The organism is Anditalea andensis (assembly GCF_000714815.1).
GTDB lineage: Bacteria > Bacteroidota > Bacteroidia > Cytophagales > Cyclobacteriaceae > Anditalea > Anditalea andensis.
Map to the genome: position 1 here is coordinate 115,343 of NZ_JMIH01000022.1, position 57,671 is coordinate 173,013.

The 57,671-nt window shown below is 40.4% G+C and carries 35 protein-coding genes (2 of these 35 running past the window's edge); 26 read left to right on the top strand and 9 right to left on the bottom strand.

Annotated features, from left to right (window positions below; translation table 11 throughout):
• Both EL17_RS13370 and EL17_RS13375 read left to right on the top strand, forming a co-directional pair.
• A protein-coding gene (locus EL17_RS13370; RefSeq protein WP_035075491.1) for a S8 family peptidase crosses the window boundary here: on the top strand, positions 1–124 show its 3' portion. The gene continues 1,526 nt to the left of window position 1, outside the view; only the last 124 of its 1,650 coding nucleotides appear in the window; its start codon lies off the left edge, out of view; it ends in the stop codon at positions 122–124.
• Positions 125–296: 172 nt separating this feature from the next.
• The gene (locus tag EL17_RS13375) at positions 297–1,250 is read left to right on the top strand and encodes a pyridoxal-phosphate dependent enzyme (RefSeq protein WP_035074950.1); all 954 of its coding nucleotides are present in this window, start codon (positions 297–299) and stop codon (positions 1,248–1,250) included.
• Here the strand turns inward: EL17_RS13375 and EL17_RS13380 are convergent.
• Positions 1,247–2,377: a DmpA family aminopeptidase gene (locus tag EL17_RS13380; protein WP_035074953.1), complete on the bottom strand. Its 1,131-nt coding sequence runs from the start codon at positions 2,375–2,377 to the stop codon at positions 1,247–1,249. The two genes, EL17_RS13375 and EL17_RS13380, sit on opposite strands and share 4 nt — an antisense overlap.
• Positions 2,377–3,810, bottom strand: coding sequence for an aldehyde dehydrogenase family protein (locus tag EL17_RS13385; RefSeq protein ID WP_035074956.1), 1,434 nt, complete (start codon positions 3,808–3,810; stop codon positions 2,377–2,379). The genes EL17_RS13380 and EL17_RS13385 overlap by 1 nt, the downstream gene beginning before the upstream one ends.
• A gap of 798 nt (positions 3,811–4,608) precedes the next feature.
• Here EL17_RS13385 and EL17_RS13390 point away from each other — a divergent pair.
• From EL17_RS13390 to EL17_RS13405, 4 genes are all read left to right on the top strand, one after another.
• Entirely contained in the window at positions 4,609–5,130 is a 522-nt protein-coding gene (locus EL17_RS13390; RefSeq protein WP_035074958.1) for a hypothetical protein, read from the top strand.
• Between the two features lie 30 nt (positions 5,131–5,160).
• Positions 5,161–9,330: a DUF7507 domain-containing protein gene (locus EL17_RS22685; protein ID WP_084166220.1), complete on the top strand. Its 4,170-nt coding sequence runs from the start codon at positions 5,161–5,163 to the stop codon at positions 9,328–9,330.
• A 91-nt stretch (positions 9,331–9,421) separates the two neighbouring features.
• The gene (locus tag EL17_RS13400; RefSeq protein WP_035075495.1) at positions 9,422–10,399 is read left to right on the top strand and encodes a PorP/SprF family type IX secretion system membrane protein; all 978 of its coding nucleotides are present in this window, start codon (positions 9,422–9,424) and stop codon (positions 10,397–10,399) included.
• Between the two features lie 2 nt (positions 10,400–10,401).
• Complete coding sequence (locus EL17_RS13405; RefSeq protein WP_051719998.1) at positions 10,402–12,735, top strand: OmpA family protein; 2,334 nt, start codon at positions 10,402–10,404, stop codon at positions 12,733–12,735.
• 260 nt (positions 12,736–12,995) lie between these two features.
• On the opposite strand, the gene EL17_RS13410 is transcribed toward EL17_RS13405, so the two are convergent.
• Positions 12,996–14,282 (bottom strand): peptidoglycan DD-metalloendopeptidase family protein, encoded by a 1,287-nt coding sequence (locus tag EL17_RS13410; RefSeq protein WP_035074963.1) that lies wholly within the window; start codon positions 14,280–14,282, stop codon positions 12,996–12,998.
• Between the two features lie 325 nt (positions 14,283–14,607).
• Between EL17_RS13410 and aspS the strand changes: the two genes are divergently transcribed.
• Positions 14,608–16,374 carry an aspartate--tRNA ligase gene (gene aspS, locus EL17_RS13415; protein WP_035074965.1) on the top strand — a complete coding sequence of 589 codons (1,767 nt, stop codon included), beginning with the start codon at positions 14,608–14,610 and terminating at the stop codon, positions 16,372–16,374.
• 194 nt (positions 16,375–16,568) lie between these two features.
• Here the strand turns inward: aspS and EL17_RS13420 are convergent, their stop codons facing one another.
• On the bottom strand, positions 16,569–17,288 hold the full coding sequence (locus EL17_RS13420; RefSeq protein ID WP_051719999.1) for a lysoplasmalogenase: 720 nt from the start codon (positions 17,286–17,288) through the stop codon (positions 16,569–16,571).
• 384 nt (positions 17,289–17,672) lie between these two features.
• Between EL17_RS13420 and EL17_RS22690 the strand changes: the two genes are divergently transcribed.
• The 10 genes from EL17_RS22690 to EL17_RS13465 all read left to right on the top strand — a co-directional run bounded on the left by EL17_RS22690 (position 17,673) and on the right by EL17_RS13465 (position 36,562).
• Positions 17,673–18,266 (top strand): hypothetical protein, encoded by a 594-nt coding sequence (locus EL17_RS22690; protein ID WP_051720000.1) that lies wholly within the window; start codon positions 17,673–17,675, stop codon positions 18,264–18,266.
• Positions 18,267–18,287: 21 nt separating this feature from the next.
• The gene (locus EL17_RS22695) at positions 18,288–19,178 is read left to right on the top strand and encodes a hypothetical protein (protein ID WP_051720001.1); all 891 of its coding nucleotides are present in this window, start codon (positions 18,288–18,290) and stop codon (positions 19,176–19,178) included.
• Positions 19,179–19,632: 454 nt separating this feature from the next.
• Entirely contained in the window at positions 19,633–22,965 is a 3,333-nt protein-coding gene (locus tag EL17_RS13430; RefSeq protein ID WP_035074968.1) for a TonB-dependent receptor, read from the top strand.
• A 32-nt stretch (positions 22,966–22,997) separates the two neighbouring features.
• Positions 22,998–24,002 carry a fasciclin domain-containing protein gene (locus EL17_RS13435; RefSeq protein ID WP_084166221.1) on the top strand — a complete coding sequence of 335 codons (1,005 nt, stop codon included), beginning with the start codon at positions 22,998–23,000 and terminating at the stop codon, positions 24,000–24,002.
• A gap of 507 nt (positions 24,003–24,509) precedes the next feature.
• Complete coding sequence (locus EL17_RS13440) at positions 24,510–27,770, top strand: TonB-dependent receptor (protein ID WP_035074973.1); 3,261 nt, start codon at positions 24,510–24,512, stop codon at positions 27,768–27,770.
• 808 nt (positions 27,771–28,578) lie between these two features.
• A complete protein-coding gene (locus EL17_RS13445) occupies positions 28,579–29,376 on the top strand; it encodes an alpha/beta fold hydrolase (protein ID WP_035074977.1) in 798 nt (265 codons plus the stop codon).
• Positions 29,377–29,400: 24 nt separating this feature from the next.
• Complete coding sequence (locus EL17_RS13450) at positions 29,401–30,477, top strand: efflux RND transporter periplasmic adaptor subunit (RefSeq protein ID WP_035074980.1); 1,077 nt, start codon at positions 29,401–29,403, stop codon at positions 30,475–30,477.
• 2 nt (positions 30,478–30,479) lie between these two features.
• Entirely contained in the window at positions 30,480–33,536 is a 3,057-nt protein-coding gene (locus EL17_RS13455) for an efflux RND transporter permease subunit (protein WP_035074983.1), read from the top strand.
• Positions 33,536–34,867 carry a TolC family protein gene (locus EL17_RS13460; RefSeq protein ID WP_035074986.1) on the top strand — a complete coding sequence of 444 codons (1,332 nt, stop codon included), beginning with the start codon at positions 33,536–33,538 and terminating at the stop codon, positions 34,865–34,867. Before EL17_RS13455 ends, EL17_RS13460 begins: the two co-directional genes overlap by 1 nt.
• 291 nt (positions 34,868–35,158) lie before the next feature.
• Positions 35,159–36,562, top strand: a complete 1,404-nt coding sequence (locus EL17_RS13465; RefSeq protein ID WP_051720002.1) for an MltF family protein — start codon at positions 35,159–35,161, stop codon at positions 36,560–36,562.
• 58 nt (positions 36,563–36,620) lie between these two features.
• On the opposite strand, the gene crtD is transcribed toward EL17_RS13465, so the two are convergent.
• The gene (gene crtD, locus EL17_RS13470; RefSeq protein ID WP_035074989.1) at positions 36,621–38,084 is read right to left on the bottom strand and encodes a 1-hydroxycarotenoid 3,4-desaturase CrtD; all 1,464 of its coding nucleotides are present in this window, start codon (positions 38,082–38,084) and stop codon (positions 36,621–36,623) included.
• A gap of 136 nt (positions 38,085–38,220) precedes the next feature.
• Positions 38,221–39,687 carry a glycine--tRNA ligase gene (locus EL17_RS13475; RefSeq protein ID WP_035075002.1) on the bottom strand — a complete coding sequence of 489 codons (1,467 nt, stop codon included), beginning with the start codon at positions 39,685–39,687 and terminating at the stop codon, positions 38,221–38,223.
• 257 nt (positions 39,688–39,944) lie between these two features.
• Between EL17_RS13475 and EL17_RS13480 the strand changes: the two genes are divergently transcribed.
• Positions 39,945–40,127 (top strand): hypothetical protein, encoded by a 183-nt coding sequence (locus EL17_RS13480; RefSeq protein ID WP_035075004.1) that lies wholly within the window; start codon positions 39,945–39,947, stop codon positions 40,125–40,127.
• 92 nt (positions 40,128–40,219) lie between these two features.
• Here EL17_RS13480 and EL17_RS13485 read toward each other — a convergent pair whose 3' ends face one another.
• Entirely contained in the window at positions 40,220–40,678 is a 459-nt protein-coding gene (locus tag EL17_RS13485) for a hypothetical protein (protein WP_035075005.1), read from the bottom strand.
• Positions 40,679–40,732: 54 nt separating this feature from the next.
• The gene (locus EL17_RS13490) at positions 40,733–41,101 is read right to left on the bottom strand and encodes a hypothetical protein (protein ID WP_035075007.1); all 369 of its coding nucleotides are present in this window, start codon (positions 41,099–41,101) and stop codon (positions 40,733–40,735) included.
• 271 nt (positions 41,102–41,372) lie between these two features.
• Between EL17_RS13490 and EL17_RS13495 the strand changes: the two genes are divergently transcribed.
• From EL17_RS13495 to EL17_RS13525, 7 genes are all read left to right on the top strand, one after another.
• Positions 41,373–44,570: a SusC/RagA family TonB-linked outer membrane protein gene (locus tag EL17_RS13495; protein ID WP_035075008.1), complete on the top strand. Its 3,198-nt coding sequence runs from the start codon at positions 41,373–41,375 to the stop codon at positions 44,568–44,570.
• A 13-nt stretch (positions 44,571–44,583) separates the two neighbouring features.
• Positions 44,584–46,437, top strand: coding sequence for a RagB/SusD family nutrient uptake outer membrane protein (locus EL17_RS13500; protein WP_035075010.1), 1,854 nt, complete (start codon positions 44,584–44,586; stop codon positions 46,435–46,437).
• Between the two features lie 92 nt (positions 46,438–46,529).
• On the top strand, positions 46,530–49,865 hold the full coding sequence (locus tag EL17_RS13505) for a VCBS repeat-containing protein (protein WP_035075012.1): 3,336 nt from the start codon (positions 46,530–46,532) through the stop codon (positions 49,863–49,865).
• A 112-nt stretch (positions 49,866–49,977) separates the two neighbouring features.
• Positions 49,978–51,228: a vanadium-dependent haloperoxidase gene (locus EL17_RS13510; RefSeq protein ID WP_240485998.1), complete on the top strand. Its 1,251-nt coding sequence runs from the start codon at positions 49,978–49,980 to the stop codon at positions 51,226–51,228.
• 19 nt (positions 51,229–51,247) lie between these two features.
• A complete protein-coding gene (locus EL17_RS13515; protein WP_035075014.1) occupies positions 51,248–52,219 on the top strand; it encodes a formylglycine-generating enzyme family protein in 972 nt (323 codons plus the stop codon).
• Between the two features lie 18 nt (positions 52,220–52,237).
• Positions 52,238–53,557, top strand: a complete 1,320-nt coding sequence (locus EL17_RS13520) for a Gfo/Idh/MocA family protein (RefSeq protein WP_035075016.1) — start codon at positions 52,238–52,240, stop codon at positions 53,555–53,557.
• Positions 53,558–53,559: 2 nt separating this feature from the next.
• Complete coding sequence (locus EL17_RS13525; protein ID WP_035075504.1) at positions 53,560–54,483, top strand: hydroxypyruvate isomerase family protein; 924 nt, start codon at positions 53,560–53,562, stop codon at positions 54,481–54,483.
• A 149-nt stretch (positions 54,484–54,632) separates the two neighbouring features.
• On the opposite strand, the gene EL17_RS13530 is transcribed toward EL17_RS13525, so the two are convergent.
• Positions 54,633–56,813, bottom strand: a complete 2,181-nt coding sequence (locus tag EL17_RS13530) for a S9 family peptidase (protein ID WP_035075017.1) — start codon at positions 56,811–56,813, stop codon at positions 54,633–54,635.
• Between the two features lie 342 nt (positions 56,814–57,155).
• On the opposite strand from EL17_RS13530, the gene EL17_RS13535 reads away from it, so the two are divergent.
• On the top strand, positions 57,156–57,671 hold the 5' end (the start) of the coding sequence (locus EL17_RS13535; RefSeq protein ID WP_035075020.1) for a SusC/RagA family TonB-linked outer membrane protein. The gene runs 2,649 nt beyond the window's last position; 516 of the gene's 3,165 nt are visible here — the first part of the coding sequence; its start codon is at positions 57,156–57,158; its stop codon lies off the right edge, out of view.

Here is a 57,671-nt window from a genome sequence, read left to right on the forward strand (position 1 = left end):
GATAGGAGGAGAAGAGGAATCTTCCGTCACCCTTTCAGAAATTTCAAGATCTGGAAAAATAGCCAATGCTTACAATGCCCTGATCATGGCAGATAGGGTTTCCAGAGGTAAAATGAGATTGTGATTATTTTGAATAAAAAATAACCAATTCAAAGCTCTTTTCCAATATATGGGAAAGAGCTTTATTATTCGTGCTTACCATACCAAATGATGTAGAAAGCTATCATATGCTATCCATCCTATCAGGATGGGAAAAATATGGGCTTAAATTCCCAATCTTATAATTTTATTCATCAATGAAAATATTAACTTACCCTTCACTGGAAGACATTATTGCTGCCCATAAAAGAATAGAGCCTTTTATACACCATACCCCAGTACTTACTTCGTCTGCCATAGATGCAATAGCGGGCTGTAAAATTTTTTTTAAATGTGAAAACTTCCAGAAAGTAGGAGCATTCAAAGCAAGGGGTGCTGCAAATGCAGTAAGCAAACTAAATGATGAAAAAAAGAAAGCAGGTGTGGCTACTCACAGTAGTGGAAATCATGCAGCTGCTTTAGCTAGAGCTGCAAAGATTGCAGGTATTCCTGCTTATATAGTCATGCCCGATACTGCCCCAGAGATAAAAAAAAAGGCGGTCAAAGGATATGGAGGGATTATCATAGAATGTAAACCTACACAGGCTGACAGAGAAGCAACTTTGGAAAGGGTGGTAGGAGAAACAGGTGCCATTTTTATTCCTCCCTATGATCATATGGATGTAATAGAGGGCCAGGCTACCTGTGCGCTGGAATTATTAGATAAAATAACTGATCTTGATATCATAATGGCTCCTGTAGGAGGAGGTGGGCTTCTCTCTGGGACTGCCCTGACTGCTCACTATATTAATCCAGGACTTCAGGTGATCGCAGGAGAACCAGAAGGTGCAGATGATGCCTATCAATCCTTTACTGCCAAGAAACTAATGCCCATGATCCGACCCAATACCATCGCAGATGGCCTGCTCACCTCGCTGGGCAAAATCAATTTTCAGATCATTATAGAACATGTAGCAGAGATCATTACCGTGGATGAAAGCCAGATCATAGCTGCGATGAGACTGATCATGGAACGGATGAAGATCATCATAGAACCCTCTTGCGCTGTGCCCCTGGCGGCCTTGCTAGCTCATAAACATAGGTTTTCTGGAAAAAATGTTGGGATCATACTATCAGGGGGCAATGTCGATTTATCTAAATTACCCTTTTAACGGTTTGTTGTATTCAGGCTTTCCTTTAGTGCCCTTATTTCCTTTATAGGTAGGGCTTTCACAGTATGACCATCTCTACCGCTCATATCCTGGGCTGCAAATAGGGAATTGATAATGGCTTCCTCAGTAGCTTCAATGGCAGCTAAAAAAAGTGCAGTCATATCATCATTTCTAAGATACCGGGTATTTTCTAAAACTAGCGGCCTGCTCTGGTGTGAAATGCGAGAATTGGGGTCTGTGCTGAATGCGAGAACATAATCCCCAGATCCATTGGATGCGATTCCTCCTGTCCGGGCGAGTCCTAGCATCCCGCGCTCCGCCAGTCGTTTAAGGTTTCTTTCTCCAATGGGGGCGTCAGTGGCGATGATGATCATGCATGATCCGTCAGCGGATTCCAGTTGATTTTGAAAGGAATATTGATCCAGTAGCTTTCCTGCCGGCATTCCATCTATCTGTAATACCCCGCCAAAGTTAGTCTGGACCAAAACGCCCACTGTATAGCCACCTAAAGTCTCTGGCAGTTTTCGGGAAGATGATCCTATCCCCCCTTTAAAACCAAAACAAACCGTACCTGTACCGGCACCTACATTACCCTGCTCCACAGGACCGGATTTTGCCTTTGCTATGGCTTCGACCACATGGGTGGGTTTTACATGTCTACCTCTTATATCATTCAGATAGCCATCATTTGTCTCACCCACCACTGCATTGACCGAATATACCTTGTCATTTTCAGGAAAAGAAAAGGTATATTCTATTATTCCTTCTATTCCGGCGGCTACACTTAATGTATTGGTCAGAATGATGGGCGACTCCATGTTTCCAAGTTCTTCTATCTGGGTAGATCCTGCTAGTTTTCCAAATCCATTTCCTATATGCACTGCTGCAGGTACTTTTTGCTGAAAGATATTATCACGGTGGGGTAGAATGGCAGTCACTCCTGTACGGATGTCGTTTCCTTCTATAAGGGTTACCTGACCTACGAGTACATTTGCCACATCGGTGATGGCATTATGAGTGCCCGGTGTCATCACACCAAATTCAAATCCAAGGGCTCTGGGCATTATCTGGGCATTTACCGTCATCGTGGCCAAGAAAGTGATAAACGTACATACATATTTATTCATTAACCAAATAGTTTAATAAAGACTTCACTTATTTTCTTTTCAGCAAATCCATACGGTGGATAAAGCATTTTGTTAGTAGTAAAACCTGTTTTTTGTTTCAAAATTGATTTTTGGTTGCTAAATGCTAAGAAACCATGGTATCCATGAGACTTGCCTATACCGCTGTTATTAACACCACCAAAGGGTAATTCTGGATGAAGATAATGGACTATTGTGTCATTTATACAAACACCTCCTGCAGAGGTATGGCTTAAAATGTAATCCATAACAAATGCTTCATTTGAAAAAACATACATGGCCAAAGGTTTGGGCTTACTATTGATCATACAAGGTATTTCCTTGATGTTTTCGTAGGGAATGATCGGTAACAGTGGACCAAAAATTTCTTCATTCATGATATCCATTTCCTCGGAGATATGGGTAAGTACCGTAGGGGCTATAAAGCATTCCTCTTCGATTATTTCTCCCCCAAAATGCATGACGGCACCTTTCAGTAGAGCATCATTTAATAATCTGCTGATTCTTTTCAGATTTTTGCCATTAATGATTCTGGCATAATCTTTACTTTTATGGATACCCTTTCCTTTAGGATCATACATTTTTATAATTTGGGCTTTTAAATGGACTAGAAAGCTATCTAATATGCTGGAATTTACCAAAAGGTAATCTGGGGCAATGCAGGTTTGGCCACTGTTCATAAATTTTCCCCATGCGATTTTTTGTGCAGCATCGTCTAAGTTGGTTCCTTTATCTATTATGGCAGGACTTTTTCCGCCTAGTTCCAGCGTGACAGATGCCAGATGTTCAGCAGCTGCTTTCATTACGGTTTTCCCTACTGAAGGGCTTCCTGTAAAAAAGATATGTTCAAATGGTTTTTGAAGCAGCATTTCAGCAACATTTACTTCTCCTTGAAATAGCGCTACCTCTTCAACGGCAAAAACCTCTGCAACCATTCTGCTCAGTAGAGCGGAGGTATGTACAGACATTTCTGAAGGTTTTATTATAGCCGTACATCCTGCAGCTATAGCAGATACCAGTGGGGTAATGGCCAGCTGAAATGGAAAATTCCATGGTGATATGATCAATGAGGTGCCCTTCGGTTCATACTGGATGTAGGATTGGATACCGGCCATGCTCATCGGATTGTTCACTTTGGTAGGCTGCATCCATTTCCCGAGATTTTTTATTGCTAAATTAATTTCTGCCAGAACTACATAGGTTTCTGATAGATCTACTTCCACACTCGGCTTTTTTAAGTCCGCATATAAAGCATTTCTTATTTCGCCTATATTTTTTCTGATCCAGGTTTGAAGCTTTTTTAGTTTGATCAATCTTTCTTCCTTAGTACTTAATCTTAATTGCAGGGCATGGTGTCTTTGCTTGTTAAAAATCAGATCTACATTGGCTTGAATATGAAGGGCAATAGGATCCATAGAAAGGTGGTTTTAAACAATTTAGTATCTATTCTTTAATTTTCAAATGGATATCATAAATGATTAAAACATAACGTAACATTTAAGGAAGTAATTCGTTAATTTATTGAGTATTACCATAATGACAAAATAACTTATGACGTGGAGTATAGAAAAATTGGCAACTCAAATCAATCTGCCTGAAAAAATGAGACTGAAGATTATCAGAGATTATATCCAAAGGTTAGGAAGAAAAAAATCTTCTCATAAGAGTAAAATAAAAATTAATATAAACAGGTAGACATACCTGTTTTTTTTTAATGAATGCCTGCCATTTGATCCGGATATAATGGCTGATTTTTGATAGTATAGGTGATATGCACTGACTCTCCCAATGTTTAATGATGTACTCATCGTTATGTATACTCTTTTGATCAGGGCGCATTAGACACTATCTGCTCACCTAACGTACTGATCATATGAGGTTATATGGTCATAAGTATGTACATATCCCTATTGAACGCATTCAAGTTATTCGTTTTTTTTACTTATTTTTTGTTGTTTTTAAAATCCCTATATTAAAATTATTATTTCTTTATCATTCTTTTTTCTATAAAAGTCGACTTTTTATTGTTTAAATGCCCTTTTTTAAATCAAACCGATGAATAAACCCCCTCACCATAAAAATTTAAATTCATTTATTTTTATTTGAAAAACAAAAATCTGTATATTTACGTCCTGAATGTAAAGAATTACTTTTTCAAAAATAGGTAAAAGGGAAGTTCATTTCATTAATAAATAGTACTAAACACCAAGTATATGGGGAAATATTATATTAATTCTAGTAATGCTTCAATTGCAGTAAATTCCGGTTTTACGCTTATTCTATTTTTTCTTATCACTTTTTTTAATCCCTTATCAGCTCAGCAAAAAGTGATAGCGGTACAAAAATTTATTTCACAGGCAGAGCAGGTAGAAATAGCTACTGAGCTGGAAACTCTTGCCTTTGGTGTGCAGCCCACTGTATATGTTAACGAAGGAACATTTGTCCCTAAAGGAAATGCCCCTACCACGGTGGCCTATATTTCAGCAAGTGATATTATGAAAATACAGGAGGGCCATGAATCACTTGGTTCTGTTAAACTATTAATAGTCAAGTTTAAAGACCAGCAGGAACTGATGGCTTTTAAGCTTCGGCCTGCAGATGTGTCCAATTTGCCCTTGTTGGCATATGTATTTTTCAGTTTGGAATTTGAGTCCACTCCTACTGAGGTGCCCGGGGTACAGGGATTTGAGCAGTCAGAGATAGTCTTTCTATATGAATCTGCCCGACCTTTTTAATTAAATCAAGGGATTTCTAAAATCTATAATATGAGACCTATTTACAGTATAAAGGCACTAAATATATATCGATTTATTTTTGCCGTTTTGATTTTAATGTTGGGGATGGTGCATTCGGGAATGTCCCAGGTACAGGTGCCTTTTGCACAAAGAACCAGTTCAGCCTCTCCTGAAAGGACTGTTTATAACATAAGAGGGGATTTCACCATGATGGGCAACACCAACATGACCATGCAGAATTATTCTCCGTCAGGTAATAATAATACCACCATGATCTATGTAGATGTGGATGGTGATCCCAATACTTTTAATTCGTCTGCTGCTACCCTCGTATTTTCTGAAGAGAATAATTCAATTCCTGAATGTTCTGAAATCATATATGCAGGTCTTTACTGGTCTGGCCGGGCATCTAGAGGGCCTTTCAGTCCTATGGAGTTTCAAGTCACCAAAAACGGTGTTACCAAGACTTTAAATAAGAGACAGGTAAAAATCAAACACGCCAGTGGAGAATACCAGACGATCACCGCTTTGCCCAATAACATTTATTTTCCTGAAAACAGTGAAAGTTTAATGTACTCGGCCTATGCTGAGGTCACTGATTTGGTAAAAAGCAATGGTTTAGGTCAGTATTTTGTGGCTGATATAGCTACTACAGAAGGCCGTGATACTGATGTAGGCTACTACGGTGGCTGGGGTATGGTAGTAGTATATGAGAATTCCAAAATGAATTGGAGAGATGTGACTGTTTTTGATGGCCACGCATATGTTACTGGAAGCAGGGCGCTGGAATACCAGATTCCGATAGAAGGTTTTCAAACATCCCAATCCGGACCTGTAAATATTAAATTAGGAATTATGGCCGGGGAAGGTGATGAAGATCTATCTGGAAATTACCTTGAAATAGAAAGCGGAGTCAATACGGGAAATTTTCTAAGGTTGAGCCACTCAGGTAATACTCCGGATAATTTTTTCAATTCCTCCATCATTACCGGTGGTACTCCCAGGATGCCTGCGCTGGTGAACAATACAGGCATGGATATAGCTATGTTCAATGTGCCTAATCCTGATAATTCAGTAATAGGAAATAGCCAGACATCTACCCGGTTTAGATATGGCAGTACCAGGGACAGGTATATCATTTACAATTTGACTTTTTCAGCGGATGCTTATGTTCCGGATATTTTAGGTGCTAATAAGGTAGTGACTATAAATGGACAGGAAGTGACCGACACGGATTTTTCAGTGGTCCCTGGTCAGGAAGTAGGGTTTCAGGTTGATATAACTAATACTGGATCTGAGCCTTTGGAAAATGTAGAATTGGTAATTCCTCTCCCTTTTACCGCCTCGCATATCGGAACTTCAGGAGCAGTTTTTTTTGCTAACAGTACAGAAGGGCAGGCATATTTTGATGCAGACAGAGGTCCTTATGGTTCGATCATATGGAATATAGGTGATCTGCCCCTTCCTTCTGCCCTAGAAGAGGGCAGGGATTATATCCTGGCGAGTCTTAATTATACTTTGAGAGCTACTGAAGACTGTTTGATACTTTTAGTAGATGAATGTGTCCCAAGTATCCCTGTACAGGGAGGATTGTCAGGTATAGGTGGAATATCCGCCTCGCCTTTCAATAACATCCCATTTATCACAGGATACCAGGAAGGGGGTACATGCGTAGGCGAACCTATCACTGCTCCATTAAACATATCTATCAACCTTGATGATTTTGACGGATCAGCTTGTGAAAACTTAGGTCGTCCTCTGAGTTATGAATTCTGTAATTACGATGGAGAAAACATTCCACTGGCAGTAATAGAAGAGAATTTCCCCGAAGGGTTGAGGTACTATAATATGATGCCAGGAAATAATGTAGACCTGATCGAGTATACAGCGCAAAATCCTTTTCCAGCTACGCCAGGGGAAGCGGTATATGTGGCCGTTCCAGACGGATTATCAGGACTATCCTGTGCTTATAGATTTACTATTATAGTAAAAAATATAGCTTCTGTTCCGGCGGTAGAAAATCATATCATCTGTGAGGGTGATGATATAGCCGGGATACCTGCTCCTGAAGCAAATATAGGTTATGATGGCAGAACACTGACCTTATACGGTTATGCGAATGAAGCTGATGAAAGCCCCTTTTCGCTTACAATTTCTGAAGATGAAAACATAATAACTGCTTATTTAGCACAATTTATAAATGAAGGGGAGCCATTAGCAACAGGGACTTACCAATTTTTTATAGCAGAAGGATATTCTGAAGACTGCATCGGAGAAAAAGTGGCAGTCAATATTACTGTAGTAAATAATGTAGATGCACCAAGTGTAACCCATCAGACCTTTGAATCCAGGGAGGGAAATGTCTTCTTTTTAGCGACGGCAGCTGAAGGCAATACATTGAGCTGGTATGACGATGCTAACGGGGAGAGGCCATTGGAAGCGGTACCATCTATATCGCTGGCTACTCCAGGTGTATATACGGTATATGTAAATCAGGTGTCTGCCAGTGGCTGTGAAAGTTCAATTGTACCAGTTACCGTTACGGTAATGGGTGAATCAGCGCTAGCAGTAATTAAATCTGCTGATACGGACATATTGCCTGTAGCAGGTGAAGTAATTACTTATACCATTGCGGTGAGGAATATAGGCAATACTGTTTTGAACGATATAACGGTGTTGGATCCATTGACAGCATTTGAAGATGTAATATCTTCTTTAGCACCTGGAGCTACAGCAATATTCACCACTGCCTATACCGTCACGGCCATTGATGTGGAAAGAGGCATGGTAACTAATGTAGCCTCAGCTGCTTCGCTTGATGAAAGCGGGAATGATGTTGGAGCTGAAGATACCCTTACCATATACATGCCTACAGCTCCTGTAGATCCTGTAGATCCTATAGTTCCCACAGATCCTGTCCCTGTCACTATTCAGGCAAACGACGATGCATTTGGTTCTTTGCTCAGTGCACAGGGTGGCAGCTTAGGAAACATACTGAATAATGACCTTCTGAACGGTAGCACTGTAAATGCCCAAGAGGTGAACTTCACCTTTACAGATCTGGATGGTGTGATCGGATTGATCATAGAAGCAGATGGAACCTTAAGCATCTTGCCTGATGCAGCAGAGGCAAGGGCCTATAATCTGGTTTATGAATTGCGAGAAACTGCTAATCCTTCTAACAGGGATATAGGAAATGTGACATTCAGAATTTTGGAAGATGCTGATATCAGCCTATCAAAAACTACTAATACTACCTCTTTAATGGTAGGAGAGATGGTCACTTATGACATTAATCTTATAAATCAAGGAACGGTAGTTTTAGAAAACATACAGATTCAAGATTTACTCCCTGAAGCATTAATGTTTATTTCTTCGAGCATAGCCGGGTCTGATGACCTGATCTTTACTATAGCTACTTTGGCACCCGGAGCAACTGTTAATATACAAATAGATGCCCTGGCAGTAACCGCTGGCCAGGTGATCAATGTGGCAACAGCCATAGTCGGCACCACCCAGGTATCTGCAGAAGCACCTGAGGTCACTATACTATCTCCATCTGTGGATCTTTCTATTACCAAATCATCTATGAATGCCCAAATATATGAAGGGGATGAATTTACATATGAAATAAGGGTAGAAAATAGAGGTGATGTAAATGCCACCAATGTCCTGGTCACAGATGATTTGCCAGGAAACCTGACATATATCAGCGGTAATGTTTCTCAAGGAGTAGAAGTACTCGCGGATGTAGTAGGCAGCACTTTGACTTGGAGGTTTCCGTCATTCCCGGCGCAGACCGCAGTCACCATTACGCTGACCGTAAAAGCAGGGAATGCTGGGACGGTGGTCAACGAAGTATTGGTTACTGCTGATCAGGAAGACAGTCTACCGGAAGACAACTCAGCGGTAGATGAAAATACGATCAGACCTATCTTTTTTCCCAATGTAATCACGCCGAATGGGGATGGCAAAAATGACATGTTTATCATCCATGGTTTAGACAAATTTGAAAGAAATGATATTGTCATATTCAACCGATGGGGTGATCATGTATTTGAATCCGGTGACTATCAAAACAACTGGTCTGCAGAGGGTCTCAATCCCGGAACTTATTATTATGTAATGGTATCCACTGGTACAAATGGCCAGAAGACTACATTCAAAGGATGGATACAAGTTATTAAAAACGCTAATTGAGATGAAATCGGGCATGGGGAAAACCTCCTATAATGGTAAGATTATATACCTTGAGAGATTTCATCTGGCCAAAAAAACAAAATATAATCAGATGAAAAATATTTTTAAAATTTTATCAATCATCCTGCTGATAGGTGTAGTTTCTATTGGTGATACTATGGGGCAGCAGTTGCCACAGTTCAGCCAATACATGTTCAATGGCCTTCACATCAATCCTGGATATGCCGGGTATAAAGGGGAACATTATGTGCAAAGCACTTATAGGAGCCAGTGGATGGATTTTCCGGGTGCCCCCCAGACTTTTACCGTCACCGCAGATCTCAGTGCCAATGAAGGAGCTATGGGCTTTGGTGCATCCATTTTATCTGATAAAATAGGGCCTACACAGACTTCCTCAGCATTGTTAACCTATGCCTATAGGATACAGACAGGATTCCAGTCTTACCTGGGATTTGGGATAAGTGGTGGCATTTCTGAATTTGTAATAGATGGTTCTTTGTTCAATCCCAACGATTTTGGCGATGTTTATGTACCAGAAGGTAGGGTAAACATGTTTTCACCTAATATGAATGCGGGAATCTTCTTTAATACCGACAGATTTTATGCGGGGTTCAGTGCATATAACTTAGTAGGAAGACAGTCGTTGGAAAGAGAAGATATTGCATTGGCTTTTCACAATAGACATTTTTATCTCACAGCAGGGGCGTTGTTTCCCATCTCTGAACAGGTCCAGTTTAAACCTTCTTTTCTGATCAAAGAAGAGTCCGGTGCTGCGCCTACCAATATAGATCTGAACGGGATGTTTCTCTTTATGGATCGGGTATGGGTAGGAGCCAGCTATAGGTCTAATCTGAAGTTAAATTCCGAATATGTTCCCACCAACCTTAGCAATAGAAACGCTATAGCCTTTATAGTGGAACTGTTTGCTACTGAAAATTTAAGGTTGGGATATGCTTATGACCACAATACGAATGTGCTGAGTAACTTGAGAAATAATTCACATGAGCTTTCTGTAGGATATTACATCAGCCCACGAAATGTTAGAATGAAAAACTCCAGATGGTTTTAATTATGAAAAAGATATACTTGTTATTATTTGTTTTATCACTGGGTGCTGGGTTTGGTTCTGAAGTTTTGGCCCAAAATGCCGCTATCAGGTATGGTGACAGGCAGTTTGATATGCTTAATTACAAAGAGGCTGCGGAGGTATACGTAAAGGCTTACGAAAAAAAGCCTATATACCATGCTGCTAAGAGGGCTGCCCGGTCTTTTGAAAATGTCAGGAATTATCAAAATGCCTATGACTGGTGGAGGATGACCCTTGACTTTGAAGAAGCCACTCGGGAAGATTCCGCGTCTTTTGCTCAAGCAGCTCTGCGGATAGGTAATACAGAAGCCTATATTCAGATAAACAAACGTATGGGCAATGAAGTGGATGAAGCAGCATTTAAAAGTTTGTCTTTAAAAGGCACTGCCATTATTTCACCTATAGATTCACTTAATTCCAGGTTTGCGGATTTTGGGCTTGCGAAGGACAATCAGGGCCATATCTATATTACTTCTGATAGGGGCGAATTTGGAGATGGTAAAGCTTCCAGACGTCCATTAGTAAGAATAGACGGGAGAAACAGATTTGACCGTAAAGTGTACGGTTGGACAGGTAGGGATTTTTTAAGTGTGTATAAAGTAGAGGAAGACGGATTTACTGAAGTCCGTTCCCCGGTACCAGATACTTATAATTTCTCGGATCCATTCTTTCTGAAAAATCAGCCTGTCGTATTCTATACCGTGACCCGGGAAGTGAAGCGGGTAAAACAAAGGGAATTTTCCATTCATCCAGAAATATATTTCAGCCGTTTAAATGATGCTGGCGAATTTATAGATTATACTGCATTTCCTTATAATGCTTTCCTGGAACATTCGGTGATCACACCTTTTGTAGACGAGGTGAATATGCGGGTTTATTTTTCATCGGATATGGCTGGTGGCCTTGGAGGACATGACCTTTATTATGTGGCGTATGATGCGGATTTTAATTTTGGGGAAGCCGTAAATCTTGGTCCAGAAGTCAATACTTCCGGGCATGAGAGAAATCCATATAAAGTGGAGAACCGTTTTTATTTTAGCTCTGATGGACATACCGGGTTGGGTGGTTTGGATGTATATCAGGCTACTGTATCAGATGACCAATTTTCCGCTGTGATCAATATGGGTACTCCTTATAATTCCCCTCAGGATGATTATGCCTTTGCGATTTTTGATAAAGGCCAGTCAGTGGTATCTTCAGATAGGGTAGGCGGTAACGGCATAGATGATATTTATCTGATTCAGGAAATGTTCCGGAGATTCCGTGCCCGAATTTTGGATTGTGATGGGAATCTTATCCAAGATGACTATCAGTTCAGATTGGAAAATGTAGATAGGAGATCCCGAGTGGCAACTTCTAAAGGATCAGCAGGTGAAATAAAGGCCGATCTGGATGGAGAGACAGCCTATATAGTCACCATAGAAAAAGAAGGGTATTTTACTAAAACAGATACTACCATTTCTACCAAGGGTTTTCAGGGAGACCTGATAGAAAGAGATTACCGACTGGCTAAAATCCCCTATAATATGCCAGTATTTGTTGACTTGATGTATTATGATCTGGACAAATCGACCATAAGAGAGGAGGCAAAGCTAACTTTGAATAAATTAGCCGAACTGATGAAATCATATTCATTTTTAGATTTAACGGTAAGGTCACATACTGATGCCCGGGCATCTCATGTATATAACGATTCGCTTAGCATCAGGCGTGCAGAAGCCGTGAAGCAGTATATGGGCAATCAGGGAATCAGCAGTGAGAGGATATCTTCTTCATGGTTTGGTGAAGATGAACTGGTAAATAACTGTGGAGATGGGATCCATTGTCCTGAAGCGGAACACCAGTTGAACAGAAGGAGTGAACTTGTATTGAAGGCATTTACAGATACCGGTAGATCATATGAATTGCCTACAGGCTTTGACGAATGTGATGACCTGATAGAAAAGATAAGGTCACAGCTTGCAGATGAAGGGCTGGTAGTACTTCCTAAAATCTATTTTGATTTTGATAAAGCTACGCTAAGAACTGAAAATAAGATGGCATTGGAGCGGCTGGCAGTAATGTTAAAAAACAGATTGGATTTCAAACTATCCCTAGAAGGCCATACTGATCTAAGGGGAACTGATGAATATAATAAATCTCTTTCTGAAAGAAGAGCCAAGTCGGTTTTAAATTACCTCGTAGACAGAGGTGTAGACATGGACAGACTGAATTATGAGTGGTTTGGCAAGAGTAGACCGGTTCACAATTGTATAAACTGTACTGCCGAGCAACATCAGGAAAACAGAAGAACGGAGATTAGAATCATAAATGAATAAATGCTGACAATTAATTTGTTAAAACTGGGATTTACGTGAATCCCAGTTTTTTATCTATGTGCATTTGTTCTAAATGATAAGTGCCAATAAGAAAAAAATAAGATAAATGAGTGCAGTACTAAGGTCTAATCTAAAAGAGGTTTTCTGCATTTTCACCAAAGTTTAAAAAATCCGGAATGGAACTCCTGACAGTACATCAAAGAAATTTTAATGGGTATTCAGCATAAAAAAAAGAAGAGGCTCAGGCCTCTTCTTTTTTTTTATTCTGCACGTGTAAGTAAAATGGTTTCTTTATCTTCGGCATAAGGAATATTGGCAAGCTGATCTAGCTTTTCAATTTTCACCCTATCAAATGCCATTTTATTTTGGCTAAGGATCGGTTCGGAAGGTGGGATTTCCTCTTTAAGCCAATCTTCCTGTTTACCATTTTTCCAGAACCTGAAGCATAGATGTGGGCCTGTGGCTAAACCAGTACTTCCTACATACCCAATAACCTGCCCTTGGCTTACTCTGGCACCTGGTTTCATCCCTGATGCTATTTTGGACATATGGAGATACTGAGTAGTATATGTGCCGTTATGTTTTATTTTGACATAGTTCCCATTGGCACTGGTAAACTTAGCTTCTACCACTACTCCGTCCCCTACAGTCCTAATCTCTGTACCCGTTTTGGCAGCATAGTCAGTGCCCAAATGCGGCTTGTACCTTTTTTGCACCGGATGAAACCTTTTCAAATTATACCTTGAGCTGATTCGGGTGTATTCTAGCGGATCTCGTAAAAAGGCTTTTTTGAAACTGTTACCGTCCTGATCATAGAAGGCCACTTCTCCGTTTTGCTCAAATGGAATGGCATAATAAGGCCTTCCCGAACTTTCAAAATATGCTATCTGAATATCTTCCACCCCTACTACTTCTCCCTCTACACGCTTCTCGTTATAGACTACCTTGAATTTGTCACCTTTCTGAACAGCCTGAAAATTAATACTCCAGCCATATAGATCTGCAAATTTATTTATTACAGATAGCGAAACACCTTCAGAGACCATGTCATCATAGAGTGATCTGGTAATGGTACCGGCTACCTCCCGGGTATGTAACTCTACAGGTTTAGATTCTTTATAAATATCCACTGTGTCTAAACGGAAGACCACATATTCTGCTGGATTGGGTTCGTAGATAAAAAATTGGGCTTTGGAGGAGTCCTTCGGGGTAAGAATGGTATATTTTTTATTGAAGGCTATTTTCCTCACATCAAAAATTTCTTTGGATCTTTTGGCCAGTTCATCGATGATCTGATAGGGGACATTGAAGGGACTGAGGATGGTGGACAGTGTTTGGTTTTTGCCAACTAGGCCTTCGGCTATTTCGAGTTCATTGATCCGAATTCCATAGAGCAATTCTTCCAGTTCGACATCATCAGCTTCATCTATAAGTTCCTCTAAGGCTGCTTTTGCAAGGAGTTCCTGTTCTTGGGATTCGTATTTCAGATAGCTATACCCCCCTGCCGAAAGTAGGATTATGCCTACCGTGATCCAAATTTTCTTCATTTGCTATACATTTTCATTTAGTCTATTTGTACAAAATAAGTTGATAAATTACTTAAAAACCAAATAGTGATCTTAAATTTTTTATATTTTTCTTTTAAAAGCGCTATTTTTTTGATCTGACTGTCGAAGAAGAACCATTTTATCTTTCTTAGAATAATATTATATGACGCTTCAAATGTGCAAATTTGATTTAAAACAGATGTATTTTGTAAAAGTGTATGCGGAAAACTTTTAATTGTTTTTTAACCCGGCATGCCTTCATCATTAGTAATCTGATGGGATATCATTATATTTGTTCCTTTGTTTTAAAAATAAATAAACAGCTATGCTTAGAACACATACTTGCGGGGACTTGCGCATAAGTGATGTTAATATAGAGGTTACATTGGCCGGTTGGGTGCAGCGGGTCAGAAACAAAGGCGGCCTCATATGGGTGGACCTTAGAGATCGGTATGGTATCACACAGCTGATCCTGGAAGAGGGGTCTACTGATGAATCTTTGCTTCAAAAGGCTGCGGGATTGGGGAGAGAATATGTCATTCAGGTTTCCGGGACCGTAATAGAGAGGTCTTCCAAAAATGATAAGCTTGCTACCGGGGACATAGAGATCAAAGTCGCCAGGCTGGAAGTACTGAACAGTTCTAAAGTTCCTCCCTTTATCATAGAAGATGAAACGGATGGAGGAGAGGAATTGAGAATGAAGTACAGGTATCTGGATTTAAGAAGAAATGTGGTAAGAAATAAGCTTCAGCTTAGGCACCGCATGATGCAGGAAACTAGGAAGTACATGGATGCCCAGAACTTTATAGAGGTAGAAACTCCCGTACTGATCAAATCTACTCCGGAAGGAGCGCGCGATTTTGTGGTTCCCAGCCGTGTCAATCCAGGGGAATTCTATGCCTTGCCCCAATCTCCACAGACATTTAAGCAACTGCTTATGGTAAGTGGGTTTGACCGGTATTTTCAAATAGTAAAATGTTTCAGGGATGAAGACTTGAGGGCTGACCGCCAACCTGAATTTACACAGATAGACTGTGAAATGTCTTTTGTGAGCCAAGAGGATATTTTAAATACTTTTGAAGGGCTTACCAAGCATCTGTTTAAAGAAGTAAAGGGGGTAGACCTAGCTATAGTGGAGCGGATGACCTTCGCTGATGCCATGAAGTATTACGGAAACGATAAGCCTGACCTCAGATTTGACATGAAGTTCGTAGAGCTGAATGAGGTAGTGAAGGATAAAGGTTTCGCTATTTTTGATAGTGCAGAGCTTGTGGTGGGGATCTGTGCCAAAGGTGCGGCCTCCTATACCCGCAAACAGATCGATGCACTGACAGATTATGTAAAAAGACCGCAGATAGGCGCAAAAGGTCTGGTTTATTTAAAATACAATGAAGATGGATCGCTTAAATCATCAGTGGATAAATTCTATTCCCCTGAAGATCTAAAAACTTGGGCAGATAAATTTGATGCAACACCTGGTGATCTTATATTGGTTCTTTCCGGTGAGGCCAATCCAGTTAGGAAGCAGCTTTCAGAGCTTCGCCTCAAAATGGGGGATGAGCTTGGGCTAAAGGACCGCAATGTATTTAAGCCATTGTGGGTCATCGATTTTCCTCTTCTGGAGTGGGATGAAGATACCCAGAGATACCATGCTATGCACCATCCTTTTACTTCACCAAAAACGGAAGACATACCGCTTCTAGCCACAGATCCCGGTGCAGTAAGAGCCAATGCCTATGACCTTGTCATCAATGGGGTCGAAATAGGCGGGGGTTCTATCAGAATTCATGACCGGAACACGCAGCAGCTGATGTTCAGGCACCTTGGCTTTTCGGAAGAGGAGGCGCAGAAGCAGTTTGGCTTTTTAATGGAAGCATTCGAATATGGGGCGCCACCACATGGGGGCATAGCCTTTGGGTTTGATAGACTTTGCGCCATATTTGGTGGCTCCGATTCCATCAGAGACTTTATCGCTTTCCCAAAAAACAACTCTGGTCGGGATGTAATGATTGATTCTCCTAGTAGTATTGCTGAGGAGCAGCTAAAAGAGCTGAGCATTGCGTTGAATATATTGAAGGAGCAGAAAATGTAGAATGTTTGATGATGTTCTTATAAATGAATGCAATTTCACAATACCCAGCCTGTTTTATGTAGGCTGGGTATTTTTTTTATCTCATGCCGCGCTGTACAGCTACCAAATATCTTTCTTCTTTTAAGCTGGAAACTTAAGCGCGTACTTAGCATTCATTAGTTTTTTTATTTAATAAATACCTCATCCAGTCTCTGCTAGTCCGCTATTCTGCTCTTATCAATGATATTATCACTGGAAACAAGATGGCTTCTGATGCCCATCACGATCAGCAGCTGTGCCAGGATATAAGTTCCCATGATCAGTACATCTGCATCCGCTACCGGCTGCCAGAACATATTCAAGGCCAAAATTCCATCAGATATCATAAAAAGAATGGCTCCTATGAAAACCTGCCAGAAACTGGCAGCAGGAGTTCTTTTGAAACGCTCCCTTGCAATAGAAGCCATCATCAATATGGTGATCAGATAAACCACTACAGGGGTTCGTAAATGATAAAGATTAGGATTTATCAGAAAATAAATGAAAGCTCCGGGGAGGTATATAGGTAAATTGTAAAAGAATAATTTGATGAAATTTACTTTTTTAAAGCTGAACTGAAAGTGCTGAGTAAGTTTAAAAGCTACGATATAGCACATGTGGGCGACCAAAAAGGCTCCCAGTCCGTAAAGAAAGAGATTGGGAAATAAGAGCAGTATATCTCCCAATAAAGAAAATGCCAGCGCAGCACCCATACTTTTACGCAGCAGACTGCCTTTAATGAGTTTGGTATAACTATAAAAATAAATGATAAGGGAAAGCAGCAATAATGGTTTGCTATAATATCTGTATTGGGGGAGGTCTTGGGCTACCAATGCTATGTCAGCTATACCTGCCAGCAGATATGCATAGAGCCAAACGATTCCTTTTCGGGCCATGGATTCAAATCAATCGGTAAAACATATTTTAAATATAAAGGCTTTATTTTTACTATTTCAAAAAAGCACGCGGTAAGCATACATTCTTGCCAATTAATCCTTTTATAAGATATCTGTTTTTATTTGGTCTTTGTTTAAAGGTAAATTTTTGACCCTCATTTTTACTGTGCTTTACATAAGGATTTCCATGGGTTAATTATTCCTTTATTTTTTGTATTGACCGTGGTATTTTTAATGATAAAGCCCTAGACCAGGGAATATAAATGTTAGTATTTTCTAGAAAAATTTATAACAAAATTTATACTGTATATAAACCTTAATTCTATATACAGGATGAATTTCAGGCTAATGAAAATTTAAGACTTACTTTTGTCTTAAGAGCAGATGCACCTATATTTATGGATACTCCTAGCGCAAATCCCCAGTTTAAATTCACCTATAGCCCAGCAGTATGACATCGCTACCGATAGAATGCCTACAGGTAATCTTTTGTGGAGTCCTCGGGTCGGGTTTAACTGGGATGCCAGGGGGGATGCTACCTTGCAGTTACGTGGAGGATTGGGGGTGTTTTCAGGTAGACTTCCTTTTGTATGGTTATCCAACCAGTTTTCCAATACGGGGATAGAAATAGCCCTACTACAGGCCCAGCGGGAGCGGGGCGATTTTCCTGCCGGTTTTACATTTAATCCCGACCCGGCTTCTCAGCCTAATGCTACTGAACTTGGACTGCCTACTTTTACCTCTGAAATCAATGCGACTGATCCAAATTTCCGGTACCCACAGGTATTCAGAGCAAATCTGGGAGCAGATTATAGGTTATCCAATGGTATCATAGCGACTTTTGACGGAATATTTACGCAGAACATCAATAATATCCTTTATCAAAACCGGAATATAGCTGGCTTGGAAGACGGCAACTTTTACACTTTTCAAGGTGCAGATATCCGGACACGCTTTGATGGGGCTAGGATAGATTAAAATTTCACTGATATTATCTATTTGACCTATACCAGTGAAGGCTATACTTATAACCTGACTGCTCAGCTGAGCAGTACATTTGAAAATGGGCTTTATGCTAATATCGGCTATACTTATGGGTTTGCTACTGATATCAATCCGGGGATTTCTTCCCAGGCAGTTTCAAACTGGAGGAATGTGCCTACATATGGGAATCCAAACCGTTCCGAACTTTCTTTTTCTCAATTTATGGTCCCGCGCCGTATAGTAGCTGCCCTTACTTATAGAAAAGAATACGCAGGCTTTTTAGCTACCTCCATAGGACTGTTTTACAACGGTCAATCAGGCGTTCCCATCTCATTTGTGTATCAGGGCGATCTTAACAGAGACGGGGTATTGGGCAATGATCTGATTTATGTGCCTGAAAACAGGGAAGGTATCAGGCTCTATGATACCTATACACTGGCCAAAAATGAGTGGGTAATCTCTCAGACGGCAGATCAGCAATATGCTTTGATCGATAACTTTATCGACAACAACGATTATTTGAATAGTAGAAGGGGTAATTATGCAGAGAGAAATGCAGGAAGAACACCATTTGAACACCGGTTTGATGTAAGGCTGGCCCAGGAAATAATCGTACATAATGCAGGTAGGCTGGAATTTACTTTTGATGTGCTCAATGCCGGTAATTTGCTAAACAATGATTGGGGTAGGTCTTATGCTATTCAGAACAGTCAGTTTATTACTGTAGCTAATTTTGCCAATAACAATGTAGCAGGTCCTGAACCCCGTACGATAAATGGAAATCCAGTTCCTATGGATCCGAATGTACCTTCCTTCAAAGCAGATTTAAGGGGTGATGAGGCTTGGTTGGCACAGGATTTCTTTTCTAGATGGAGGGCAAAGATCGGATTGAGATATACTTTTTAAACTTACTTTTACCTAGCCTGTCTGTATGAATTGTCATTAAAATCAGGTATCATCTAAAAGATTATATGAATAGGAGGGCTGTATTTTTTCCTCCTATTCATTTTTTGTTAATCGCTTCACTACTGCTCCTTATAGTATTTATAATAGATGAGTTTTTTAAAAAATAGTTAAATTAATGTGGAATGAGTACTGCACTGAAGTTCACATCTTTATAATCTAATATTTAAGATACGTTCAAGGAATATAATTATCTAAAATTTAAATAATTACATATATAGAAATGCATTATTCTAATGTTAAGTTAATGTTAACAAATCCTGTTAATTTTCCTTAATTATTTAACATTAATCTAACAAAAAGGTGTCTTTGCCTACCCAATTCAGGTCTATCTTTGCCACTGGAAAAGAAATAAATTTATTTAACTCAAACTCATTTTCCGAAAATTCAAAATATTATGAGGAAATCCTTACTAAAATGTGTTTTTGCGCTGGCAATGCTTGTTCTTGGAGCAGGATCACTGTTTGCGCAGGGAGTTACCACTGCCAGTATGCAAGGAGTGGTAACTGATGAAGCTGGGGAAACACTTCCTGGAGCCAATGTAGTGGCTGTCCATGAGCCATCTGGTACCAGATATGGTGCTGTTACCAATATGGATGGTAGATTTGTGCTGCCAAACATCCGAGTGGGTGGTCCTTACCGAGTGACCATAACCTTTATAGGTTTTGAAGATCAGGTATTTGAAGGAATTAACCTGTCTCTGGGACAAAATTATTCCATCAATGCAAGGTTGACTGATGGATTGGAATTGGATGTAATAGAAGTATTAGGTACACAGGGCGATGTCATGAATGCGGACAGAACCGGTGCTGCTACCAATTTAAGTAGAGATAGGATAGATGCGATGCCTACTATCAATAGAAGTATCAACGATTTGACGAGACTTACTCCGCAGAGTAGCGGTACCAGCTTTGCGGGTGCAGATCAGCGTTATAATAACTACACGATAGATGGTAACCTTTATAACAATAACTTCGGAACCACTTCTAGTCAGTTTGCCGGTGGAAACCCTATTTCCTTTGACGCAATCGAAGAGGTACAGGTAAACATCGCCCCTTATGATGTTCGTCAAAGTGGTTTTACAGGTGCTAACGTAAATGCGATTACTAAATCAGGAACAAACCACTGGAGAGGTACTGCTTATACACTTTTTAGAAATGATAAACTGCAGGGGACTACCGTAAATGGAGGAAGAGAGATTCCTTTTTCAGATTCTGAAACAAAAATACACGGTATAGCAGTGGGAGGACCAATTATTAAGAACAAACTTTTTTTCTTCGTAAGTGCGGAAATGGAGACTAATTTGATTCCAGGAGATAACAGACTGGCTTCAAGGCCTTCTCAAGGTTTACTTCCTGATAACCAAGTAGTTTCTAGGGTGACTGCAGACAGAGCTGATTTCGTAAGAGACCAAATGAGAAATATATATGGTTACGAGACTGGATCATATGAAAACGTACCTTTTTCTGACGATGCAACCAGGTTAAACTTAAGACTCGATTATAACATTAACCAGCAGAACAAATTAGTAGTAAGGTATAATCGCTTCCAGCAGATTAGGGATGTAGGCATAAACGGTAACAGTATCCGAAGCTTGCCTACCAATCTGAGGTACGGTAACACGAACAGGTTTGGAGTAGAAGCTTTGACTTTTTCTAATGCCAATTATACTTCCGAGGACATTGTATCTTCAATAGTTGCGGAATTGAATTCTACCATCGGAACAAATATGGCCAACTCACTAAATATTGGTTATACCTCTGCGCTTACCCAGAGAGGCATTCCCGGTGGACAGAGCTTTCCAATGATTGAAATACTTGAATTTCAAGGAACAACACCACTCTATTACATGTCTTTAGGAAATGAGTTGTTTTCTACAGGTAACTTATTGGATAACAAAACGTTCAACGTGACCAACAATTTCAACTATTTTCTTGGTAGACATACCTTCACAGCAGGGGTTAACTTTGAATATATGACTTTTGACAATGCCTTCAATCCTACTTGGGATTCATGGTACCGTTACAACTCCTATGATTCATTTGTAGAAAGTGTCATCAACAGGAACCCTGCTGTAGTTCCTGATGGCTTTGCTATTGGTTTTTCTTATGATGCCAACAATCCTATGACTTTACCAACAGATAGGGTTGAATTTGGACAGGTTGGTATTTATCTTCAGGATGAATTTCAGGTAACCAACAACTTAAAATTAACCGGTGGTGTGAGAGTGGATCTTCCTTTTTATCCTATGGATGCCCCTAGAAACCCTAGATTGGAAGCTTTAAATATTTCTAGAGAAAATCCACGTAATCCAGGAGAATTTATTTCTCCGGATGTGAGTAATTTCCCACCTGTAAATCCAGTATTCTCTCCAAGATTTGGATTTAACTGGGATGCTTACGGTGACAGATCTTTACAGGTAAGAGGTGGTACTGGTATGTTCACCGGTAGACCGGTTTTCGTTCACTTATCTAACCAAATCAATGCCAATGGAGTAACCAGAGGTGGTTTAGGTAAATATGGAGGAATTGGTAATGCTGCTAACCAGTGGGCACCCGGCGAATGGCAAGGTTTCCAGGCAGATCCAAACTTTTACAGACCAAACCCAGCTGAACTAGAACCGGACATATCTGCTTCAATCAACGTAACAGATCCTAATTTCAGAATGCCTCAAACCTGGAGATCCAATCTTGCTGTTGATTATTCTGTGGCCGGATTTATTTTCTCTGCTGAAGGGCTTTATTCCAGGGATTACAATTCTCCCTTTTCCGTGAACCTTGCCAGCAACCCTACCGGTAATATTGTTAACGTTGCCGGAAATGAGTATCCTACTTATACCCAGGGTATCGCAGGTACCACCATCAATGAAATATATTACCTTACCAATATCAATGATGGTATTTATGCCTCTTTGACACTATCTGTTCAAAAAGATTGGGGTAAAGGTATCTTTACCAGTTTAGCCTACACCAGAAGTCAGAAGACTGATTTCGGTCTTGAAGGTGGTTCTCAAGCAGCCTCTTTATGGCCTACTGCAGTACAGAAAGATAGAAACAATCCGGAAAGAGGTTTTTCTAGATTTGATCAGCCTAACAGAATTGTCGGTTTAATTTCCTTCAATACCAAAGGCTTGAACGAGATGAACAACACACAGTTCTCTTTATTCTATTCAGGTGGTGAGCAAGGAAGGTATAGTTACACTTACTCAGGAAACTTTGGTGATGGCGGCGGTATCAGAACGATGTATGTGCCTACCAGCTTTGAAGATGCACAGTTGATTGACCGTGTAACAAATGGCGTACTGGTGCAAACAGCGGCTGAACAATGGGAAATCCTTAACCAGTATATTGAACAAGACGAATACTTAAGTGCCAATAGAGGTAAAATAACCGAAAGAAACGGTGCTATACTTCCATGGTTACACAGATTTGATTTTAGTGTGAAACAGGATATCCACCTGGCAAGAGATGTAAACAAGCACAAACTACAGTTCTCTATGGACATCTTAAATGTTGGTAATATGATCATGGATTCTTGGGGTGTAGGTAGACAGACATATCAAAGAAACCCGATGAACTACACGGGCGCTGATGCCAATGGCAATGCTAGATTTACCATCAATACTGTTCAGGGACAGGCAAACGTTTATCCCACGGAAACCGTACAGTCTATTGTGGCGCTGAGCCAAACTTGGAGTGCTCAGGTTGGGGTTAGATACATCTTCAATTAATTCCTCATATCAATAGAGAAAATAATATAACCATGAATAAATTTTCATATAAAACGTTAATTGTCCTTTTATGCAGCTTGTCTATTTTTACAGGCTGTATAGATGAGGACTATACCGAAGAGCCCCAGGGTTTATCTGATCAGCCTTTATTAAGTAATGTAATTGCTGACCAAACTGATCTTTCTACCTTTAACCAGCTGATTAACAATGCAGGGTTGACCACAAATTTAGTGGGTATTAGGACTCAAGACCAAAGAGCGGTTTTTGCACCATCAAATGAGGCTATTGCAAATTTTCTAGCTTCAAATGGATATGCCTCTGCTGCTGATATACCCAACTTGACCAATGTGCTGTCTTACCATATCGCCAATGCGAACATCCTTCAGGGTAATATAGCGCAGAACAATTTTAATTTTATCCAGACGATTGCCAACCAAAACATTTTTGTTAACCGTGCCAATAGTCCGATAAGATTCAATAACCAGCAGGTAAACATCATTCGTTCTATTGAAAATGCCAATGGAACTGTTCATGTGATAGATCAAGTGCTGGTACCTCGGGCGAGCAATATGAGTAATTATATTGCGGCACAGGCTGACCTTTCTATCTTTAACCAGGCAATCAATTTAATGGGCTTACAGAACCAATTTAATATTGAGTTCAGGACTGTATTTGCTCCTACCAATGAGGCTTTTGGTTTGTTCCTGGTAGAAAACGGCTTTGCTAACTTAGATGCTGTTGTGGCAGATGAGGATGGAAGGACGCTGCTGAGAAATATTTTAAATTACCATATGACACCGAATGTGTTTTATACGCCAAATTTGACCAATAATTTACAGCTGGCTACGCAGTTTACCAATCCCAGACTAATCATAACCAACCCTAGGGTAGCTGTTGATGGCCAATCAATCCGATTAACCTACGGAACAGGAAATGCGCTCAGTACCAATGTTAATGTTAACAATACGATCTTTAGAACAGGTTTTGTTCATAAGATTGATAGGGTTATGGTGCCTGCCACTACGCCTGCTCCTTAAGACCTCTAAAAAAGAATATATAAAAACAGAGGCTGTCTCATAAGTAGGGACAGCCTCTGTTTTATCCGGGTTGGTAGCTGAGTCAATTTAATACAGCCAAATCACAGGCTCTTGAATTGATTTATAAAACAGCCTCATTATTTTTTTATCCAACATAGTGTCATCCAATTTTTATATTCAAATACTTTAATTTTTTGCATATAGTATTTATATAATCGTAATCTATTGCATTCTAGATCAATAAATCCAATAGGCTTTAATTGCTTTCTAAGGTGTTTTAACTATTAACAATGATCAATTATTAGGGATTATTCTTATAATTATTTTTAGCCAGAGGCATCCATGTTCTCTAATTTAATATCGGTAGGCATCGTGTAAGCTTCGCCTGATTTGTTAACATTAAACTAATATTAAGTTTATTTTTTCTGATCAAATCGCTCTTATATTTGCATCGTTAAAAAATATTCTCAATTTCATTCTATTATATTTCCAACAACTCAAAATTATATGAGGAAAAATTTACTAAAATGTATTTTTGCGCTTGTATTCCTAATTTTAGGGACAAGTTCATTATTTGCTCAGGGGGTGACAACTGCCAGCATCACGGGGGTGGTAACCGATAGCAACAATGAAACCTTACCTGGTGCCAATGTTATAGCCGTTCATGGACCTTCAGGGTCAAGATATGGTGCCACTACCAGAAATGATGGGAGATTTACCATTCCTGGCATGAGGGTAGGTGGTCCTTATACTATTACGGTATCTTATGTGGGATTCCAATCTCAGGTTTATGATAATATTGATCTGCAGTTAGGCCAGATATTCAGGCTCGATGCCACCATGTATGATGAAGGTGTAGACCTAGCGGGTGTCGAAATCGTGGCACAAAGAAGTAATATCTTAAATGATGAACGTGCTGGGTCTGCTACCAATATATCCAATGAGCAGATCAATGCGCTACCGACAATCAGCAGAAGTATCTTCGATTTTACAAGATTGACCCCACAGGCTTCTGGAAACGGTTTTGCCGGCACTGATAGCAGGTTTAACAACCTAACCATAGACGGATCTATTTTTAACAATTCGTTTGGTCTTTCAAGCACCCCTGCAGGTCAAACCAATTCTACGCCGATATCATTGGATGCTATCCAGGAGATTCAAGTAAACCTATCCCCTTATGATGTTACTCAGGGTGGTTTTACCGGAGCAGGGATCAATGCTATTACCAGGTCAGGAGACAATGAGTTTAGGGGTTCTGTTTTCTATAATAATAGGAATAACAGTTATGTTGGTGATAATGCTAGAGGTAATGCTGTAATTACAGATCAGTTTGATGTTAACCAATATGGCTTTAGATTAGGTGGTCCTATAGTAAAGAACAAGTTATTCTTTTTTATCAATGCTGAATCTGAAAGAAGATCAGATCCCAATTCTCAATTTATAGCCGCTCCTGGTGAAGGTGCCAATGTTACAAGGGTACTCAGGTCTGATTATCAACAATTGTCCCAATATATGCTGGAAAACTATGGCTATGAAACCGGGGCATTCGAAAATTATTCTTTAAGAACTCAATCGGATAAGTTGTTGGCTAAAATAGATTATAACATCAGCAGAAATCATAAGCTATCTGTCCGTTATAACCAGCTGATTTCTTTGAGAGATGTACCAGCATCTAATTCGTCTTCTTTTCAAAATAGAAGAGATAATTTATTCTCTTTAAATGCACAGGCTACCAATTATATCATTAACAATGATATTTATTCTGGTATTGCCGAACTTAATTCTACTTTTGGATCCAGGTTTTCGAACAGGTTATTGGTCGGGTATACTGCAAACAGAGATTATAGAGGATCTACCGGGGGAATATTCCCGCTTGTGGATATTCTCCAAGAAGGACGTAATTACCTTTCTTTTGGATATGAACCATTCTCGCCTAATAATAGACTGGATACAGACACTTGGCAGGTTCAGAACAATTTTACCGCGTATTTGGATAATCATACCATCACCGGAGGTGTGAACTTTGAGTCATTTGAATTCACCAATGGTTTTACGCCTCAATTTTATGGCCAATATACCTTTAATTCCTTACAGGATTTCTATGCCGCTTCAGACCAGTATTTGGCTGGAACCCCTCAAAATGTTCCTTTGAGAAGATACCAACTGACCTATTCAGCATTAGAAGGAGGCGCTATTCCTTTTGCCGTAACTAAAGCTTATCAGATAGGTGCTTACGTACAGGATGAATATAGCCCAACCAGAAATTTGAAATTGACTGGGGGAGTGAGAATTGATGTGCCATTTTTTGACAATACGGCATTGAACAATCCAGAAGTGGAGCAGCTGAATTTTCAAAACCCGAGCAGAAACAATATTTCTTTGAGTACCAGTCAACTTCCAGAACCTGCTGTGATGTTCTCTCCCAGATTAGGCTTCAACTGGGATGTAATAGGTGACAGATCTATACAGTTACGAGGTGGTACAGGTGTATTTACAGGTAGGCCGGCATTTGTATGGATATCTAATCAGGTAGGTAACAATGGTATATTGACCGGGTCAATTTTTGAAGACAACGTTAATACTGCTCGTTACCCTTTTTCCCCTGATGTGACTGCCAATATTCCCGCCAATGCTACGACTCCTTCGCAGTATGCCATCAATGCCACTGAAAGAGAATTTAAATGGCCTCAGAACTGGAGATCTAACATAGCTGTGGATGCTCAGCTTCCCGGTGGGTTTGTAGGTACCTTGGAGTATATATATACCCAAAACCTGAACAATGTGATTTATTATGACGCTAATTTGAATACACCTGTCGGTAATTTGGTAGGTCCGGATAACAGACCATACTATGCGTCCACTACTGGTTCAGCCGCGAATAACGAACGTAGGATAAATAATAATATAAACAATGCTTACGTACTTGGGAATTATGGAGACGGATTTGCACATAATATCACCGCGCAAATCCAAAAGCAATTCACAAGAAACCTATTCTTCTCTGCCGCTTATAACTACTCTGTAGCAAAAGACTTAGTATCGTTGGGCTCTACGGCCAGCAGTTCATATAACGGAGGCAGGACCATTACTGATAATAACAACTTGCCACTATCCATTTCAGATAATGAACAAAGGCATAGAGCCATAGCTTCAATATCCTATAGAAAAGAATACAGCAATGGGGCGACACAAGTTTCCGCTTTTTGGGAAGCTAGAAACCTGGGCAGGAGAACTTATACCTACAATGGTGATGTAAATAGAGATGGTATCGCAGGTAACAGTTTAATATTTGTCCCTACCCCTGAGCAGCTACAAGAGATGACCTTCCTTCCCATTACAGCAGGCGATTTTACTTATACAGAAGCCATGCAGAGGACTACATTTGACCAATACATACAAGCTGATCCTTATTTAAGAACGATAAGGGGGCAATATGCTGAAAGAAATGGTGGCATTAATCCTTTTGTGGCTAGAATGGATTTCACCCTGGTGCAGGAATTTTTCATTAATATAGGCGATAAAAGAAATACCCTTCAATTCAGGGCCGATGTAATTAATTTTGGTAATTTGTTAAGTAATACTTGGGGTGTGGCAAGAGTACCCAATAATACCTCTATGATTACTATCTCCAGTATTTCTCCTGAAGGTGTTCCCGTGTATCAGATGCAAAGAACCAATAACGTATTAAGAACGGATATCTTCAGAGATAGTGCGACGTTGAACGATGTTTGGCAATTACAGTTAGGTGTCAGATATATCTTCAATTAAATGCGCATATAATTCAAATAATAAGATTTTAACCGATGACTTTGTAAAAAAAGGGCCAACTTTTTGTTGGCCCTTTTTTTCATTATATAGATTCATGATATTGACTAGTAAATTTTATCCCTATTGGTAGTATTTGATCCCCAACCTTAGATTTATAGCATGGGTGTTTATTGCAAAATGGAAATTGATGAAACCGTACAAAAAATCCTGCCTTATAACTTCTGGAAAGTAAATTTAGAATATTGTGTTAGAAGTCGGATGTAGGTAGGAGATTTGATTATTCTGTAATACAGTTATGCCTATGAATGGAATAGTCCCTTCAACGACATATGTATTCACCTCTACATTAAAGAGGGCTATAGGGCGCTTATGCCAGATGTAACAAATGAAAAAGGAGCCATATTCATGTTGGCCCCTTTTTCATTTGTATATGTATCATTTTTATAGTTCAGGGCGTTACCTGTGCCGGAGGTAGGAATGAAATGAATTTCTTATAGTTGCCCGAATAACATTGCATTCATTTTCTTGTTGTAACAGAATCAAGCTTCATTTAGGTTGACCATCTTTCTGATATTAAGGAAGAAAGGAAGTGGCTGTGATAGGTAACTAATAGTTAATGTATTATCTTTTGTAGAAAATTTAAAAATTATATTTTAATTTTCCATGTCTTAATTACCTTTTACATGTTATTCACCACTGATATCACATCCTGACCACCTATATCTATTTTGATCAGTAAGCGAACTTTCTATCATAATTAGATCTTTACTATTGAGTATCTTTACGTGCTAGTACTTGAATAAATAGGATGACAAAATTAAATCTACTGTATTATAAAACCTACCGGCATCCCTCCAGCAAAGAGTGGATGGTATTTGTACATGGTGCAGGAGGGTCATCTTCTATCTGGTATAAGCAGATCAAAGAATTTAAGGAAGCCTATAACCTTCTTCTGATAGACCTGAGGGGACATGGCAGGTCTGCTGCCAAGCTTAAGAATATTTGGAAAGAAAAGTACACTTTTACTGCCGTTACCAAAGATATATTGGAAGTGCTGGATCACCTGCACATACAAAAAGCCCATTTTGTGGCAGTATCCTTAGGCACCATTCTGGTTAGACAGTTAGCTGAAATGGCCCCTGAGAGAGTAGAGACAATGATTTTTGCAGGAGCCATTACCAGGTTAAATATAAAGTCCCGTATACTTGTATCCCTGGGCAATACTTTTAAGAGTGTCATCCCCTATATGTGGCTATACAAGTTATTTGCATGGGTAATCATGCCACGAAAGAGACACTCGGAATCCCGTAATCTATTTGTCAGAGAAGCAAAGAGATTATGTCAAAAAGAATTCATCCGGTGGTTTAAACTTACCAGCGAAGTCAATCCGCTCCTGAAGCTTTTTAAAGAAAAAGATCTTGGCATACCTACCCTCTATGTCATGGGAGAGGAGGATTTTATGTTCTTGGAGCCTGTCAAAAAAATTGTAAAAGACCATAGCTTATCAGTATTGAAAATCGTGAAATCCTGCGGACATGTGGTCAACGTGGAGCAGCCTCACGTTTTTAATAAATTAAGCTTAGACTTTCTCAAAAAATCCCTTTAATAGCAAAATTTTCAAATACCAGTAATGAAAAAAAATACTAAAATATCATTGATTGCGGTCATTGTTTTGGTAATAGCGGGCCTGTTTTTTTATCCCCGTATGGAGATGTTTCAAGGCGACAGTGCCGATGCATCTGAGCAGGGGGCAAGTGGTACCGCTGCACCTTTACCGGTTAATGTGGTAGAAGTGAAAGCCGAAAGGCTGGAAAACAATATCAATATCACCGGGACCATTATACCCAATGAAATGGTAAGTCTCCGTCCTGAAATTTCTGGCCTGGTAGAAAGAATCAGTTTTCGAGAAGGTGAATTTGTCAAAAAGGGCACCCCTTTACTCTACCTCAATGATGATGAACTCACGGCGCAGGCTGATAGGTTAAATTATATCAAAAAACTCTATGAGGATCAGGAAAACAGACAAAGACAACTTTTGGACAGAGAAGCGATTTCTCAGGAAGAGTACGATATAGTACTCAACCAGTTTAATACCAATTTGGCCGATATACAACTGATAGATGCACAGCTGCGCAAGACGGTAATACGTGCCCCCTTTGACGGGGTATTGGGATTAAGGCAAGTATCTGAGGGAAGTTTTATCAGTTCTGCTGATCCAATTGTGAGTGTGGTGAACATTGATCCTATAAAACTGGAATTTTCAGTACCAGAGCGCTACGCCAATAAGGTAAAAACAGGGTCTGAAGTGGTATTTTCCAGCAATGCTGTAGAAGGAGAAGCTATCGGCAGGGTATATGCCATCGAACCTAATATAGATGCAGCCACCCGTACATTGAAGATACGCGCAGATAGTCCCAATAGGCAGCGGCAGTATCTGCCTGGAATGTTTGTCAGGGTCAGCCTTAATCTGGATGTAGAAGAGAACGCACTGTTGGTACCGGCAGAATCTCTTATACCAGAACTTGAAGGTTACAAGGTATTTGTAGTAAGGGATGGTTTGGTAGAAGAAGCCAAAGTAACAATAGGTACCCGAACAGAAAGAAAAGTCCAAATCCTGGATGGACTGAGGGAAGGTGATCATGTATTGACCACCGGAGTACTGCAGGTAAGGACAGGTATGGCAGTAAATGCCACTAAAATTAATTAATTATGGCTAGTTTATCAACCGTAACCATCAGGAGACCAGTATTGGCCATAGTGCTATCACTGACTATTCTGTTATTCGGACTTATAGGGATATCCTTCTTAGGAGTAAGAGAATATCCCAGTGTGGATCCGCCTATAATCAATGTACGGACTACCTACGTAGGAGCCAATGCAGATGTAATAGAAGCCCAAATCACTGAACCGCTGGAGGAAGCCATTAATGGTATTTCAGGGATCAAGTCCCTTACCTCAGTAAGTAATGACGGTACGAGTAACATTACCGTGGAATTCGATGTCGGGGCTGACCTGGAAGCGGCAGCCAATGACGTACGGGATAAGGTGTCCGGCGCCCAGCGCAACCTGCCTTTAGATACAGATCCACCAGTGGTGTCCAAGGCTGATTCAGACAGCCAGCCTATCGTATTTTTGAATGTGCAGAGTGATAGGAGAAATCTACTCGAGCTATCCGATATGGCCAATAACATATTTAAAGAAAGGCTTCAGACCATCCCAGGTGTGAGTACCGTTCAGATATGGGGTGAAAAACAATATGCCATGCGGCTGAGGATGGATCCTCTGAAAATGGCTTCATATGGCATTACACCATTAGACATATTAAATACCGTACAGAGTGAGAATGTGGAACTTCCATCAGGGCGTATAGAAGGTTCTGCCATTGAACTTTCAGTACGTACTAAAAGCCGATTGACTACACCGGATGAATTTAACCGCCTGATCGTAAAAGATGACGGTAATAACATCGTGCAGTTTCAGGATGTAGGAAGGGCAGAGTTGGCTCCTCTTAATGAGCGTACCGTGCTAAAAAGAGATGGCATACCTATGGTGGGAGTGGTGCTCATCCCTTTACCGGGGTCCAATAACATAGAAATAATAGATGAGTTTTATAAAAGACTAAAACTGATAGAAAGAGATCTTCCTTCAGACGTGTCATTAGGGATAGGATTTGATTCCACTCAGTATATCCGATCATCTATAAATGAAGTGCAGCAGACTATTTTTGTGGCCTTTATACTCGTTGTTATTATCATATTTATGTTCTTGAGGGATTGGAGGACTACCTTTATTCCGGTGCTTACCATTCCGATATCCCTGGTCGGAGTGTTTTTCATTATGTACCTGATGGATTTTTCTATTAACGTATTGACCTTATTAGGAATAGTGCTTTCCATAGGCCTGGTGGTAGATGATGCCATAGTGGTATTGGAAAATATCTATACACGTATAGAAAAAGGGGAAAAACCCCTGGCTGCTGCCGAAAAAGGCGCAGAGGAAATTTTCTTTGCGGTTATAGCGACCACTGTAGCTTTGGCTGCCGTATTCCTTCCTGTTATTTTTCTTACAGGAACTACCGGCAGGTTATTTAGAGAGTTTGGTATTGTGGTCGCAGGGGCAGTGATCATCTCCTCCTTTGTGGCTTTGACCATGACGCCGATGCTTAGTAGTAGGCTCCTGAAAAAGCGGGAAAAGCAAAACTGGATCTATAATAAAACAGAGCCTATCTTTTTATGGCTAAATAAAAAATATGAAAATGCACTAGCTGGGTTTATGAAAGCAAGATGGGTGGCTTTTGTGATCATAGGGGTGATGGGGTTTGCCATATATGGACTATTTAACGTAATCCCATCTGAACTGGCTCCAGTGGAGGATAGAGGAGAGATGAGGATCAATATGACCGGTCCAGAGGGTGCTACCTTTGGCTATATGGACAGGGTAATTGATGAGATGACCATAGAATTCTCTGAAAAAATTCCAGAGCGATTTGGTTTTATATCTGTGACTTCTCCCGGGTTTGGTACATCCAGTACCAATTCAGGCTTCCTTAGAATTATGTTAACGGATGCCACTGAGCGAGAAAGAAGCCAGCAAGAGATCTTCGACCAAGTATCTGGGATCTTAAAGAACAAAACAGCTGTGAGGGCTTTTGCTACGCAACCTCAGTCCATAGGAGACAGAAGAGGGGGACTGCCTGTTCAGTATGTGATACAGGCACAGACTTTAGAGAAGCTTAAGGACGTGATCCCCGAGTTTATGAATAAGGTAAATGAAAGTGAGGTGTTTAGTTTTTCTGATATAAACCTTAAATTCACCAAACCTGAAATAGAAGTAGAAATAGACAGGGAAAAAGCCCGGAATATAGGGGTGTCTGTACAGGAAATTGCGAGAACTTTGCAGCTGTCCTATTCAGGCCAGCGGTTTGACTACTTTATCATGAACGGAAAGCAGTATCAGGTAGTGGGAGAGATGCAGCTTGAAGACAGGAATGAGCCTATAAACTTAAGGATGCTCTATGTAAAATCCAATAGTGGTGAACTGGTTCAGTTGGACAACCTGGTCACGGTAAGAGAAAGAAGCACACCGCCTCAACTTTACCGTTTTAATAGATTTGTGAGTGCTACAGTATCTGCTGGACTGGCTCCGGGATATACTATAGGAGGAGGTTTGGATGAAATGGACCGCATAGCTGCAGAAATTTTGGATGAAAGTTACAGTACTGATGTAGCAGGAGTATCCAAAGAATTCAGAGAAAGTTCTAACAGTTTGATATTTGCATTCGTATTTGCGCTGATTTTGATTTATCTGGTTCTTTCTGCCCAGTTTGAAAGCTTTCTGGACCCATTGACCATTATGTTTACGGTTCCATTAGCATTATGTGGTGCTTTGATGTCTCTGTGGCTATTTGGATTTACCCTTAATATATTCAGCCAGATTGGGATCATTATGTTGATAGGCTTGGTGACTAAAAATGGTATCCTCATCGTGGAGTTTGCCAATCAGCGGAAAGCGCAGGGTATGACTGTTCATGAGGCGATCATGGATGCTGCCGGGGCCAGGTTCAGACCCATCCTGATGACCAGTTTATCCACTATTTTAGGGATACTTCCGATAGCTTTGGCACTGGGTGCTGGGGCTGAAAGCCGGGTACCAATGGGGGTGGCAGTAGTAGGAGGTATGGCCTTTTCTACTATCCTGACCCTATTTGTCATACCCGCTGTTTATACATATTTGACATCCAAAGAAGGAAGATTAGCAAGAGTCTAATGAAGAAACTATTTTTGATTTTAATGGCGGGTCTTTTGGTAGGTCCGTCTGTTATGGCACAGCAACTGGAAGAACTTACCTTTGAAAAGGCCATTCAGCTCGGTTTGGATAATAACTTTGAGGTGAAAATCGCCATAAATGAAGTAGAGCTCGCCGAACTGGACCGTTCGCTGGGACAGAGCTTATTACTGCCCACTTTAGGGGCTACTTATGTAGGTTCGTATAGAAATGAAGATGTTGAACAAAGATTTCTTAATGATCCTGCACCAAGGATACTTGATGGTGCTCAGACCTACAACAGAAACTTTACGCTGGCCACTATTTATGGGTTTAACCCTGAGGCTTTTGTGGCTTTAAGAAGACTGGGTAAGCTTACAGAAGTCAGTGAACTGGAGGCAAAAGTAGTCATTGAAAACACCGTAGCATCTATTTCTTCATCCTACTACAGGATGGTACTGGAACTTCAGCGATATAAAGTTTTAAGAAAGGCATTGGAACTTTCAGATGAAAGGCTGGATATTGCCCGTGCCCAATATGAATTTGGCCGCGCCTCTAAAAGGGATTTTTTAGCCGCTCAGGTAGATTATAATGCCGATTTAGCTTCGTTGGTGACTCAGGAGCAGGTCATAGAAAATACCAGAATCAATCTCAACCAGCTGCTAGCGGTGGATCCTGAGCACCAATATATGGTGAATGATACCATCACTATAGCGGATGATATTCAGCTCGTAGACCTTATAGAAAATGCCTACACAGATAACAAACAGTTTTTGGCTACACAAAGAATGGAGAATGTTGCTTATCTCCAATTGAGAGAAGCACGAGCACTGAGGTTGCCTTACCTCACCATCAACGGGTCTTATAATAATAGTATCCTGACCTCAGATGCAGGATTTGTATTAGAAAATAGGGTAGATGGACTTACTGCTGGAGCTACAGTTGGAATCAATCTTTTCAGTGGATTTTCAGTAAACAGAAGAATACAATCTGCCAGGGTACAGCAGTATAATCAGCAACATGTCCTTCAGCAGTATGAGATCCAGATGAAATCAGACATTTACCGCTCCTATAATGTGTATACCAATACAAAAAGGCTATTGGATATAGAACGCAAAAACTATGAAGTGGCCATAGAAAACTCTGATATAGCATTGGAAAGGTTTCGTCTAGGTATCACGGGATACCTGGAGTTTAGGGATGCACAGGTGAACAGGTTACAAGCAGAGAGTAGGCTTATAGAAGCTATATATAATATCAAAGAATCCGAAATAGAACTGATGAGGCTGGCAGGGAAAATCTACTTCCAGAATCCCCAAGAAAGGCTCAACTGATGCAAAACCTATCAAAAATAAGCTAACATCCGCATAACTGTAAACCTGTTTCTGAAGTAAATTTAGTTTAAATTTTGGAATAGAATCTATTTTAATTAGTGTATTTTGATACAAAAACCTATTCTCCCATAAGAGATAAACAGCTCTTTGTTTTACTCCCATTTTCATGCTCTATTTCTAACTAGTTCATTAAGATATTTCTTAAAATGGGGGCGTAAGCAGTTTAGTTTTGGCATTTTCATGCTTTAATACTATACTTGCATACATTATTGCCTAAATTTCGGGATCTATATGAGAAAAGTCTTTTGGGTTAAGTACTTGTTTTTATTTATTTTTTTAGCTTTAGCTGGCTGTAAAGAGCAGCCTGAGCGGGAAAGGCAGGAGTTTTTTTGGGAAAATCCAGTTCATTTTGATCTTGAAGATATAAAACGTAGAGGATACCTAAGAGTGGCTGTGGATAATTCTTCCACCAGTTATTATATCTATAGGGGCCGGAGGATGGGCTATGAATTTGAGCTTCTACGGTTGTTTTCTCGTGAGCTTGGGGTGCAGCTGCGGGTGACAGTAGCATCTGATCTGGATGAAGTATTCAGGATGCTGAATGAAGGAGCTGTGGATATCATCGCCATAAATCTGGAGAAGACTACAGAGCGTGTACGCTATGCGGCATTTACCCAATCCACCCATACCTTAAAAACAGTTTTGGTCCAGCGAAATGACAATGGATCCACTCTCAAAAGTATAGCTGATCTGGCAGGAAAAACAGTACATGTAAGAGAAGGTGCTGTCTATAAGCAGCAGCTGATGCAGTGGAATGATAATCTGGAACTGGGCATGGAAATCATTGAAGAACTTGCTGATTCTGAAGCTTTAGTAAATGCCGTAGTGCAGCGGGAAATTGATTACACGGTGGTAGATGATGATGTGGCACTTGTAAATGCTACTTATTATGATAATATAGATGTTTCTTTGGAAATAAGTGAAGCATCCAAAGTGGGCTGGGCAGTAAGAAATAATGCTCCGGATCTGTTGAATGAAATCAATACTTGGCTCAGTAACCATAAAAAGACCGAACTGGCTGCAGTCCTATATGAGAAATATTTTTTAAACAAAAAAAACAGTTATTTCAGAAGCAACAGCCCCTTTTCTTCCATTTCTGGAAATAGAATTTCTATTTTTGATGAAATTATCATGAAAGGGGCAGAGCAGTTGGGATGGGATTGGAGACTACTGGCAGCACTTGTTTTTAAAGAATCCAGGTTTGATACAGCGGCTACCTCATATGCAGGGGCTACTGGCCTGCTGCAGCTGATGCCAGTTACTCTTGAACGATTTGGTGTGGAGGATCCATCAGATCCGCACCAAAGTTTGATGGGAGGAGTCAATTATTTAAAATATCTGGACCAATACTGGATAAAGCGTGTGCCTGAAGTAAATGAAAGGATTAGATTTATCTTGGCCTCTTATAATGTAGGTCATGGGCATGTGGAAGACTCTTGGCGGCTGGCCCTTAAAGCTGGTAATGACACCACCCTCTGGGAAAATGTGGCTGCTTACCTGGAACAAAAGTCTGATCCTGATATATATAGGGATCCTTTGGTCAAAAGTGGCTATGCCAAAGGTCATGTGGCAGTCAGGTACGTAGATGAAGTGATCAGTCTTTATGAATCATATAAAGTACTGGTCAGCCCATAGGGTTTTATGTTATATAACAGCTGACACTAGTCATCATCACTCAGAGATCATAAATCCATTACCCAATCATCTCCGTGGTAATCTTCGCTGATAACAAACAAAGCGGAATCCCTCCTCCCGGATGAACGGAACCGCCGCAGAAGTACAGATTTTTGATATCTGAAGAGTAATTGGCATGACGAAGAAATGCTGCATATCTGTTGTTTGAACTGTTGCCATACAATGCCCCGTTTGCAGATGAGGTTTTGCTTTCTATAGTTCTGGGATCAAGGATTTCTTCTGCCTCAATAAGTGGAGCTATGTCGGTACCCAAGGTACGATTGATTTTTAGGATAATGTTTTTTCTAGCTTCAGCTATCAGCTCATCCCAGTTTTGGCCCTGGTTATTGGGCACATTGATCATGGTAAACCAGTTCATACAGCCTTCAGGTGCATCATCTGGCTTATAAATAGAGGTGATGTTAATATAAACAGTAGGATCTTTATAAATGGAATGTCGATTAAATATATGGTCAAACTCTGTTTGATAATCTTCACTAAAAAGGATATTGTGTAAGTTCAATTCTTTATAAACTTTTTTGATACCCCAGTAAAAAATAAGGGCTGAACTGGACTTAGGTTGGTTAAGCAGGAATTTAGGTTGCTTCTCGTCTTTCAGGATGGTCTTATATGCATTGACCATATCCATATTATTCACCACGATGTCTGAAAGATAGTCCTTTCCCCCAGATCGGATGCCAATAGCATGATTATCGGCCACCAGTACTTTATCTACCTTTGAATCGAAATAAAATTTAATCCCTAAATCAAGTGCTAGATTATAGAGGCTTTGAGTGATGTCATACATTCCCTTTGTGGGAAAGAAAGCACCGATGTTAAACTCCAGGTGTGGAATGATATTGAGTGTAGCAGGTGTCTGGTATGGGTTTGAACCGTTGTAAGTCGCATAACGGTTAAAGAGCTGCACCATCTTCGGCTGTTTGAACTGTCTGGCATTAGCCGCATTCATGGTGCTGAATATGCCCAGTTTTCCCATTTGAAAAGTAAATTTGAGTGCCTGGGCATTTAACCAAGTACTCCATCTATGCATGGACCGGTGCATGAAAAGTGGTGACAAACTGTTATATATAAAAGCAGATTTTTTTAAATTTTGTCTGACATGTTCAGCAGGTTCTCCCAGCTGGGATTCTACTTCCTTTGCAAATTTATCTATATCTGCATAAGCCTTTACCTGTTTGCCGTCTTCCCAAAAATAATGGCAGGCTATAGGAAGTTTGATATAACTGAAATATGTTTGGGGATCTTTTCCTGCCAGTATAAAGAGGTCCTCCACTTCTTCTGGGAGAGTAAACAATGAAGGACCGAAATCAAAGCGATATTCTTTAATGGTAAACTGAGAAAGTTTTCCTCCAGGGGATGCATTGGCTTCAAAGACATCCACTTCATATCCCTTTACCTTAAGCCTGATGGCTGCCGCCAAACCGGCGATTCCGGAACCTATTATAATGGCATTTTTATTCATGGGACCTTAACTGTACTTTTGCTTTTCTGTTTGATAATAGGATACATATTTATCTCATTTCTTCAATTAATGATCCTAAAAAAAATAAGCCCAAGATTTCTCGAGGGCTTTATTTAAAATTCTGATACCTGTCTTCCTAAATTTTCTCAAATATTCTTCTAAAGCTGCAGGCTTCGCTCAGTTCACCGTGAAGTGCATCAATACGAACCCTTACCTGGTCGGTAGTATCTCTATGCCGGATGGTGACGGTGTCATCCTCCAGTGTCTGATGATCTACCGCAATACAGAATGGCGTACCTATGAGATCTTGTCTGGTATAGCGCTTGCCTATTGAACCTGCATCTTCATAAATGATATTAAAGTCATATTTGAGCTTCTCAAAAATTTCTTTCCCTTTCTCAGGCAATCCATCTTTTTTGGTCAGCGGAAGTATGGCGGCTTTCACCGGCGCGATGGCAGGATGAAATTTTAAATATACCCTGCTTTTACCATCCGCCACTTCATCTACGAAAGCATTGCAAAAGGTCATCAAAAATAACCTGTCGGCCCCTATGGAAGTTTCGATTACATAAGGAGTATAGTTTTGGTTGATCTCCGGATCAAAGTACTGCTGTTTCTTTTTTGAAAACTCCTGGTGCTGTTTCAAATCGAAATCTGTACGGGAATGTATACCTTCTACTTCCTTAAACCCAAATGGGAAATCATATTCGATATCCATAGCGGCGTTGGCATAATGCGCTAATTTTTCATGGTCATGTTTACGGATTTTTTCCTCTGGAATGCCTAGTGCCTTATGCCACTTCATACGGGTATCAGCCCAGTTTTTATACCATTCCATCTCGGTACCAGGGCGGACAAAAAATTGCATTTCCATTTGTTCAAATTCCCTCATCCTGAAAATAAACTGACGGGCCACTATTTCGTTTCTAAAGGCTTTACCGATTTGGGCTATACCGAAAGGCACTTTCATCCTAGCTGTTTTTTGGACGTTAAGGAAGTTGACAAATATACCTTGGGCAGTTTCTGGCCTTAGGTATATAGTAGAGGAATCCTCTGCCACAGCGCCCACCTGGGTAGAAAACATCAAGTTAAACTGACGTACTTCCGTCCAGTTGGTAGTACCGGATATCGGGCATTTAATAGCTTCATTTATGATCAGTTCTCTTATGCCTGCCAGGTCTTCAGCTTCAAGCAATTTACCCATGGCAGATAACAGGGACTTTGATGCTTCTATATTTCCTTCCTTCTCGAGCGCAGCAGCTTTATCTTCTATCAGTACATCAGCACGGTATCGCTTTTTGCTATCTTTATTATCGATCATAGGATCATTAAAGCTGTCCACATGTCCTGAGGCTTTCCAGGTAGTGGGATGCATAAATATGGAAGCATCTATGCCCACAATATTATCATTCAGTCGGGTCATGGTCTCCCACCATAGCCTTTTTAGGTTATTCTTAAGTTCTACCCCATAAGCCCCATAGTCATAGACAGCCTGCAGGCCGTCATATATTTCTGATGAGGGATATACGAAACCATATTCCTTTGCGTGGGCGATTATATCTTTTAATTGAGAAATTTCTTGGGTCTGTTCTTGTTTTGCCATAGGTACAAAAATAGGTAAAAAGGAATAGTTAACAATTTAAAAATAGGGGATTTGCTAAATAGATGCTTATCTAAAAAGGACAAACCCTACTAATCATAGATATGTAGGATATCAATTTAGTATGAGAAGTATGACTTTTTACTTTATGAATCAAATATTACATTGATTTATTATATATTTTATGGTTATTATTAGGATTTTTCTTTTATTTTTCATAAATTAAACGTTTATATTTTTGAATCACTAACTAAATTATTATGAAAAATCTATCGATTAAGCGTTATGTATTGAATTTGTTTATGATGATGATCATGATGGTTTCACTTTCTAGCTGTGAAGTCATTGGGACCATTTTTGAAGGGGGCGTGATCATCGGGATTATAATTGCTGTTATTGTAATAGGGATTATATTTTGGCTATTCCGGAAAATGAGTAGTTAACCATATAAAAAAAAGCCTGACATATCTAACTGTCAGGCTTTATACAAGAATGGATTTATTGGTCCATTTGAAGATAGGTTTATTTTAAGATATCATGCATTAACCGCTTTTTTGTAATATAAAAAACCCAATGTTACCGTGCTGAGGAAAAATATAAAAGCCAGCCATTCATAGGTTCGGGATTTTTCCACTTCCATTTTGCTATTTGCCTCAGCCAGTGCTCTTTTAAGCTTGGAGATATCCTGTTCCTGCTTTTGTACGATGTATTTATAATCATCCTTTTCGTAAGAAACCTCTACCACTTCCCTTTCTCTTATAAATTCCAGTTCTTCCATTATCTGGTTATCTTTTTGGATAATCCGTTCCATCCAGGCATTGGTTTCGGTCATATCTTTTTTGGTACGGTTACCAAAAATGCCTGATTTTTTATTTTCTGCTTGTCTCCATTGCTGATGGAGATTTTGTCTTTCCTGGACAAGTTTGTTGAGCTTTTCCTGGGCGGTGACAATAATTGGGCACAGCATTAATATAACGATAATCAACGTTTTCATTTGGATTTAATATTTTTCAGGACTCCGTTTATCAAAATCCATGCCTATGAATGGTCATGACTTTAGTCTCTTCTTTTGCTTCCGTTTGATGGACGTCCTTCTGTTCAGGGTATAAAAATTATATATAAAATTCACTGAGAGCGCGGTTATCGTCAAGGCTGGAAAGAAGTCAGGCATCATGGTCTTGATGCCAAGCAATATTAAGAGGGTAGCCAGGAGACCTAGTTTATAGGAGGTGTGTTTTTCTGAATAAAATTTTTTTCCTAAGGCTAAGCTCGCCACCTCAAAAACGGCTACCAAGATAATGCAATAAGTCAACAGGGCCCGGGTACTGGCTCCCAGGAAAAATGATCCACCGATCCCTACCATAACCACTAAGACAAAACTTATAGTATGCAGCGCTTGATTTACTTTAGTATTCATTAAGTCTGGGTTTAATGTTCATCAATGTAAGTTATTGGCATTACAATTCAAATTTTAATTAAAAATATACGCTTTTCCTTACAAATTTTAAAAAAATGAAATAAAATTTTAGCTGTATATATTCCGCTTCTATAAATTTTTATACTTATATGAATTAGTTTATAAAAAATATATATGTTTTTTGAATAATTTAATCAAATTATATTTGCTTTTAATGGGATAGATTATTTAATTTGGTTAAGTGTATAATTAACAATTAACCTATTCCCAAATGAAAAAACCCTTTACTTATCTAAAGCTATTATGCTTTTTAACATTGATGATATTGTGGGGTGTCCCAAAATCATCGTTTGCGCAGTCGCGGGTGATCACCGGGGCAGTATTGTCGGGGGATGATTACCTCCCGCTACCTGGTGTCACTGTAATGGTAAGAGGCACTACCAGAGGGACCGTCACTGATATGGACGGTCAATTTAGCATCCCCGTCAATGCAGGTGATGAAGCTATTACGCTTTCCTTCGTGGGTTTTGCACCCCAGGAAATACCTATAACCAACCAAAACCGCTATGAAATAACCCTATTGCCTGACATGCAGTCATTGAGTGAAGTGATAGTGGTAGGTTACGGTGAGCAGAAAAAGGAGACGATCACCGGATCTGTGGTAACTGTAAAGGGTGCTGAGCTGGCCAGGTCCCCTGCACTGAACCTCACGAATTCCATAGCTGGGAGGATGGCTGGTGTGGTGGCTGTAAACAGAAGCGGTGAACCGGGTTATGATGGTGCAGGGATCAGGATCCGGGGCTCTAATACGCTCGGTAACAACGATGCCCTGATTGTAATAGATGGCATACCTGCCAGAACAGGGGGTATAGATAGATTGAATCCAAATGACATTGAATCTATTTCTGTACTTAAAGATGCCTCTGCTGCGATATATGGTGCTAGAGCTGCTAATGGTGTAATTTTAGTTACTACTAAAAGAGGAAAAACAGGTAAGCCTCAGCTCAGTTACCAGTTTAACCAAGGGATGGCCCAGCCTACGGTTATTCCAAAATTAGCCAATGCTTCCCAGTATGGCCGTATGCTCAATGACCTGAATGTATATGAGCTTCCTGTGAACGAATGGCAAGCGGCCAATGATGCCTTCAGAAATACAGGTGTGTATCAAAGGCCAAATGGCCAGTTAAGAAATGCGCCCTTTAGCCCAGAGGCTTTGGCCCTATATGAAGCAGGTACTGATCCCTGGAACTACCCAAACACAGATTGGTATGCTGAAACGTTAAAGCCATGGTCTCCGCAGTCCAGACATAATGTGCAATTGACTGGCGGTAATGATGATATCCGGTATATGGCTTCTGTAGGGTATCAAAATCAGGATGCTTACTACAGAAATTCTGCGGCTGGATACAAGCAATATGACATGCGGCTGAATGTAGATGCCAAGGTTAATGAATATATCGATCTTCAGATCGGTGTACTCGCAAGACAGGAAGTTAGGTTTTTTCCTACCCGGCCAGCAAGTGCTATTTTCAGAATGCAGATGAGAGGCAAGCCTAATGAGCCGGCTTTCTGGCCAGATGGAAGGCCAGGCCCTGATATCGAAAACGGAGAAAATCCCGTGGTCATTACCACCAATGCCACGGGGTATGATAGAGATACAAGGGATTATTTCCAGACCAATGCTGCCCTTAACATTAAGATACCGGGCATAGAAGGGCTTAAATTCCAAGGTACTGCATCAGTGGATAAGTTAAGCAGATTTCTTAAGAAATGGGAAACGCCATGGATACTTTATCAGCGAAGCGGAGAATTTGAGGCGGACGGGGTTACTCCTGTATTGCTTCCGACCGAAAGAGGACCAGCGGAGCCTAGATTGAGACAAGATAACATAAACCAATTAAATATACTTTTGGGGGGTGTGTTCACCTATGATCGAAAAATAGGGGACCATGGTTTTCAGATTTTAGCTGGTACCAATAAAGAGACTGTACAAGGAGATGATTTCTGGGCATATAGGAGATTTTTCATCTCTCCAGCTATCGACCAAATGTTTGCCGGTGGAGATGCTGAAAAGGATAATGGCGGCGGAGCTTTTGAACGGGCGAGACTTAACTATTTCGGTAGAGTGGCCTATAATTATAAGGAAAAGTATTTAGCTGAATTTCTTTGGAGATATGATGCTTCTTATATTTTTCCAAGAGAGACCCGATATGGATTTTTCCCGGGCATGATGCTGGGATGGGTAGTCTCTGAAGAGAACTTTTGGAAAAACAACTTAAGAAATTTTGAATTTTTCAAAATCAGAGGTTCGTGGGGACAGATGGGCAATGACCAGATATTCTACGATCAAAATAACGATGGAACTCAAACCTTACAGGAATACCAGTTTATGTCCACCTATGGCTTTAGAAGCCATATACTGGAAGGTGCAGAGAGCAAAACGCTTTTTGAAACCAGGGTCCCTAATCACAATATTACTTGGGAGGTGGCTACCAATTCAAACATCGGTATAGAAGGGCAGATGTTTGATGGAAAATTGTATTTTGAAGCGGATGTTTTCTATAATCTCAGGACGAATATTCTGTGGAGAAAAAATGCTTCTGTACCTCAGAGTACAGGATTATCCGCTTTATTGCCTGCTGAAAATATAGGGGAAGTAGAAAACAAAGGCTTTGACCTGATGCTGGGCTATAGAGGTTTTAAAGGAGAATTTAATTATAGCGTCAGTGTAAACGGCGGATATGCCAAGAATAAAATATTATTCTGGGATGAACCCCCAGGAGCCCCAGCATGGCAAAGGTCCACCGGAATGCCTATGGGATCTCCCGGGCCGATATATATCTATGACGGTGTTTTTAGAGATCAGGCAGATATAGATAGAAATACTCTGGATTACTCTGCTATCACGAATGAACTTCGTCCCGGTGATATGAAATTTAAAGATGTGGACGGTGATGGTGTCATTACCCCCTTAGACAGGGTCCGCTTGGACAGGAACAATATCCCGAGGTTTCAGGGAGGTGTAAATATGACTGCCAATTTCAAAAACTTTGATCTGGCAGTTTTATTCCAGGGAGCAGCCGGTGCCCTTACTTTCGTAAGCGCAGGTGAATCTGGAAATATTGGAAATTACTTGCATGAATTCTATGAAAACAGGTGGACAGTGGACAATCCAAGTGACGAGCACCCCCGTATCGCCAATAGAAGCGACCAGTATTTTTCATCTAACAATACTTATTGGTACCGGAATAATGATTACATCCGTCTAAAAAACCTGGAGCTGGGATATACCCTGCCATTAGAGCTAGGCCAGAGGGTTGGGGTGAATTCGGTACGTTTTTATGTAAACGGACTTAACCTGTGGACCTGGGATAAGCTGGGAGTATATGACCCTGAATCAGATAATTCTACAGGCCAGTATTATCCACAGGCCCGTGTCATAAATGGTGGCTTTACGGTAACATTTTAATTTGCAATCAATCATGAAAAAACATAAAATACTATCTATAGCAACGTCCATGATCATTTTAATGGCAAGTTGTACTGATGATTTTCTGGATACACAGCCATTGGGTGAAGTTTCTGAAGCTGCCGTATGGACTGATGCCGGACTTGCAGAAGCGTTTGTGACAGAAATATATGGGGGGCTGGGATTTGGTGGATTTGAGGAGCAGATGTTAGCTTCTCTCACTGACGAGGCCATATTTACACATCCAGGAAGAGATATAAATAATGTAACAGAAGCCCGGTCCAATCCACAGAATCCGGGTTGGATCAGCGGTACCAGAGAGTGGGGTAACATGTATGCAAGGCTTAGATCAGCTAACATAGCCATAGAAAAACTGAGCGATCCCCAATTTGAAAACACTGGCGGGATAGTAGACCGGCTCTTAGGTGAGGCTACCTTTATGAGGGCTTATTTCTCCCATCAGCTGCTTAGAAATTATGGCGCTTTCCCTATAGCCAACAGAACATTTGCATTAGGTGAAGATACATTTGAAATGCCCAGAAATACTTTTGAAGAATGTGTAGAATTCATAGTTGAAGATCTGGACAGGGCTGCACAATTATTACAGGGGAAATCATTGGTGAACGGAAGAACCAATCATGTAGCTGCTTTGGCCCTGAAAGCCAGGGTACTGATGTATGCAGCGAGTGACCTGCACGACATGCCAACGGCTTCATCAAAATCCGCTATCATTTCTTCTTATAATAACAAAGAGCTCATAGGCTATACCAGTGGCAACAGGATGCAAAGATGGCAAGCAGCAAAGGATGCCGCGTCTGAAGCATTAAATCTAGTGACTGGTAATGGACTTAATTATACTGAACCTGTAGATAGAGAAACGGCTATCAGTACCTATATGAATAACTCACTTTCCAGAGGGGCAGGTACCAACGAGATGGTTTTTGGCAGGTATTTCCTAAGTTCAAAACCCGAAGATGGTGGCAGACAAGGATTATTCAATGGGCCAAACGGCTACAATAACTGGGCAGGAAACACGCCCGTGCAGCTGCTCATAGATGATTATGAGATGATGGACGGTAGCGATTTTGATTGGTCTAACCCTGCTCATGCCAGCGCTCCTTATGATAATAGAGATCCAAGGTTTTATTCCACCTTTTTATATGATGGGGCCCAGTGGAAGCCTAGATCACCTGCCAATCAGTCTCGTGACCCACTGGGGCAGATTCAGACCGGTTCTTACGAAATCGTCAATTCTGCTGGTAATAAAGTCATACACCAGGGATTAGATACCCGTCAAAGCCCAATTGAAGATTGGAATGGTTCCTATACAGGTTATTATGTACGGAAATTTATAGATCCAGACCCTAACTTAGTTGACCAAAATACCTGGCAGGAGATACCTTGGCCTGTAATCCGAGCCACAGAAGTGGTGCTTAACTATGTGGAAACCTGTATAGAACTAGGGGAGGAAGCCGAAGCCAGAAATTGGCTCAATGCGATCCGTTTTAGAGCAGGAATGCCCGCTATTACAGATTCAGGTCCTGCTTTGAAGGAAAAGTATATCAATGAACGTAGGATAGAACTGGCTTTTGAAGAACACCGGTATTATGATGTACGCAGATGGATGATCGCGCCGCAGACATTAGGAAGGCAGGCTAACGGTATTCAGATCAGAGGAACACTCAAGCCCGGGGCATCATTATCCATCTACAGATATGATCCACAGCTGTATAATTATACTTACTCTGTATCCACCATCGATCCTGGAAAGGAAAACAGGCTTTGGCTTGATAAAATGTATTGGATGCCCATTCATTTTGATGAAATGAACCGAAATGGTCTCTTGATCCAGAATCCGGGATACTAGGATACATCAACTTCCCAAACCGGCAGCATATCTCTAGAGCCTTTTAGAGATATGTTGCTTGTTTATTAAAATACAGTTTAATATTTTGCCCAATGTTTAAATCACTTTATACTCTAATTCCTTTATTGGTGTTTTTATTCATTTGGTCATGCAATGATATATCTACAGATAAGGGAGAGGATAAACTTTCTGAGCATGCGCTGTTTGAATTATTACCCCATGAGGTTACTGGTATTACGTTCACAAATGAGCTTACGGAGGGGATTAATACTAATGTATTGGTATATGAATATTTCTATAATGGTGGAGGTGTAGCTGTGGGAGATCTAAATGGGGACGGATTAGATGATATATATTTTACCGGAAATATGGTGTCAAATAAACTGTATCTAAATAAAGGCGAGCTGCAATTTGAAGATATTACAGAAGCGTCTGGGACGCAGGGTAGAATGGGGCCTTGGACCACAGGTGTAACTATGGTGGATATCAATGGTGATGGGCTTTTAGACATATATGTTTGCTATTCCGGCAACCTACCTTCTGATAAGAGGACAAATCAACTTTTTATTAATCAAGGGACTAACGAAATGGGAATACCCCAATTTAAAGAGGAGGCAGATGGTTATGGTTTGGCCTTATCATCATTTTCTACCCAGGCCATATTTTTTGATTATGACAAAGACGGAGATTTGGATATGTTTTTATTAAATCACAATACCAAGTCACTCCCTATACTCGACGAATCCACGACAGCGGAGCTCCTCAAACAAGAAGATCCGGCAGGATCTCAGCTTTTTAGAAACGATAATGGAAAGTTTACCGATGTCACCCAAAGCTCAGGTATACAAAATTCTGCCCTTTCCTATGGTTTGGGTGTAGGTGTCGCAGATGTGAATAACGATGGCTGGCCTGATATCTATGTCAGCAATGACTATACCGCACCGGACTTTTTATATATCAATAACGGTGACGGTACATTCAGTAATATCAGCCATACAGCTTTAGGTCATATTTCCCAGTTTTCTATGGGCAGCGATTTAGCTGATATTAACAATGACGGTTTGATAGATATATTCACTTTGGATATGCTGCCGGAAGATAACAGGAGGCAAAAACTATTGATGGCTCCTGATAATTACGAAAAATTTGATTTTATGGTGAATATGGGTTTCCATCACCAGTATATGCGGAACATGTTACATATCAACAATGGTAACGGCACTTTCAGTGAAATAGGTCAGATAGCAGGCATCTCCAATACCGACTGGAGCTGGGCGCCACTATTTGCTGATTTTGATAACGATGGCTGGAAAGACTTATATATCACTAATGGCTATCAAAGGGATTATACTAACCTTGATTTTTTAAAGTACATGGGAAATTATGTTCAGTCGCATCAAGGAAATTTAAAGAGACAGAATATCTTGGATTTGGTGGAGAAAATCCCGGCATCGAATATCAAAAATTATCTTTATATGAATACCGGAGGAGCATCTTTTGAAAACAAAACTGCGGTCTTCGGAATGGATCATCATTCCAATTCTAATGGAGCAGTATATGCTGATCTGGATAATGATGGAGACCTGGATCTTATAGTAAATAACATAAATGAACAAGCTTTTATTTACCGAAACACCAGTGAAGAGAACAAAAAAAATCGATATTTAAAAATCAAATTGGAAGGAGAAGGTAAAAACAGGTTTGGTCTGGGTGCAAGGGTGACCTTGTACAGCGGAGGGAATAAACAACTTCAGGAGCAAATGCCTACCAGAGGGTACCAATCCAGCGTTTCACCTATTTTACATTTTGGGTTGGGAGCGGTTGCCTCAGTTGATTCACTTATGGTACAGTGGCAAAATGGCCGTATAGAGCGCATCAGGAATGTAGATAGCAATCAACTACTTGTGCTATCAGAAAAAGATGCCGATAATGTGTATAATATTGGTTTATTGGGAAGTGAGTCAATATTTAAAAAAGCTTCCATTAAGTTGCCGGAACAGACAGTTCCTTCAGTCAATGATTTTAAAAGGCAGGCACTGCTGCCCAACCCTATTTCAGGCTCAAAAGCTGCTTTGGCCAAGGGCGATATTAACGGTGATGGTATAGTTGATCTATTTATTGGTGGGCTATGTGGAGGTATTTCTAAATTATACATAGGAAAGAAAGATGGCAGTTATCAAGCTCACCATCAGACAAGCCTATTTACAGGGGTGGCTGGTGCTGAAGATACAAAGGCAATATTTTTGGATGTCAATGGGAATGGGTTTTTAGATCTGTACGTTGCCAGTGGGGGATATGGGCATTTTGAGGCAGATGATGCCTTAATTCAGGACCGATTATATATCAATGATGGTAAAGGCGGATTTGAGCTTTCTTCGGAATCCCTTCCGATTATGCTGGGAAGCACTTCCACAGTAGCGGCCAATGATATAAATGGAGATGGTGCTGTGGACCTATTTATAGGAGGGCGGGTAAAACCGGGCCAATATCCGGTGTCCTCAAAAAGCTATATCCTCATCAATGATGGTAAGGGCAAGTTTAGTGATGAGACCGTTAAATATTCGGATGAAATCAGTAATCTGGGTATGGTCACCGATGCCGTTTGGATAGATCTAGATAGGAATGGAAAGGAGGATCTGGTAGTAGTGGGGGAATGGATGCCTATATTAGTATTTATCAATACAGGATCAGCACTGGAGAACAAAACCCCCTTCTATTTTCCTGAAGAAAATACAGGTTGGTGGAATACCATAGCTGTACATGATATCAATAAAGATGGGAAGCCGGATTTGATCGTGGGAAATTATGGTACTAACAGTCAGATAAATGCCAGCACTAAGGAACCCGCCGAATTATTCTTTAAGGATTTTGATGATAATGGTTCTGTAGATCCCATATTCACCTCCTATATACAAGGTAATAGATACCCATATTTGACCCGAGATGAATTGTTTGAACAGTTTACCAATAAGCGTAATAAGTTCCCGGATTATGCAAGTTATGCGGATGCAGACCTTGAAGATATATTTACAAAGGAAGAGCTGGAAGGGGCAGGATATTTAAAAGCGGTCAATCTCAAAACATCACTTTTCTTTCAGAACAGTGATGGGAAATTTATCAATCAAGAACTACCTATAGAAGCACAATATTCCCAGGTTCATTGCATTCATTTTTCGGAAGAGAATACTGATGGCGGGAAGTATATGATCTTGGCGGGAAACTATGGAAGCAGTAGACTAAGGATAGGAAGAATGGATGCCAATTATGGATCGGTATTTCATATCAATATCGATGGGCAAATTACCTATATTCCACAATACAAATCTGGATTGAACTTGAAAGGTGACATCCGAAATATAGTAAATCTAGGTAACCGGTTTATGTTTAATGTAGTAGGAAAGGGGGTGGAAGTGTATGATTTGCTTTAAAAAATATTCAGCAGACACCGGATGGTCATTACCATTAAATCTTTTGGTCTTATTGATACTATTATTTACGCTGCATTCCTGCCAGTCTTCTGACCCAGAACAAATATCAGCGATGGAAATAGCAAAGGTAATAGATCAGGTAACCGAAATAATGGTACATGATGTTACCAATCCACCGCTGGCGGCTAGGTTTTATTCCTACATCTGCCTGGCAGGAATGGAAGCTTTGAGGTCACAAAATGAATCTCTCCAAACTAAAATGGGTAATATAAATGGCTATGAACCTGTATCTGTTCATAATGAACACGAAGTGGACAGGAGGATGAGTGCTATTTTTGCGATGTTGTATACAGCCAAAAAACTTCAGCCATCAGGTTATGAGCATGATGCTAATATGGAGGTTTTTTACCAAAAGATGCTGAAAAAAGGCTATTCGGATAGAATAATATCTCATTCAAAAGATATAGGAGCAGCTATCAGTATGAAAATAATGGCTTATGCTATTAAAGACCGGTATAATCAGACCTCTAACAAGCCCAGGTATACACCAAAGAAAAGAGAAGGAAATTGGTACCCCACACCTCCGGGATATTTTCCTCCGGTAGAGCCCTATTTTAATATACTAAGGCCTTTTTTCTTGGATTCTGCCAGTCAGTTTGCACCCAGTATTCCTATAGCTTTTTCTAACCGCCCAGATTCGGAATTTTTTCATTTAATGCAAGAAGTTTACCAGCAGGAATTGACTGAAGAAAAAAGATTGATTGCAGCCTTTTGGGATTGTAATCCTTTTGCTTTAGAGGATAACGGTCATTTAATGATCGGTTTAAAAAAGATTTCACCAGGTGCCCATTGGATGGGAATAGCCAATATAGCCATCAATGCGCGTGTATTGGATTTTGAAAAAGCTATGGAAATCAACGGAATACTGGCCATGACCCTTAACGATGCCTTCATAGCTTGCTGGGATGAAAAGTACCGTAGTGATAGGATTCGCCCCGAGACCGCTATCAGAAAATACATCGATCCACATTATAGGCCAATATTGCAAACACCGCCATTTCCAGAGTATTTAAGTGGCCACTCTGTAGCGTCTACTGCTGCTTCTATAATATTGGGCCATTATATAGGAGAAAACTTTTCCTATATCGATACAGTGGAGGTGAAATATGGCCTAGAGCCAAGGAGGTTTGAGTCATTTGGCCAAGCTGCCCAGGAAGCTGCTATTTCTCGCTTGTATGGAGGTATCCATTACAGGGACGCCATAGAAGAAGGCCAGATCCAAGGGAAGAAAGTGGGAGAATGGACACTAAAGAAGATTCAGGAGCCCAATATACATATTCAACTCACAAGTAATCAATTTTAATAATTTATCAAAAAATACCATGAGCAGATTAAAAATATCCCTCTTATTCTGTTTTACCATTTTGGTAGCTTTTCAGTCAGTTACACATGAAGAGTTTACTCCCTATACCCAAACTATCCCCGATGCGGAGGTGACATTTGATATGGTGCCCATACAGGGAGGGACTTTTATGATGGGCAGCAGAAGCGGGGATGAAGACGAAAACCCTCCCCATCAAGTGGAGATTTCTTCTTTTTGGATGGGATCTCATGAGGTGACATGGGATATTTTTGAAATGTTTCTTGATAAAAATTACGAAGAGGCCATAGCTTCCAGACCTTTGCCTTCAGGTGTAGATGGACTTACCCGTCCCAGTATTCCCTATCTTGACATGACCTTTGGCATGGGCAAGGAAAACAAACCTGCCATCGGTATGACCCAATATGGAGCTATTCAGTTTTGCAAGTGGCTTTATCTGAAGACTGGTGTATTTTATAGGTTGCCTACTGAAGCAGAGTGGGAGTATGCCAGCAAGGCAGGTTCTGTTGAGACCTTTTTTTTCGGCTCAGATCCATCCCAGTTGGATGAATATGCCTGGTATGCGGATAACAGCGGTGGTGAAACCCACCCGGTAGGGACTAAAAAACCTAACCCCTGGGGCCTATATGATATCCTAGGAAATGTAATGGAATGGACATCAGACCAGTATGATGCGGCTGCATATGAGCATAGGGCCGCACGTACTTCCAAAGACCCTAAGATAGAGATCACAGAACTCTACCCCAGTGCCATCCGGGGAGGTAGCTATCTGACTGGAGCCGATGATCTCCGTCCCTCCAAAAGATTTGCCTCTACACCTGAATGGAAAAGGATAGATCCTCAGATACCAAAAAGTCAGTGGTGGTTTCCGGAAGCACCCTTTCTTGGTCTCCGGCTGGTAAGACCTATGCAGGTGCCTAGTGAAGAAGAAATCAGTCAATATTATGACAAATTACCTATTACAGATTATTAATCTTTTAACAATATACCTATGAAAAACCCTTTCGACAATCCGAGAAGACAATTTCTCAAAACCTCTGCTATAGTGACAGGAGGTTTTATGCTGAACCCTTTCTCACTTCCAGGCGCATATGCTGCAGGTACAGATGAAATCAAATTAGCCGTAATAGGCTGTGGAGGTAGGGGAACAGGCGCCGTTTTCCAGGCCTTGGACACTGGCCACAATATTAAACTGGTAGCCATGGCTGATGCTTTCAGAGACAGAATAGATAAAAGCTATGAGCCCATGTTCAATAAATATGGCAAAGACAAAATCGATGTGCCGGATGAAAGGAAATTCGTTGGATTTGAAGGATATAAAGAGGCGATCAAATTAGCAGATGTCGTCATACTGGCATCCCCTCCTGGTTTCCGTCCGGACCACTTTGAAGAGTCGGTAAGGCAGGGTAAACAGATATTCATGGAAAAGCCTGTTGCTACAGATGCTACTGGTATCCGAAGAGTACTGGCTGCCGCTGAAGAGGCTAAAAAGAAAAAGCTGAATGTCGTGGTAGGCTTGCAACGCCACTATCAGGATAACTACAGGGAAACCATTAATAGGGTAAATGATGGTGCCATAGGAGACATCATAGGGGGCCAGGTATATTGGAATGATGGCGGAGTATGGGTCAATGCCAGAAAAGAAGGGCAAACTGAGATGGAATACCAGATGAGAAACTGGTATTATTTTAATTGGCTATGTGGTGACCACATTACCGAACAGCATGTACACAATATCGATATTGCCAACTGGGTAAAGGGGGGATACCCTATCAAAGCCGAAGGTACTGGAGGGCGAATGGTGCGAAACGGTAAAGACCATGGAGAGATTTATGACCACCACAGTGTCACTTTTACCTACGAGGATGGCACGACCATTTTCAGTGAATGCCGTCATTTCCCCGGAGCGCACAATAGGGTAGATGAGACCTTCCAGGGGACTAATGGCAAAGTGTATTTGAGTGCCGGAAACCATGGGATAATTACAGACAGGAAAGGAAACAATATCTATAACCATGACAGGGATAAAAACCGAAACCCATACCAAGTGGAGCATGATGAGCTTTTTGATGCTATTGTTAAAGGTGAATATAAGTTTGCTGACGCTGAGAATGCAGCCAAAAGTACGATGACTTCCATATTGGGCAGGTATGCCACCTACTCAGGAAAACAGATAGCCTGGGAGGAAGCGCTCAATTCCAATGTCAACCTTATGCCTGACAGACTGGCCTGGGATGCCATGCCTAAAATATTGCCCAATGAAGATGGGTACTATCCATATGCTATCCCCGGTAAGACCAAAGTGATCTAATGATGGAAAGAAGAAAATTTATCCGAAATTTAGGACTGGGTGGAATAGCTTCAGCAATGGTAGGAGCGGGGTCTATCCCTGTATTTGGTACTGAAAAAAGTTTTAAAACTACAGCATTTAACCTTGATTATGCGCCCCATTTCGGCATGTTTAAGGCCCATGCCGGAGATGATTTAGTGGATCAGCTTAAATTTATGGCTGATCAAGGGTTCAGATCTTTGGAAGACAACGGTCTGCTGGGCCGATCAGTAAGCGATCAAGAAAAAATTGGCCGAACACTGGATCAACTTGGGATGAGAATGGGAGTATTTGTCATCGATGGAGGAGACAATTGGAAGATATCTCTAACTACAGGAAAAGATGAATTCGTAAAGACATTTATAGACACCTGTAAAAAATCCGTAGAAACAGCCAAAAGGGTAAATGCCCAATGGGCTACTGTAGTGCCTGGGTTCTATGAGCGTAAATTACCTATAGGCATACAGACGGGCAATGTCATAGAAGCACTTAAAAGAGGTGCTGAAATCCTGGAGCCACACGGGCTTATCATGGTGCTCGAGCCGCTCAGTGATACACCAGATCTATTCTTAAGATATTCAGATCAAACTTATTCGATATGTAAGGCTGTGGGAAGTCCTTCCTGCAAAATTTTATATGATGCCTATCATATGCAGCGGAATGAAGGTAATCTCATAGCAAATATGGAAAATGCTTGGGATGAAATTGCCTATTTTCAGATAGGGGACAATCCAGGAAGAAATGAACCAGGAACAGGAGAAATAAATTATCAGAATGTTTTCAAATATTTAAATGAAAAAGGTTTTAAGGGCGTTGCCGGAATGGAGCATGGCAATGCCAAACCGGGAAAAGACGGTGAGCTAGCACTAATAGAAGCATATAAGAAAGCAGATAATTTTAAAGTTTAAAAAAATGTCGGATGTCAGATAATCGATGAACATAAAAGCCCAGGATGATCCCGGGCTTTTATTTGACCTTTTTAACCTGGATTATATCTTTTCCTAACCTATGGTGATATTGCTCAAACGGTTGGGTTACTTCCTTAACGTTGAATTTTTTAAAGTTTTTCCTTGATAAAATCCGTCATCATATTATAAAGGTGCCACGAGGTGTTTCCACCTGATATGCCATGGCTTCTGTTTGGATAGTAGAAAGTTTCAAACTGTTTATCTGCTTTGATCAATGCGTCTACCAGGTCTACTGAATTCTGGAAGTGAACATTGTCATCACCTGTGCCGTGAATGAGCAGGTAGTTTCCTTGTAATTTATCCACATGGTTGATAGGGCTATTGTCATCATATCCGGAGGCATTTAACTGGGGAGTTTGCAGGTAACGTTCTGTATAAATGCTGTCATAATATCTCCATGTGGTTACCGGTGCCACTGCTATGGCCGTCTTAAATACATCATGGCCGAGCATGATTGCCAAAGAAGACATGTACCCACCATACGACCAGCCCCAGATACCGATGCGATCCTTATCCACATAAGGAAGGTCACCCAGGTATCTGGCACCTGCTATTTGGTCATCAGTTTCATGTTTGCCTAGGTTGGCATAGGTGATATGTTTGAAATCCCTGCCTCGGGCTCCGGTTCCTCTATTGTCTACACATACTACTATGTACCCCAATGCTGCCAGGTGGTGATGCCAGAAATCTCTCAAGCCACCCCAGGCATTGGTTACATTTTGTGAACCTGGGCCTCCATATACATACATTAAGGTAGGATAGGATTTGCTTTCGTCAAAATCAGCTGGTTTAATCATATAAGCATTGAGCATTGTCCCATCTACGGTCGGAAATTGAAAAAATTCTTTTGCTGATAGTTTAAATTCTGTTAGGCGTTCTATCAACTCCTTGTTGTCCTCCAGGACCTTGATTTCTTTCCCATTTGCTTGGTTTAGTGTCACTTGGGTGGGTGAATTGGCTGTGGAGTGGTAGTTGATAAAATATTTGTAATCCTTGCTCATATTGGCTCTATTGGTGCCGCTGGCAGGGGTGAGGAGTTGTTTGTTTTTTCCGTTCAGATTGACCACATAAAGATGACGCTCAAGAGGAGATTTTTCCGTAGAGGTAAAATATATTTTATTGGATTTTTCATCCACACCTACTAATTCGGTTACTTCCCAAGGGCCGGATGTGATCTGCCTTAATTGTTTTCCATTGCTGTCATGGTGGTAGATATGTTTAAATCCATCCTGCTCACTGGTTCTGATAAAACCTTTGTTGTCCTGCAGATAATGGAGATTGTCATTATAATCCATATCCACATAAGTGTCGGCTGTCTCCGATAAAATGATCGAACTAGATCCTGATTGGCTGTTGGCGTGAAAAAGGTCCAATTGGTTCTGCAGCCTGTTCAATCTCAAAAAAGCAAGCGTATTGTCATCACCTGTCCAATAAATTCTAGGTAGATATATATCAGTCTCTTGACCTGCATCCATTTTAACCGTTTTTTTATTGTCTAACTGAAAAACATGTATACTCACTTCTGCATTTTTTTCACCGGCTTTGGGATATTTGAATACATAATCTTCAGGATAAAGGTCACCCCAAATCTGCATATTAAATTCAGGGACCTCTGTTTCGTCAAATCTGATAAAAGCCAGTTTATTTCCATCTGGAGACCATGAAAATGCCTGTGCCATAGAGAATTCTTCCTCATAAACCCAGTCGGCGGAACCGTTGATGATTTTATTATTTTCTCCATCAAGGGTTACCTGAGTGGTGGTATTAGTAGAAAGTTCGGTATAGTAAAGATTATTGTCTTTAACGAAAGCCACCTTGGTATTATCGGGGGATAGAGTGGCATAGGAAATTTTCTCCCCTTCCATCAGTACGGTTTTTTCTTTGGAGCCCAGATCTACCACGTGGAAAATACCTTTGCTGGATCTTCTGTATATAGGTTCTACATTGGAGGCAATCAGTGCTTTGGTTTCATCGGCACTTAAAGAGTAGCTTGAAAAATCCACGTCCAATACCTCCCCATCCAGAAGGGTTGCCTCTGTTTGACCGGTAGCCAGATTGATCTTTACTACCTTAGGGTATTGCCCGTCTCTTACCAAAGAACTATAATACTGACCATCCTTCATCCAGTTTATACCATATACAGAGCGTTGGTTAAAAGCTCCTTTTTTAAATATATGTTCTAAGGTTACGGTTTGCTTTTGCTGTGATAAAGCTGGTGTGGATATCATGATGAAAAACATCACGATCCATAAATTTTTTATTTGACGCATGTTGATTTTTATGTTTGGATGCTAATTTAGGAAAAACCCTAAATCAATATTAATAAATCAGAATTAAAGAGAATATAATTTATTCTATGAATTAGCGGAACATTCCTTTGTGCAACTTAATTGATCGTTTTTTTTGAATTTTAATGAAAGTCCCGATAATAAGCGTTTATAAATACCGCTTAAATAAAAAAATAACCCTTTAATCAAAAAAGAGGAAGAAATTTACACCTAAAAGTAAAAAAAATTTAAAATATAAAGTTCTCCGCCTTTATATTTAAGCAATCAAATCTTCGTGGTTTATATAACCACTACAATAATTTATCATATTAATCCCCCGAATTTATGAGAAAAACTTTACTTAGTTTGTTCTTCCTGTTATTCACTATTTCCCTGGCGCTGGCGCAGACGCGTACCATTACCGGAAAGGTGGTTTCAGAAGAGGAGCCCGAAGGATTACCTGGCGTGAATGTTTTGGTACAAGGTACCACCACAGGAGTAATCACAGATTTATTTGGAGAATACTCCATTACCGTGCAGGATGCAAATACGACCCTCGTATTTAGTTTTATTGGATTTGCTACAAAGCAAGAAGTAGTAGGAAATCGATCTATAGTAAATATAACTTTAAATCCAGATACTCAAAATCTACAGGAAGTTATAGTAACAGCCTATGGTACAGCAAACAAAGGTAATTTTACCGGGTCTGCAATTGCCTTAAGGTCTGGTCAGATTGCAAATAGGCCTATTGCCAATGTTGCAAATGCTATTGAAGGTCAAGTTGCTGGTGTAATTACATCGTCAGCATCAGGACAGCCAGGATCAGCACCAGAAATAAGGATCAGAGGGGTAGGATCAGTA

Excerpts from the sequence above, each read along its gene's own strand:
- EL17_RS13475 (WP_035075002.1), bottom strand. The coding sequence starts at position 39,687 with ATGGCAAAACAAGAACAGACCCAAGAAATTTCTCAATTAAAAGATATA.
- EL17_RS13435 (WP_084166221.1), top strand. The coding sequence starts at position 22,998 with ATGAATAAATTTTCATATAAAACGTTAATTGTCCTTTTATGCAGCTTG.
- EL17_RS13405 (WP_051719998.1), top strand. The coding sequence starts at position 10,402 with ATGAAAAAGATATACTTGTTATTATTTGTTTTATCACTGGGTGCTGGG.
- EL17_RS13515 (WP_035075014.1), top strand. The coding sequence starts at position 51,248 with ATGAGCAGATTAAAAATATCCCTCTTATTCTGTTTTACCATTTTGGTA.
- EL17_RS13510 (WP_240485998.1), top strand. The coding sequence starts at position 49,978 with ATGGAAATAGCAAAGGTAATAGATCAGGTAACCGAAATAATGGTACAT.
- EL17_RS22690 (WP_051720000.1), top strand. The coding sequence starts at position 17,673 with ATGCACCTATATTTATGGATACTCCTAGCGCAAATCCCCAGTTTAAAT.
- EL17_RS22685 (WP_084166220.1), top strand. The coding sequence starts at position 5,161 with ATGAGACCTATTTACAGTATAAAGGCACTAAATATATATCGATTTATT.
- EL17_RS13420 (WP_051719999.1), bottom strand. The coding sequence starts at position 17,288 with ATGGCCCGAAAAGGAATCGTTTGGCTCTATGCATATCTGCTGGCAGGT.
- EL17_RS13410 (WP_035074963.1), bottom strand. The coding sequence starts at position 14,282 with ATGAAGAAAATTTGGATCACGGTAGGCATAATCCTACTTTCGGCAGGG.
- EL17_RS13490 (WP_035075007.1), bottom strand. The coding sequence starts at position 41,101 with ATGAATACTAAAGTAAATCAAGCGCTGCATACTATAAGTTTTGTCTTA.
- EL17_RS13390 (WP_035074958.1), top strand. The coding sequence starts at position 4,609 with ATGGGGAAATATTATATTAATTCTAGTAATGCTTCAATTGCAGTAAAT.
- EL17_RS13445 (WP_035074977.1), top strand. The coding sequence starts at position 28,579 with ATGACAAAATTAAATCTACTGTATTATAAAACCTACCGGCATCCCTCC.
- EL17_RS13430 (WP_035074968.1), top strand. The coding sequence starts at position 19,633 with ATGAGGAAATCCTTACTAAAATGTGTTTTTGCGCTGGCAATGCTTGTT.
- EL17_RS13525 (WP_035075504.1), top strand. The coding sequence starts at position 53,560 with ATGGAAAGAAGAAAATTTATCCGAAATTTAGGACTGGGTGGAATAGCT.
- EL17_RS13500 (WP_035075010.1), top strand. The coding sequence starts at position 44,584 with ATGAAAAAACATAAAATACTATCTATAGCAACGTCCATGATCATTTTA.
- EL17_RS13485 (WP_035075005.1), bottom strand. The coding sequence starts at position 40,678 with ATGAAAACGTTGATTATCGTTATATTAATGCTGTGCCCAATTATTGTC.
- EL17_RS13520 (WP_035075016.1), top strand. The coding sequence starts at position 52,238 with ATGAAAAACCCTTTCGACAATCCGAGAAGACAATTTCTCAAAACCTCT.
- EL17_RS13530 (WP_035075017.1), bottom strand. The coding sequence starts at position 56,813 with ATGCGTCAAATAAAAAATTTATGGATCGTGATGTTTTTCATCATGATA.
- EL17_RS13400 (WP_035075495.1), top strand. The coding sequence starts at position 9,422 with ATGAAAAATATTTTTAAAATTTTATCAATCATCCTGCTGATAGGTGTA.
- EL17_RS13495 (WP_035075008.1), top strand. The coding sequence starts at position 41,373 with ATGAAAAAACCCTTTACTTATCTAAAGCTATTATGCTTTTTAACATTG.
- aspS (WP_035074965.1), top strand. The coding sequence starts at position 14,608 with ATGCTTAGAACACATACTTGCGGGGACTTGCGCATAAGTGATGTTAAT.
- EL17_RS13440 (WP_035074973.1), top strand. The coding sequence starts at position 24,510 with ATGAGGAAAAATTTACTAAAATGTATTTTTGCGCTTGTATTCCTAATT.
- EL17_RS13465 (WP_051720002.1), top strand. The coding sequence starts at position 35,159 with ATGAGAAAAGTCTTTTGGGTTAAGTACTTGTTTTTATTTATTTTTTTA.
- EL17_RS13455 (WP_035074983.1), top strand. The coding sequence starts at position 30,480 with ATGGCTAGTTTATCAACCGTAACCATCAGGAGACCAGTATTGGCCATA.
- EL17_RS13380 (WP_035074953.1), bottom strand. The coding sequence starts at position 2,377 with ATGAATAAATATGTATGTACGTTTATCACTTTCTTGGCCACGATGACG.
- crtD (WP_035074989.1), bottom strand. The coding sequence starts at position 38,084 with ATGAATAAAAATGCCATTATAATAGGTTCCGGAATCGCCGGTTTGGCG.
- EL17_RS13375 (WP_035074950.1), top strand. The coding sequence starts at position 297 with ATGAAAATATTAACTTACCCTTCACTGGAAGACATTATTGCTGCCCAT.
- EL17_RS13460 (WP_035074986.1), top strand. The coding sequence starts at position 33,536 with ATGAAGAAACTATTTTTGATTTTAATGGCGGGTCTTTTGGTAGGTCCG.
- EL17_RS13385 (WP_035074956.1), bottom strand. The coding sequence starts at position 3,810 with ATGGATCCTATTGCCCTTCATATTCAAGCCAATGTAGATCTGATTTTT.
- EL17_RS13480 (WP_035075004.1), top strand. The coding sequence starts at position 39,945 with ATGAAAAATCTATCGATTAAGCGTTATGTATTGAATTTGTTTATGATG.
- EL17_RS13505 (WP_035075012.1), top strand. The coding sequence starts at position 46,530 with ATGTTTAAATCACTTTATACTCTAATTCCTTTATTGGTGTTTTTATTC.
- EL17_RS13450 (WP_035074980.1), top strand. The coding sequence starts at position 29,401 with ATGAAAAAAAATACTAAAATATCATTGATTGCGGTCATTGTTTTGGTA.